This is a genomic window from Streptomyces sp. NPDC051109, assembly GCF_044455885.1.
In the GTDB taxonomy this organism is placed as follows: Bacteria; Actinomycetota; Actinomycetes; order Streptomycetales; family Streptomycetaceae; genus Streptomyces.
The window spans coordinates 56870-112041 of record NZ_JBITFF010000023.1; the positions used below are offsets into that span (position 1 = coordinate 56870).

The following is a 55172-nucleotide window of genomic DNA, read 5'->3' on the forward strand; positions in this document are numbered from 1 at the left end:
CGTGAACAGCCTGCACTCCTCCAGTGGAAGGAGACCGTAGAAGGGGCCGGCACCGCTGCCCCCGAGTTCCATGAGGAACGCTCGGTAGGCCGCAGGCAGGACGATGCGGTGCTCCGCCTCGAAGGCGTCGGCTTCCGAAGCGCTGATGCGCGGGCCGAGGCGGAACTGGTGGCGCTCCGCACACACCGAGTGGCTTAGTTGCGCCTGGTACGGGATCTTCGCCAGCTTGGAGCGTATGCGGGTGATGCGGGAGTCCATCGGAGGATCTCTTCTCTCGTCTCCGAGACTCTACCGATCGGTCCGGCAGAGACACATCCACGGGTCTGGAGAGCTCCTGCCTACGGGCGCGGCCGCCGACCTGGTCGCGGCTGGCGGCGATGCCGGCAGCACGGTGCGCAGTGCGCGACGCCTGGGGTTCGGAGTGCATGTCCCCACCGGGTCAGCGGCACGCCTCCCGAACTCGTGAACATCGACTTGGCCGCCTTCGGGGTGCCTCCCGCGCTCATCGACAAACGACTCGCGTTCTCGAACCGACAGCAGATGTGCACCACTTCGGGAGTCACTTGAGTGAGTCCCGAAATCGAACTGGGTCTCTCCCTCGGATCAGCCCCGAGCGGGGGAGAGACCAATTTGATGCCACCGCAGGATCATGAGTAGCTCTCGCTCTACCTGGCGTCGAGCGCGGCCGCGATGCCCTCAAGGATCCCAATGAACTCGTCGGCCGGGATCTCGACCCCGAAGACCGCACCGGCGTCTTCGGGGTGGCTGACCAGGTGCTCCTCACGCCAGAACTCCAGCGTGATCACCAACCGGTCCTCTTCGCGGAACAGGTAGGCCATCACGTTGTCGGTGGTGGGCCCCCAGAGCAGGACCCGAGACCGGCTGCACAGCTGGTAGTCGGCTTCGGACTCGTCGTCGTGCCCCGCGTGCTGCCTGAGACGCCGGTGTGTGGCCTCGGCGGACAAGCCGGCGAATGGCAAGGAAGAACCTTCGCCGGACCGAAGCCAGGCAGCGGTGTCCAGCACATCGCGGCGGAACTGGCGGACATACACCATGTTGTCGTCGCAGGTCAGCCACTTTCCAGCCGCCCAGAGGTCGACCCGGCACAGTGGGCCCGGCTCGCCGACCTGTGCGGCGAACCTGGAGTTGTCTCCCAGCACCACGTTCATGCCGGTGACCGTCGCAGGTTCAGCCCTTTGTGAACAACCGAATACTTCGCCGGTCCAGTGGCCAGCGGACCTCAGTAGAAATCAAACGGCCGCTGACCCGGGTGACACCCCGCGTGGTGACGAGATGGATACTCAGCCGACCCGAGACACTGACCGAGATCGAACAGCTCCGGCTCAAGACCGTCCTGGCCAACTGCCCGGAACTCGATGCCCTGACCGGTCACGTCCGGTCCTTCGCCCAGATGCTCACCGAACGCCAGGGCCACCGGCTCCCGCAGTGGCTCGACGCGGTCCGCCGAGACGACCTGCCCGGCCTCCACACCCTTGCCGCAGGTATCGACCGAGACCGCGACGCCGTCATCGCCGGCCTCACCCTGCCCTGGAGGTCCGGCGTCGTCGAGGGACACGTCAACCGAATCAAGATGTTCAAGCGCCAGATGTTCGGACGCGCCGGCATCCAACTCCTTCGGAAAAGGGCTCTCCTAGCGTGACTGGTGACTGACGCCAACAGGCTTTCGCAGAGAGACAGTTATGATCTCGGTTCATGACGACTCCCGACTGCTACACATGCAGCAAGGAAGCAGATTTCGACAACCTTCCACCACGCGAGTGCGTGGTGTATGACCAGCACTGGCGGGTGGCCCACGCCTTAAACACCGCAGTGCCGGGCTGGCTGGTGCTGCTGCCTCGGCGTCACGTTGCCGCAGTTCATGGCCTCACCACCGCTGAGGCATCTGCCCTAGGGGTGTGGCAGGTCGAGCTTTCTCGGGCTCTCCGGAGCCTGACTGGTTGCGCCAAGACCTACGTTGTCCAATTTGCCGAAGCCGAAGGCTTCGCGCACGTGCACTTCCACATCGTTCCGCGCATGGCAGATCTGCGACCAGAGCATCGTGGGCCGGGCATTTTCGAGCTGCTTCGGCGACCAGAGCAGGAGCGAGTAACGGCTGACCAGGCAGACCAAATAGGCCACTCTCTGCGAGCTCAACTTCATGGGCACTCGAACGCTCGGTAACCAGATCACGGAATCTGAGCCAGAACCCGAGAGTGGCACTCGTGAACAAAGCCACAGCAGCGGTCTCGTCGTCGGCGGCGAGGAAGAACACCATGTCGTGGGCCATCTGAGCATGATGGCAGCCCGCTGAGCTGACACAGGTGACGGCCATCGAGGCCAGGCGACATCTGTATCGACGAGTCACATGCAGCTGAAAACCCGCTCTGGCCCAGCGGATTCTGTCAGTGGCCTCTGTCAGGATGCCCCGGTCAACATCGTGATCAGGAGAGACCATGGGCACTTGGGGCATTGGCGCCTTCGACAACGACACCGCAGCGGACTTTGGCGGTGACCTTGATGAGGTAGCTGCAGGCGAACGTGAGGGTATCGTCCGCAGTGCTCTCGCACGTGTGATCGACACCGCGGCCTACCTCGAAGCACCCGAATCCGAGGTAGCCGTAGCCGCGAGCGCGCTCGTCGCGGCGCAGTGCCCCGGGGGCGAACCGGCCGATCCAATCTATGGGCCGGAAGAGTCCCTCCCGGCTCTCACTGGCCTGCGCGATCTCGCCCTTCAGGCTCTCGACCGCATCATGACCGAACCGTCCGAGCTGATGGACCTATGGGCCGAGTCGGATGGCGGGCCCTGGCGCGCGAACATCCGCCGCCTGCAGAACGTGCTCCTGCCACAGCCATCGGGAGAACAGCTCAGCTTGATCTGACCCACCCGACCCGCACCCGTACTACCCGGAAGGTCACTATGAGCTGGGACGTCCTTCTCATGCGTCTACCCGCCGACGTCACCTCTGTGCACGAGATCCCCGCCGACTACACCCCGGACCCACTCGGCCGGCGCGACGACGTACGCGCAGCTGTTACTCATGCTTGCCCCGAAGCTGACTTCTCGGACCCAGTCTGGGGCGAGCTTTCCGGCCCGACTTGGTCCGTCGAACTCAACATCGGGTCGGAAGATCCGGTGGACTCGATCGTGCTCCACATCCGAGGCTCTGGCGACGACGTGCTGCCGCACGTCTTCCATCTTGCCGAAGCTCTGCGGTGCAAAGTGCTCGACTGTGCGAATGGGGACCTGATAACCCCTGGGCATACGTCAGGCTGGGAGGCATTCCAGGAGTACCGGGCTCGAGCGCTCGGACGCGGATACACACCGAACACGCACGTTCCGGGTTGTGGCCGCTGCTCCTTGACGCGCTGGACCCGAACGATGGCGAGTTCCGCCCTTGGGGGTCCGGGGAGGTCTTCCCTGAGCAGATGCCCTCCCCGGCAAGCCATGATCCTGCGGTGAGGAAGAGGGCAAAGGCTGGTCCCAGGGTGACCAGGCGGCAGAAATCCGCGATCAGTGAGGGAGCCGGTCTGCCTGCTCCTGGAATCAGCAGGTCAGGCATACTCAGGAGCCGTGCCTACCCCTCCTGATCCCGCCGTTCTGTACCCCGACGTCGCGACCTGCGGCAGCCTCGCCGCCGCGCTCCGGGCCGAGGCGGAAGGCCGCCTCGACGCCGTCCCCGTCACGTCCTCGGACATCGCTCCGCTGCTCCACGCGTCCGTCGCGAGCACCCTGCCGCACCGCGAGCCGCTGCGGATCAGCGCATGGGAGTACGAACGGCAGTGGTCGATCCGGGGCGAGGAGCCGTTCCAGGGCCTGCCCCTCGTCGACGGCGAGACGAAGGACCTGGCGGAGGTCGCCAGGGCCGCGCGGGCGTGGCACGACGGGGCGGCCCTGGAGGACGTCCGCCGGGCGGCCCCCTTCGTACACCTGACGGGCCGGTTCGAGGTGCCCGACAACGATCCTGTGCGTCTGACGGAATCCGAGTGGCAGGGCATGCGCCAGGAGGCGGCCGACCTGGAGTACGTCTGGCAGGAGTCGTACCAGGCCCTGATCGAGGCGGCGTACGCCGAGCCGGCGCTGCGCGCCCTCTACCCGTTCACGAGCCACTGGGCGCTGCGCTTCTCCGCCACCACCCGCCCGAGCTTGACCTTGTGCGGACCCTGCCTGACCGCGGGCAGCGACGGCACGTACGGAGTGGGAAGGGGCTTCATCACTCCAGACCTCGGCCTGTTCGCCACACCGCACGAGGCCGTGGCACTGGCCATACGCCACCTGCCGCCCGGCCTCGGCCCGGTCGCACTCGGCGGATAACCCCACCCGGCAAGCGGCCGGACCGGCAGCGCAGCAGCAGACCAATGAGATGCCGCTCACCGTCTACCAAGCGCTGTACGGGCGAAGTTCTGACCGGGGGAGTTGGCGAAACTCCGCCAACTACCCCGCTCAGTCACAGGTGTGACTGGGCACGGTAGGTGGCCCGAATGGACAACTTTGATGCCCAGAATCAGGCCGCCTGGTGAGGCTGCGGCGGGCTGCCCCTACCGGGGTATCGGGATCGGGCCCAGACGGGTAATGGGGCCTGTCAGAGGGGGCTATTAGTCTCGCTTCATGATCGGCGGGTGGTGTGTCCGCTTTGGGGAGGGGGCTGGTTGCGGAGAAAGATGGAGGACCGTCCGCGGTGGGTGTTGGATCCGCTGGCGGGGGTGGGTCCGCTGCGGTTCGGGATGGCTCCGACGAGGTGAAGGCCGCCTTGGGCGGACCGCTTACCGGCAACGGGCAGATCGCAGCAGACGGAATGTTCTGGCAGGACTATCAAAGGACGGGACTGACCTGCATCTTCGACCGGGGGAAGATCCTCGTCGCCGTGGCGGTCGATGCCCTGGAAGGCCTTCTGGTCAGGGTGGGCGAGGTGGAGCTGATCGGCCGGGTCCCCTCCGAGCTACGCGCTGATATCCATGACCTTGCCCAGTCCCAGGACGCCGGGGTGCGGGTGAACTGGAGCGGTGACCCGGATATACCTGCATGGGGGGTGTCCCTGGGAACGGGGCACGAACTGGGGCTGTCGGCCGAGGGCTGGCGGAGCAGAAGGACACGATGGTGACCTCTGCCCTGCTTGTCGGCCCCGGCTTGGCCCACGACCCCTACGCGACCGCGCCCGTCACTCACTGGAATGCTTCCATCCGTTGCCGGTCTGAGGTGTAGGGCCGGTGGTAGGCCCATTCCTCGAGCAGGGTGCGGTGGAAGCGTTCGACCTTGCCGTTGGTCTGGGGCCGCCAGGGCCGGGTCCAGCGCGGGCTGATGCCCAGATCTGCGCAGGTCTGGCGCCAGGTGTTCTTGCTGTAGGCCCAGGCGTTGTCGGTCAGGACGCGTTCGACGGTGATGCCTCGTTCCGCGAACCAGGCGGTCGCCCGTCGCAGGAAGGCAGCGCAGGTCGGGGCGGTCTCGTCGGGGAGATCTTCGGTGTAGGCGAGGCGGGTGTGGTCGTCCAATGCGGTGTGAAGGTAGGCCCAGCCCGCGCCGGTCTTGTTGCGGCGGCCCTCGGCTCGGCCGAGGGCCTGGTGGCCGCCGCCGTCGGGGATCCGGCCGAGTTTCTTGACGTCGATGTGGACGAGTTCGCCGGGCCGTTGCCGTTCGTATCGGCGTACCGGCTCGCCGGTGGCACGGTCGAGTGCCGCCAGTGGCGGCAGGCCGTGACGGATCAGGATGCGGTGGGCGGTGGAGGGTGCGATCCCGCAGCGGGCGGCTAGTCGCAGGGGTCCGATGCGGTGTTCGCGCCGCAGTCGCAGGACGTGTTCCTCGACCGTGGCCGGTGTCCGGGCGGGCTGGTGATGGGGGCGGCTGTTCCGGTCACTCATTCCGGCGATGCCCGGCGTGCGGTAGCGGCCGGCCCAGCGGGCCGCGGTGGTGTGGCTGACCTGGAAGCGTTCCGCGGCCCGCCGCACGGGCCAGCCATCGTCCACGACACAGCGGGCCAGACGAAGTCGTCCGGTCTCGGTCAGCGGGGCATTACGGTGGACCACGAGGGCCTCCTGTCTTCGGTGGAGATGTCGCAATCCACACCGAACCCGGAGGCCCTCACCCATTTCAAGAACCCAGCACGCGTGTCACCAACGTCCCGGGACAACACACCTAGAGGCTGCCCGATTCGCGACCAGCGTACGGGCCCCAATCTCTCGCCCCATGGCAGGTCCAGCCCAAGCCCCTCCAGCCGATCTCATCGGGCCCGTGTGCGATCGTCACGCCTCCCAGGTACGCTGAGCCGTCAGCCGAGGGAGAACGCTCGCGAGGGAGTCGCCCCGCAACACGTGGCTGCGGGGCGACGATTCACTTTCGCAACGGGCCTAGTGGGGTTTAGTCGACCGTCTGCCCGTCGTACATACCGCCCCTGCAGGTCGGGAGCACGGGCGTCGACCGGTCGATGGTTCCGCCGTTGTCCGTGCACTCACCCGGGGTGACGCTGGCGGGGGCGACGCTGCCGGTGGCGGCGGTGGCGGTGGCGGCGCCTGTGAGGCCGAGTCCGGCGAGGGCTGCCGTGGCGAAGACCGCGGCGAGGATTCGTCGAATGCGCATTTGGTTCGCCTTTCACAGATTGCCTCGGTTGGGGCACTAGCCAGCTTGATCTTCACCCATGTGGGTGGCACGTCATGTTGGGCCATTCGGGTGACAGTGTTGTCGGGTGCGGGGTCGGTGACGCGACCCGTCAGAGCGGATGGAAGCCCGCGCCACATCCGTGCCAGAAAGAGCGGATCCCGGCGGTCAAGAGCAGTCAAGCGCGACGCCTCGCGATTAATCACCGGAGGCCGTTTGCGCTGGTCAGCGCAACCCCCTCCGTGACGGCCCGGTGATTCCCAAGCTTATAGCGCGGGTTCGATTCCCGTCATCCGCTCTTGAATGAAGGCCCAGGTCAGCGACCTGGGCCTTCGCCATTGTCTAGACCTCCCAGTCCTTGCCGTGCCCTCAGCGTGCCCCAACTCCCGCGAATGCCCTGGCGGCAGCCCTGTACCCGCACCACATAGGCGGTGCGAGTACAGGGCTGTCTCAATATGCACGACGGACAGCTGCGGCCGGCCGGAGACAGCCGTGCGCGGGTGGCGCCACGCCCGCCGTCCTGGGCGGTAACCACCAGGCCGAAGATCAGGTCGTTGAGGTCCGAAGGACGCAGGTCGAGGTCCCGCGCGATGCCTGCCGGCGGCATCCCTTCTGTACGGAGGGCGGCGAAGACTTTGCCCAGAACCTGGGAGGTCTCCCGCGTGAGCGTGCTTTGAGGCTCCGATTTCCGGTAGCCCATGCGACTCAGCTCGACGCAGTGGGTGCGGTACTGCCACTCGGTGGTGAGGTTGAGCTCGTGGAGGCGGTGGGCCAGCGCCATGGCAGCGACCTTCCAGCGTCTCTTCGCCTGCAGGATCCAGGTGGTGGTCGGGTTTCGAGGGGCGTGTGCGAGGACGTCTGCGGCCGGCATCAGCAGGGCCGCGGCAAAACGGTGCGCTTCCCCTTCGGCCTGAGGACCGTGAGGGACCTGCTCTTCGCCGTGCAGCACCAAGTGCCCCAGCTCATGTGCGGCGTCGAAGCGTCCCCTCTAGACGGTCTTGCCGGTGTTCAGCAGCACGAAGGGGATGCCGCGGTCCCAGAAGGAGAAGGCATCCACCTCCGGGCAGTCACGGGACAACGAGAACTCCCGTACGCCATGCGCCTCTAGCAGGTGAACCATGTTGGGGATCGGCGCAACACCCAACCCCCAACGTATGCGGACTAGTTCGGCAGCGCGCTCTGCTGGACAGTTCTCGACACCGGCCTCGCCCGGAAACACCGGCTCGTCGTCGCTACCGAGACGGCTGAACGACGTCAGTGACGGAAGTTCCGGGGCGGCAGCCTGAACCGAGCCCCGATCCAGTCCTGCAGGATCCGGGCGAGGCGACCACCACTGAGGATGTCCGCTACCTCGGCTGGTTCCGCCGTCAACAGCTGTGGAAGGTTTTCGCCGACCACGACGTGCTGGCCGTGCCGTCCACCACCCTGGAGTCCATGGGGCTCGTCGCGCTCGAAGCCCAGGCCTGCGGGCTCCCCGTTCTCTACCAACCCGTACCCGGGCTCAACGAGGCTCTCGCCGGTAGCGGCATGGCCACCGACTTCACGAACCCGGCCACGGCCGCCCACGACCTCCATCGCCTGCGCACTACGCCCGGCCTGCTCGAACTGCTCCGGGCATCCGGCCGCGCCAACGCTGCCCGGTTCCCCCTCAGCTCCACCGCCACGGCCATCGCCGACCTGGGCCGAGGCCTTGCCTGATGGCACCCGTGGCGGAGCCCTCACCACCCCGGCCGCGTCACTAGCCTGGCTAGCGGACCACCCGAGACCCACGACGATCGGGAGACCATGACCCACACCGCCGACCGGATCGAAGACCTCCTGCAGACGGGCGTACGCGACGAGGTCTACCCCGGTGCGGTGTGGGCGATCGGAGACGCCGACGGCATCCAGACGAGCGGAGCCGTCGGCCTCCTCGAACCCGACCAGCCCGACGATCCCATGCGGCTGGACACCGTCTTCGACGTTGCCAGCCTCACCAAGATCCTCGCGGTCTGGTCCACGATCGGCACCCTCGTGGAGGAGGGGAAACTCCAGCTGCACGCCCCGCTAGGCAGCTTCTGGGACGAGGTCTCGGGCCACCCCTTGGCCCAGGCCACGGCCCACCAGCTCCTCACGCACACGGCCGGCCTCCCGCTGGGCGCGAACCTGAAGAACCTCTACGGCAGCGATCCCCAAGACATCCGCGACGGCGTCCTCCACGAGGCTCTCCATCGCCCGCCGGGCGAGGCCGTCGAGTACACAGACCGGGCCGCCCTCGTCCTGGGCTACCTCGCCGAAAACCTCTCGGGCCAGCCCCTGGACCGGCTCGCCACCGACCGCGTCTGGCACCCCCTGGGCATGACCCGCACCCGCTTCGGCCCCCTCCCCGCCGCCGAGGAGGTCCGCTGCGCCCCCACCGAGTACGACGAGACCACCGGCACCCACCTCAAAGGCACCGCCCACGACTTCTCCGCCCGCCTCCTCGGCGGCGTCTGCGGCATCGCCGGCACCTTCTCCGCCCTCGATGACCTGGCCCTCTTCCTCCGCCACATGCTCGCCCCCAACCGGGCCGCCTTCGGCCCGACCTGGACCAAGGACTCCCTCCGCATCCACACCGGCGCCCTCACCCCCGCCCGTGGCCTCTTCTGGCACCCCGCCCCCGGAACCGACCCCGCGCAGGACATCTGGGTCCACTACGGCTTCACCGGCACCGGCATGTGGATCAGCCCCACGCAGCACCGCTGGGCCGTTCTACTCACCAACAAGCTTCGCTGCAACCGAGATCGGGACCCCCTCACGGAGATCCGCAACGCGTTTCGGACGGCTGCGATGCTTCCCGGCAGGCCCAACTCCCTCCACCCGAGTTGATGCGGTCCACGCCGCGCTGATGCCGGCAGCTCGGACTACTGATCGCAATCGTCATGACACGCTGGTGGCGTCCCGGAACTGGTCCATGGTCATGGTCTTGTCCGCGACTGGCATGTCGAAGGAAAACGACGTGCCGAAGGAGTCGTAGGTGGTGGCGCTCGTGCGGCCGGCCCGCGTCGACTCGACCTGAATCAGCCGGAGCTTGCCGTCCTCCAGGTAGTAGACGTCCTGGGTACTTCCGGCCGGGGTCTCGAAGGCCGATGCCTGCTTGCCGTTCACGGGGCCGTCCTTGTCCGGCGCGGCCCGGACCGTCTCCGGGATCCGGTAGTACATGCCGCAGCCAGACACCGTCGTGCTGGTCACGTACGTGTCAGCAAGGCGGTCGGGGACGGTGAGCGACTGCCCGCGCTGGCGCAACGCGGCGGCGAACAGAGGTGCGCTGGTGTAGGAGGTGCCGTCCTTGCAGTAGATGTCGCCGGACACCGTCCCCGTGACCCGCATGTGCAGTCCGTGTTCGGGGTCCGACCAGGTTTCCTGCGTGGCACCGGGGAAGGCGGTGGTAGTCCCAGAGGCATGGAACGACTCGGTCAGCATCTTTCCGTTCGTGGCTTCAATCCGCACATCCGCCGTTGGCCGAGCGCCGCCGAGCCCGGCTCCGAGTCCGCCGCCAGGCGCTCCAGTGGCGGCTGTCCCCGGCTCCGCCGGGTGGCTTGTCTGCTGTCCGGCGCAGCCCGCCAGCACCAGCGCCGCGAGGGCGGCCAGCGTTGTCGCACGAAGCGGCAGGGCCTTTGAAGTACGCATCAGGTATCACTTTCCTACTGTTCGAACGAGCTGGGGCGGCAGCCCCCGTCATGGCGTGAGGTCTCGCCGCGTCCCTTGCGGCGAGACCTCGTTCTGTCGCCTTTCGTTCGACCTGCTGTCAGTCGGTGATGGCGATCTTCCCGTTGGCCGGGATGGACGCTGCAGCCGTGTCCGGCTTCGGCGCAGTCAGGCCCTTCAGGAGCTGGGTGAGGTCGACGCCGGTGGTGGAGCCGAGGAGTTCCATGCCCTGGGCGACGTTGTCGGCCACCGTGCGGGTGAGCTTGCTCGCGCCGTCGGTGGAGATGACGGTCATCTTGTCGATGGCGGACAGCGGTTCGGCGGCCTTGGCGACGACCTGCGGGAGGACCTCGACCAGCATCTGGATCTTCGCGGCATCGCCGTAGCTCTCGAAGGCTGCGGCCTTCTTCTGCATGGCCTCGGCCTCGGCGGCCCCCTTGGCCGCGATGGCGGAGGCTTCGGCGGCGCCCTCCAGGCGGACGGCGTCGGCGATCGCGGCGCGGCGGGCGAGTTCGGCCTCACCGCGCTTGGCGCCCTCGATGGCCTCGGCCTCGGCGAGGGCGGAGCGGCGCTGCTTCTCGCCCTCACCCGTCAGGCGGGCCCGCTCGGCCTCTGCCTGGGCGGCGGCGATGGCCGCCAGGCGCTCGGCCTCGGCCTGCTTGACCCTTGCCACGCGCTTGGCCTCGGCCTCCTGCTCGGCCTCGTAGCGCCGGGCGTCGGCGGGCTTGCGTACCTGGGTGTCGAGCTGGCGGTCGGTCAGTGCGGCCTGCCGTTCGGCGACCTTCTCCTGCTCGGTGAGGATCTGCTGCTGGCGGTCGGCGTCGGCCAGCGGGCCGGCGGCGTTCGCCTGGGCGGTGGCCGCGTCGGTCTCCGCCTTGATCTCGGCCTGGCGCAGGTACAGGGTGCGCTGCGCGACCGCGATCTCCTCCTCGGCCTTCAGGCGGGCCTGCTCGGCCGCCTGGCGGGAGTTGGCCTCGGCGATGTCCGCTTCCTGCCTGGCGCGGGCGGCCTCGGGGCGGCCCAGGTCCTCCAGGTAGGAGCCTTCGGTGGTGATGTCCTGGATCTGGAAGGCGTCCAGGACCAGGCCCTGGCCGGACAGGCTGGCCTCGGCCTCTTCGGCGACCTGGCCGGCGAAGGCGGCGCGGTCGCGGATGATGTCCTCGACCGACATCCGGCCCACGATCGCGCGCAGGGCTCCGGAGAGCACTTCCTGGGTGAAGCCGACGATGCCGTCCTGCTGCTGGAGGAAGCGCTGGGCCGCGGCGCGGATGGCGTCCTCGTTGCCGCCGACCTTGACGATCGCGACGCCTTCGAGGTTGGCCTTGATGCCCCGCAGGGTGACGGCGCCCCGGACGGCGATCGGGATGTGCCGGCTGGAGAGGTCGAGGGAGTAGCGCTGCTGGACGAAGGGGACGACGAAGACGCCGCCGCCAACGACGACCTTCTGACCGCTGTTGTCGGTGGATATCTGCCCGGTGTCGGGGTCGGTGGACTTCTTGCCGCGGCGGCCCGTGATGATGAACGCCTCGCTGGGGCCGGCCACCTTGTAGCGGGTGACGACGACCAGGGCGAGCAGGACGAGGAGTACGACGACTCCCACGACCGCGATGACGACTGAACTCATGATGGATCCCCCCTGCCCGCTCTCGGTCGAGGGGACAGATCGGTGGTGGATGAGGAAGTGGAACGGCCGGTCAGCGCTCGACGGCGCGGACGCTGACCGAGGAGGACGACGGCGTCGCCGTCACCCAGACCTCCGCGCCCCGGGCCAGTGGTCCCTCGGCGGTCGCGGCGTACTTGGCCGGCTGGCCACCGAGGCGCAGCAGGACCTCGCCGTAGCCGCGCGCGGGGATGGCGGTGACCACGGTCCCGGCCGAGCCGAGGAGTTCGGCGGCGCGCGGGGCGGACCCGCTGCCGGCCCGGGCGAGGACGCGGCTGAAGCGGTACGTCAGCCAGCCCGCCCCCGCACCGGCCACGGCCCCCGCGGCGGCTGCCGCTGCCGGCCCGAGGCCGGTGGCCCCGAGCACGATCGCCCCCGTGAAACCGAGCATCGAAACGAAGCCCGCGACCACCGGCAGCGACAGCCATCCGTCGAACAGTCCGTCCAGGGCGCCGTCGAAGAGCCCCTCCAGCACCCCGTCGAACACCAGCGAACAGGCCAGCAGGGCGATTCCCCCGATGCCGAGACCCAGAAACAAGCCCATGAGCACCTCCCTCCTTGGCATGCGTTTGCGCCGGACATCGGCATCGTGCCAGCGCGACCGGCTGCCGCACATTGCCTACCTTCGGCAATCTTTACGTGGCTTTAACGCAGCAGGGACGGCAGGTTGCGGCCGTGCGCGCCAGGACGGTCAGTGGCGGACCGCCTCGGAGCTCAGCATGACCAAGCCGGTGATGAGGCAGGAGAGACCGATGGCCACCGGCGCGAACCCGGCACCCGGCAGGGGCCAGAAGGCGGCGCCGACCAGAGCAGTGGGTGCGCCCAGGGCCACCATGGCGATGCCGATACGGAACTCCGTGACGCTGCGCAGCATCCGGGCGACGGTTCTCGTAGCGAGCATGGTGCTCAGCGCTCCGTTCCAACGGTCGGGCGACGCGAGACCCATGCGCTGCGCACGACAAAGGCGACAGCCGCGCCGCTGAACGCCAGGCCGGCGGCAGTGCAGACCATCACCACCTGCGCTGATGCGTCGAGCATGCGCGGGATGGCGTTGAGGGGGGCAAGGGCGTACAGGCACAGGAGGGCCCAGGCATGTGGGCGCACCGCGGCCCGGGAGGGCAGCCTGGGCGGAGTCCAGCCGGCCAGTATGGCCACCGGGACGGGGAGGATCAGCAGGGTCGCTGCCGCGAGGGCCAGGGCGTGGTAGGCCGGATTTCCGTTCATCGGTACCTCTCTGATGTGCACGCCCGCGTGAGAGGGCCCTTCCGCGATGCTTGCGTGCCGGAGCCCGGCAGTGTTCGGCAGGTGGGACTGCCGTCAGAAGCCCGTTAAAGACACGTAAGAAATGTATAAAGTAGCCGGTGGTGTGCCGGGAAGCCTGGTCGGCGAATAGGGGAAACTCTCCTCGCGGAACGGGGCTGGATGCCATGGTGCTCGTCGCTGTCTTCGGTGTGGCGCTGCTGATCGCGGTGCTGCTGTCCGGGCTTGCCGCCCGCACGGTCCTCTCCACCTCGCTGCTCTTCCTGCTGGGTGGAGCGCTGGTCAGTGACGGGTTCCTCGGGCTGATCCACATCACGGCCGACAGCGAGATCGTCTCGGTCACTGCCGATCTGGCCCTGTTCGCGGTGCTGTTCACGGACGGCATGCACGTCTCGTTCCCGAACCTGCGGCGGAACTGGAAGAACCCGGCCCGTGCGCTGGGGCTGGGCATGCCGCTGGCCATGGCCGGTATGGCGCTGATCACCCACTACCTGGTCGGGCTGGACTGGACGACCTCCTTCCTCGTCGGCGCCGTGCTCGCCCCGACCGATCCGGTCTTCGCGTCGGCGATCGTGGGCCGCAAGGAAGTACCGGCCAAGCTGCGGCAGCTGCTGAACGTGGAGAGCGGCATCAATGACGGTCTCGCGCTGCCCGTCGTCCTGCTCCTCATCGCCGCGGCCGGTCCCACCTCCGGCCAGGCGGATGCCTCCGTCGGCGAGATCGCCTTGGAGCTCGGGCTCGGTCTGGTCTTCGGCGTCGCCCTGCCGCTGGCGGTCGCGGGCCTGGTGCGGCTGCGGCTGCTGGGTGCCGAGCCGAAGCTCCAGCCGTTGTTGCCACCGGCGGCGGGGATCATCCTCTACGGCCTGTGCCACCTCACCCACGCCAACGCCTACCTGGCCGCCTTCTCCGCCGGCGCCGTCCTGGCCTCCGTCTCGCCCGAGGCGAAGACGGTCTTCGAGCCGCTCGGAGAGATGCTTGCGGAACTGGCCAAGTTCGCAGCGCTCCTCGTCTTCGGCGCCCTGCTGACCCCCGCCCTGTTCGGGGACCTGTCGGTGGGCGGGTACGTGGCCGTGGTCCTGGCGATCGTGCTGATCCGCCCTGCCTCCCTGCTGGTGTCACTGCTGGGGGCGCGGATCGAGGGGCGGGAGAAGCTGGTCGCCGCCTGGTTCGGGCCCAAGGGCTTCGCGTCCGTCGTCTACGGCCTGCTCGTGCTCCAGGCCGGGATCCCGCAGGGTGAGGAGGCGTACACGCTGATCGCGGTCTGCATCGCCTTCTCGATCATCGCCCACTCCAGCACCGACGTACCGATCGCCCGCCTCTTCGACGTGGAAGACCTTGCGGGCATTCCGAACGACGACCACGACCACGACCACGCCTCGAAGCCGACCGACACCGTTCCCGCCCCGAGCGGTGCCCCCGACCAGGAGAAGCGCCATGATCGCCCGTGATCTCGCCGAGCCCTACCCACACGTGACCACCGACGACCGGGCGGTGGACGCGGTCCGCCTGGTCGCCGAGCACGACCTCGCCGCGCTCCTGGTCCTGACCTCCGACGGGACACCGTACGCGGTGGTGCCCGGGTCGCAGCTGGTCCGGCAGTTGGTACCCGAGTACGTCATGGAGGACCCGCTGCTCGCAGCCGTCATCGACGACCGGCATGCCGAGACCCTCACCCAGGACCTGGCCGGCAAGAGCGTGGCCGAGTGGATCCCGCAGCGAATCTTCAAACCGGCGTTCGTCGGCCCTCAGGCAGGGGCTCTTCAGATCGCAGCCCTCATGGCGCGTACCCATGTCCCGCTGGTAGCCGTCATCGACCGCGACGACGACGTGCGCCGGTTGGTGGGGGTGGTCTCGGCCGCCTCTCTGATGCGCCACCTTCTCAACGTAGGAGGCCAGGAGTGAGCGGCTGGCAAAGCTGGGCCGCGGTCGCCGTCTTCGCGGGCGTCTACGTCCTGATCATCACCGAGTGGATCCACCGCGTCGCCGCAGCCCTGGGCGGTGCCGCTCTGATGCTGGCGATCGGCGCCACCGACGACACATCGGCCTTCCACTCGGCCGAGACCGGCATCGACTGGAACGTCATCTTCCTGCTGCTGGGCATGATGATGATCGTCGGAGTCCTCAAGCGGACCGGCCTCTTCGAGTTCCTGGCCATCTGGTCGGTGAAGAGGTCCAAGGCGAGACCGTTCCGGGTGATGGCCATGCTGGTCGTCATCACCGCCGTGGCTTCCGCTCTCCTGGACAACGTCACCACCGTGCTTCTCGTCGCGCCGGTGACGCTCCTGGTCTGCGACCGGCTGAAGCTGTCCCCGATCCCGTTCCTGCTCGCCGAGGTGTTCGCCTCCAACATCGGCGGCACCGCCACCCTCGTCGGCGACCCGCCCAACATCATCATCGCCAGCCGGGCCGGCCTGACCTTCAACGACTTCCTCGTCCACCTCGCCCCGCTGGCCGTGGTCCTGACCCTCGTCCTCGTGCTGCTGTGCCGCCTGATGTTCGCCAAGCACTTCGTCTACGACGAGAAGCGCGCCGCCGAAATCATGGCGCTGCGCGAACGCGAGGCGATCAAAGAGCCCCGCCTGCTCATCCAGGGCCTGAGCGTCCTGGGCCTGGTCGTCGCAGGGTTCGTCCTGCACCCCGTGCTGCACTACGAACCCAGCGTCGTCGCCCCCCCTGGGCGCCGGACTGCTGATCGCGATCTCCAAGGTCGAAACCGGCGAGGTGCTCGGCGAGGTCGAATGGCCGACCCTCGCCTTCTTCGCCGGCCTGTTCGTCATGGTCGGCGCGCTCATCGAGACCGGCGTCATCGGCGAGCTCGCCGGCCACCTCGCCGACATCATCGGCGGAGCCCAACTGGGCGGCACCATGCTCCTGCTGGGCGGTTCGGCCGTGCTGTCGGGGATCGTCGACAACATTCCCTACGTCGCCACGATGGCCCCCATCACCAGCGAGCTGGTCACCGACATGGGCGGCGACCCCGATCACGTCATGTGGTGGGCCCTCGCCCTGGGCGCCGACCTCGGCGGCAACGCCACCGCCATCGGCGCCTCCGCCAACGTCGTCGTCCTCGGCATCGCCGAACGCAACCGCCACCCCATCAGCTTCTGGCAGTTCACCAAGTACGGACTCGTCGTCACCGCCGTCACCATCGTCATCTCGGCCCTCTACCTGTGGCTGCGCTACTTCGCCCTCGCCTGACAGGCGACCACACCGGAAAGGGGGCAGGCCATGGTCCGCCGCCACTGGCCCAGTGAAGCCATTTCGATCGCATTATGGTGGGCCGTGCTGGGCCTGATCCTGTGGTGCGGCGGACAAGTCCGCCACCAGCCCGCTTCCCTCCTCACCTGCGCCGCGAGCGCGGCTCTGCTGGTCGCCTTGGGCGAGATCGGCGCGTGGCTGCGCCGCCGGTGGCACTCCCGGCCCCGCATCCCGCGGGGGCGCTGAGCGGAGCTCAGGCCGCCGCCTCACCCGGCCAGCCCAGCAGCCGGGCGCCGATCACCGCGGTCTGGAGCGTGTAGCGGTTCACCGGGTCCGCCGGGTCGGCACCGGTGAGGGTGTGGATGCGCTCCAGCCGGTACGTCAGGGCCCGCACGCTCAACGACAGGCGACGGGCAGTCTCCGTCGCCACACACCCGCTGTCGAAGTACGCGGTGAGAGTGTCCAGCAGCGGCCGGGGACCGCCGCGCGCCCCGCGGAGCGGGCCCAGGACGCTCTCCACGAGGTCGGCCATGGCCTGCCGATCACGGGTCAGGACGGGGTAGACCAGCAGATCGGAGGCGTGCAACACCGGTCCCTCCAGACCCATCCGCTCGGCGAGGTCGAGGGCGTTCAGCGCCTCCTCGTACGAGTGGACGACCCCGCCCGGCCCCGGGTGGGAGCGGCCGACGGCCACCCGTCCTCCGTCGGTGGCCGCGTGCGCCTGCTTGGCGAAGTACGCGAGGACGTCGGGCTGGTCCCCCGGTGCCACGCAGATCAGCCGGCCGTCCTTGGTGGCCAGCAGGATCTGCCGGTTCCCGAACCGGCCCAGGACCGCCTCCTCGATACGGCGGGCCACCGGGTAGCCGTCGCCGTACGGTTCGGGGCCGGCGGCCACCGCCACCGCGTGCGCCTGGGAGAGGCGCAGTCCGAACCGCTCGGCCCGCTCGGCCAGCCGACCGAGCCCACCGCGCCCGTACAGCAGGTCGTCGATGAACTCGCGGCGTGCGGCCTCCTCCTGGCGGACCGCCTGCCGCTGGGACCGCTCGTACCCCTCGACGAAAGCATCCACCGCCTGCTCGACGACGGCCAGCAGCGGCCTGGACGCCGGCGCCGGCTCCACCCTCTGGGCAGCGGCCAAGTGGTCCCGTATCAGCGCCCGCAGCGGCAGTCCCGCTTCCGCCGCCCGCTCGCCGTTGGCCCGACGGGCCTCCAGCTCGGCACGGGTGAGACGGCGTCCCGTGGCACACGCGTCGCGCAGGATCTCGGCGTACCCCGCCAGATGACTCCCCGGTGTCTCCCGATCCGCCACGTCTTCCCCCCGATACCGATACGCATGATCATTCACGCGTCCTTGACGCGACGACCAGGGTTTCACGGGCACAAGGGTGTCTAAGGCCACGGACATCAGTCACGCCGGCGAGGGTCGCACTGCCTGGAGCGCCGCCGCTCCGAAGGACACGTTGAAGCGGTCGCACCAGATGATGACGCCGGTGTAGTCGGGCAGGTTCACGTCGGACGGGATCTCGTAGTTCCGGTCGCCCTTGTTGACCTGGCGGATGACGGGTCCCTTACGGCCTCAGCGCCGCCGGGCGGCAGTCCACACCGCGGCGGCAGTGGCCAGGGCCAGCGCGCCAAGGTCCAGCAACGGCAGGCCCGGGCTGTCTGGCAGCACGTACATCACCGCACCCGCCGCCGTCAGGATGACGCCGAAGGCGAAGAGAGGGGACGCGGGGCCGGACCGGGCAGGTCGACGCATGCGAGGGGCTCCTGGCAGGGAGGGCAGGGACCCCAGACTCTCACGACAGCGCAGCGCGGTACAGGACCCACGTCTGCACGGACCGCGCTCCTTGCCGCCGACGGTCACCGCTCCTGGAATCAGACCCCGGGTGTACAGGCGTGCCCGCGGCCGAGCAGTTCCGCCAGGCCCCGCCGGGTGGCGGCCAGGACGACGCGGTCCTCGGCGCGCAGGACATAGCCGGGGTGCAGCCGCCACACCAGTCCGGGCTGCTGCCCGCTGCCGTCCGCGAGGGAGCTCGCGAGGTCCGGGCGCCGCTCCTGCGGAGCCGCGGCGTCCAGCGCGATCACCCGCCACGCCCCCGGCCGGAAGGACTCGGCGATGGTGCGGCCCTCCAGCTGCGGGTGGCCGGCCACCTCCACGGCGGCGAAGAGCAGAACGCGGCGCTCCACCGGTATCGCGCCGAGGACCTGCCGGCCCATCATCGCGCCGGCGAACGCGGGCGCCGCAAGGTGCGTGACGCTGCGGCTGCGGGTGAGGCCCGCTGGATGGGCGGCGCGCAGCGTGCGGTACACGGCGGTCGCGAAGTCGTCCTCATACAGCCGCATCACGACCCGGAGATCCGGCTTCACCGCACGGGCGTACAGGGCGGCCTCCAAGTTGGTGGTGTCCGAACTGGTCAGGGCGAGCAGGGTGCGCGCCCGGTGGATGCGGGCCCCCTCGAGTACGCCTTCCTCAGTGACGTCCCCGAGAACCACTGGGACGCGCAGGCGGCGGGCCAGGGCGAGGCCGCGGGCCTCGGGGTCGGATTCCACGCAGACGACCGGAATCTCCAGTTCCCGCAGCCGCGCCAGCACCCGGGCCCCGATCTTTCCCACCCCGAGCAGCACCACGTGCCCCGACAGGCCGCGGGGCGGTCGGCGCAGGACCGTCGCGGTACGGAAGGCACCGAGCCCCTCCAGCGCGGCGGCGACCAGCACGGGCAGCAGGAGCAGGCCGACGAACCCGGCCAGGATCTGCAGCGTCTGCCGCTCGGCCGGCTCCCCCACCGCCGGGTCGTTGATCGCGAAGATGTCCAGCAGGGTGATGTACGCGGCGTGCAGCGGATGATCCCCGGTGGTCACCCAGGACGCCACGGCGAGCGCCGCCACCGCCCCGACGACGCCGGCCAGCGACCACCGCAGCCGCCGCGAGAACAGGGACGCCACCGGCAGCGACGCCGCGGCCAGCCGGGCACCCGAGGGCGTGGGCGCGGCATGGGAGACCGCCTCCAGGGCCACGATCCCCCGCCCGGTCGCGGCAGCCACCGCCCGGTCGTCGGGCAGCAGCTGCGGCCCCCGGTCGCCGCTGAGCTCGGCCCCCTCGCTGCCCGCCGGATCGCTGGACGTCGCCGACAGCAGCGCCAGCGTGCACAGCCCCGGATCGGCCACCTCGCCCCGCTCCGGCGGCGTACGCTCCACCGCCCGCAGCAGCAGGCCGTCCGCCTGGACCACCTTGCTGGTCCCGGCCACGGCACTGGCCGCCAGGGCCGGAGCGGCCGTGTCCGCGTCCGAGAGCACGGTCGTCGACGAGTCCAGCTCGCGCAGGTCGATCCCCGGCTCGGCGACGATCGCCGCCTGGTCGAGGAGCTCCTCCAGATGCTGGCCGAGCTTGCGGTTGTACAGCCGGATCACCAGCCGCAGCCGCGGATTGAGCCGCCGGGCCACCAGAGCGGCCCGTACGTTCGTGTCGTCGTCCTCGTACACGAGCGCCAGCGCGGCGGCCCCGGCCACCCCCGCGGCGGCCAGCACGTCCTCGTCAGGCTCCACCGCCTCCAGGACCCGCAGCCCGCGCACGCCCTGCCGCTGCCCTTCGGCCACCCGGGACCTGACGGCCGGCACCCGCCCGAGCAGGCCGAGCCCGCGTCCCGCGCCCCGGCCCACGCCCGGCTGTGGCTCCCGGGCGGCCGGCACCACGAGCGTCACCCGCTCCCGGTACACCGCCTGGAGCTCGGCGGCGAGCCGCCGGGCCAGACCGTCGTCACCGCAGACGACCATCCGGCCATCGGCATCGGGGAGTTGAGACTGCACGGAATTCTGCACGGCCCCAGAATGCCTTGCTGTGGTCATGCCGATGCCCGATCTCAGCGGGGACCGCCGAGGGCCGCGTGCACCGTGACAGCCAGAAGGCCGATGGCCTCACCTTCCCGCGAGCCGCGTGGACTCGAATCTCCCTCTCGGCTCGCCGGCCAGGCATTGCTTGCGCCCGCAACGCCCACCCGCAGGCGCACGGCCGGACCTCGGAAACGCCGGTTCCGTCGGAGTCGATGAGCCCCTGACCCGCCGCACGCGGCGCGCGTGCCCCAGCCGTGCCCTCCAGGGCGGTAAACCACGGTCACCACGGGCGTCGGGAGCCCTCCGCCAGAAGCTGTCCTACGGAGGGAGCCTCGGGCGCTGCTCGATGTCGGCTGGCCGCCGTCAGTCGCCTTTCACCGTGAGGCCGACGGGGTGGGGTGGGGTGTCATCCGTGTGCCTCGCTTCGCAGCCGACATGATGCAGACCGTCCCTGTGCGTGTCAGCGTGATCCGAGAGGGATCCGTACCCCACGCATCAAGAGGAGTCGCCGTCATGGACGGTAGGCAGGACAAGCGTCAGCAGCCGGGCAAGGGCCGTGAGGCGCAGGAACACCATCGCCCGGGAGACCCCGCGCAGGCCCAGCCGGGCAAGTCGTCCCGCGAGAAGGGCCAGAAATCCGGCCAGAAGGAGACCTCGCGCCGCCGTGAGGACGACCTGCTGCGCGAAGAGGACCTGCACGACGAGGGGCTCTGACTAGCGCACCACTCGCCTACACGCCCAGGGCCCGGCCGATCCACGGTCACTCCGGCCAGGCTCTGTTGCATCCCGCCCGACGCCGAAGGAGACCGGGCCGCCCGCCACGGGGCCGCCGCGCTGTCGGCTCGACCGCTGAGGATTCGGGGTCAGCCTGCCGCATCGGCGGCCCTGTCCTCAGGCTCGGGTGTGGTGGCGATGAGGATCTGAGCGGCCTGCGTGATGTTGTCGGCGCGGACGGCGCGAGCCATCGCTTCGCGGGCCGCGTCGGCGGTGGTGTCCGGGGGAACCACCAGCAGGGCGAAGTGGTCGTTGTGGCCGCGAGTGACGAGAACGGTGTCGTCGCCGACCGGGTCGGAATCGAGGTGCACGACCTGGCCGTCGATGACCAGGCGGGGCGGGAGGCCGTTCCAGGCGGACGCGTCCACGCCCACGCGGGTGATGGGGCCGAGATGCCCGGTCAGCACGCTGATCAGCGCGGGCAGCTCGGTTCCGATGTCGCGGGTGCGCGGCCACCACGCGCCGTCCAGGATCCCCTCCCGGGACCGCGTGGTCTCCAGCCGCAGCAGAGCCGTACCGGGTTGGACCGCTTGGTGGATCGCATCCGGCAGGAGCAGTGGGGTTGTGTGGGGGATGTCGGAGTCAGCCATGTGGGTCCGCCCGTCCACGGGGGTGTGGCCGCACTGCGTCGCAGGTCGGCACCGGCGCCGGTGCCGGTCGGGCGATGTGCGCGGGCCTGTCGTCCCTTCACGGTACTCCCGTCGCCCGCTCCATCACCCGCCGGAAAATACCTAGTCAGACCGGCCACAGCCCGCCGAACAGGCGTACAGTGAAAGCACCGGGAGTACTTCGCACACCCGCTTTCACGCGGGTGTCATTTCTGGCGATCGCCTAAAAACCGGGCTGCCGACGGGCAGTCCGGGGGCAGGTCCACACCATGACCACCACCCTCGACCGGACCGCGCCCCGCGACCTCGCCGCAGAGTTCCCGGCTCGCTTGTCCCTCACCCCGAAGACCACGCTCGCCGGCCGGCTGGACGGGGCCTGGTGGCCCTACTCCCGCGATCTCGAAACCGAGCTTCCCCCGCTCGTCGCCGCCCTGGACGAGCCCTGGGGACGTGTCACCCGCGTCACCGTGAACCCCACCCGCTGGCCCGTCGTACCGCACACGGTTGCCGTGGACGGGCGCGTGCTGCACGTGGGCTGGTTCACCGAACAGGACCCCGACAAGCTGATCCTGCTCTCTTACACCGTCGGCCGCTGGGACCTCCTGGTGATCCCGCCCGAGACCGAGCCCGCAGCCGCGGCCCGGCTGATGGCCGCCGCCGCGGTCCCGGGCAGTGTCCTCACCGCAGGCGTCCTCATGACCAACGAAACCGTCATCGGGCGCGGCATCCGCGACGCCCGCCGCCAGGAAGCCGCCTGGGAGGACGAAGGCGGGGCCTGCATGTCCCCCTTCGGGGACTCTATGGGCCGATCCGCCCTGCCGCTGCCCGGAAACGGCTGGAGGTGAGCTCCGTGGAGACCGTCGTCCTCATCGCGGTGATCATCCTCATGATCGGCATCGGAACGCGCTGGATCCACCTGCTGAACGCCCAGCACGACGCGCGGATCGAGGCCTACCACTTCAGCGACCCCCTGCCGAGGCCTCCCGGCCTGCCGGACGACACCGGTCGTCGAGCCCACAGCACGGATGCCGACCGGTGAGGAACAGACCTTCCTCCGACCGGGGGCAGCGGTCGGGGCGCCACGGCGCCCCGACCCGCCGGCCTCTCGCCCACCCCGAAGGGAACCACGCCCACGTGAAGTACATCGAGACCCAGACCCTGCCATCGCTCGGGCACGCCGAGGTCCGGATCATCGCGCACACTCCCGAAGCCGCCCGAGCGGTCGCGGAGGCGCTTCGCCGCTGTTTCGCAGGCGCGGAACAGCGCAGCTACCCCGCCCTCGACGGCAACACCCGCCTCCACCTCACCGTGGATACGGCAACACCCGCCGGCCCCGCCCGCTCGTGGCTGGCCGCCAGTAGGCCCCCCGTCGGCAGCGGCGCCCACTCCGACGAGATCTGAGAAGCCCCGACCGGCCCGGCCCCGGAGCCCACCCCACACACGAAAGGACGCGGTCGTGGCCACACTGCACGAACGCAAGACCTACCGCGAGCAGGTGCTCCGGGTCCTGTACGAAGCCGTCGAAGGCAACCGCCTCCTCGGTATCACCGGGGCACAGCTGCGGCGCGACCTCCACGTACCGGAACAGGACCTGGCCGCCGCCTGCACCTACCTGGCGGGCGAAGGGCTGATCACCGTCGACTGGGAACCCGGCAACACCCCCGCGATGGTCACCCTCACCCACGAGGGAATCCGGCGCATGGAGGCCGAGGAGGAAGAGACGACCTAGATGCGGGCGAACTTCTCGGTCTGGTGGGCGAACTCCTGGGCCATGGCCGCGCTGACCGTGGGCCTGGTGTTGCCGATGGTGCCCAGGTAGTCCTCGGTGGTGGGGCGGGCCCGGGTTCCGGTGTCGAAGGTGCGCTCGAACTGGACTTGGGAGACGGTACGCGCCACATGGGCAATGTCGGCAGGGGTGAACCCCTCGCTGGCGGTCGCCAGCACCGCGCTGTCGGCCTCCGCGCCCGCTCGGGCCAGGTAGCTCTCCCACAGCGCGGTCCTCGCGCGGTCATCGGGCGGGCCGATCGGCAGCACGTAGTCGAAACGGCCGTGCCGCAGGAACGCGGAGTCGAGCGTGGTCACGTCGTTCGTGGCGCAGACGAGCAGCCGCCCGTCCTGGCCCCGGAACCGGACGATCGCCTTGAGCAGTTCGTTGACGACGCCGACCGCGGTCGCGTCCGCGCCGCTTCGGGTCCCCGCGATCTCCTCGACCTCGTCGATGAAGACCAGGACGTGGTCGAGCCGGGCAATCTCGTCGAAGCGCCGGTTCAGCCCGCTGGCCAGACCGTACTCGGCGGCCAGCCGGGCGGGGAACAGTTCGAGGAACGGCCATCCCAGACGGCTGGCGATCGCGTGCGCGAACGTGCTCTTGCCGGTCCCCGGCGGACCGAACAGCATCACCGCCCGCGGCGGCTCCACTCCGTGCTGGGCGGCCATTTCGGGATGGGCCAGCGGCAGCACGAGGCGCCGCTCGATGAGCTCCTTCTCCCTCTGCATGCCCGCGACCTTCTGCCACAGTGCTCCGGGCGGCAGCTCCGCTCCCATCGACGCGAGCATGCTGACCGCCTGAGGGCTCACTCGCCCGCGCTTCTCGAAGAAGACCATGCCCGGACGGGCGCCGAAGCCGCAGTTGTGCAGGGCGGTGGCACCGGCCTCGCCGTCGGGCAGGACCGCGTGCACCGTTCGGATACCACCGGCGAACAGCCGGTGCTCCAGAGCCGTGATCAGGTCACTGCCCAGCCCCTGGTGACGCCAGGCAGGCGCCATGCCGATGCGCAGGATCCACGCCCGGTCACCCTCCACCCTGCTCACCGCGGCGCCGACCACCACCTCGTCCGCGGTGGCCACCACCGCCGGGTGGAGAGCCTGGAGGGCCGCCACGGCGTCCGAGAGCGGAAAGAGAGGTGACTCTTCGGCCGTGCCGCTCTCCGCGTCGACTCGGATCACCGCTTCGAGGTCATCCTGGGTGTAGTCCCTGACACGCCAACCCGTCATGGTCAGCTCCACATGTTCGGCCGTACTCCCATCATCGGTCGACGTGCGCGGGACGCGCACATCGACTGGGCGAACGGTGTGGTCCAGGACCTCCACGGCAACGCCGGTGCCGCGGGCCGACCGGGGAGCGTGCCGGCACGGCCCCTTCAGGCCGGCGGCACTGGACTGCACAGCGACACCTCAGGGCGGCAGAGCCCGCCTCGGTCGCCGTCGTCCGCTCCGTGACGAAGCCCCAGGTCAGCGATCTGGGGCTTCTCTGTCACCAGACGACTCCCTTCACCACCACGGGCCGGAAAGCGCCTGGTAGCAGCCGGTTAGGCCCCGTCGGCGGGTGACGGGACCCGACCGTGCAAGCCCTGCGTGAACCGGCCCACCAGGAAATCCGGGTCGTGGAGGCCGCCGGGCACAGAAGCCGTATGGCGTGGCCGATCGCGGGGGAGCATCCTGGAAGCCATGCCGCCCGTGCAGCCGGACTCGGGCCCGCCGCCCGGTTGGAGGCACCCAGATGACCGTCGGAGGGCGCGGGGACCCGGACCGCTCGGAGAGCTTCGGGGAGGAGCTGCTCGGCGTGCTCCTGGACCGGTCGCACGAGCTGGCGCCGCACATGGTCGGCCCCCTCGTCGCCGAGACGCTGGCCCGGATGGGGGGCCGCGAACCACAGATCCTGCTCCAGGACTACGGACAGCAGCAGCTGATCCCCCTGCCCGCAGGCGGGGTGGCCGCAGGTGATCCGCAGCCCATCGACCGGTCCGAAGCCGGCCGGTGCTTCCTGGAGTCACGCCCCGTCGAAGTCCTGACGCCCGACGGCATACGGGTCCACCTGCCCCTGCTGGGCGGCGGCGACCAGGTGGGGGTCCTCGCGGTCACCCTGGACGGGATCGACGACGACGACCGCCGCCTCCTGCGCAGGATCGCAGGCCTGGCGGCCGACCTGCTCCAGACCAAGAACGGCTACACCGACCTCTTCTTCCGCACCCGCCGCAGCCAACCGATGAGCGTCGCCGCGGAGATCCAGTGGTCCCTGCTGCCCCCGCTGTCGATGGTGATGCCGCGCGTCGCGGTCGCCGGAGTCCTGGAGCCCGCCTACGCCGTGGCCGGGGACAGCTTCGACTACGCCCTGAACGGCGACGTCCTGCACCTCGCCATGGTCGACGCCATGGGGCACGGCCTGGACGCGGCCACGATGGCCACGGTGGCCATCGGCGCGTACCGCCACGCCCGCCGGATCAGCATCGAACTGTCCGAGATATACCTCTTCATGGACCGGGCCGTCGCCGAGCAGTTCGACCCGGACCACTTCGTGACCGCCCAGATGATGCGTCTGGACACGGACACGGGGCGCCTCCAGTGGGTCAACGCGGGGCATCCCGCGCCGATGCTGATCCGCGCGCACCGCGTTGTACGCCGTCTGGACAGCCCCACGACCCTCCCCGTCGGCTTCGGAGGGGCCCAGCCGCAGGTCAGCGCGGTGGCGCTGGAGCCGGGCGACCGCGTCCTCTGCTTCACCGACGGCCTGATCGAAGAACACGAAAGCGGGCAGGCACAGTTCGGCGAGGAGCAGCTGATCGACTGGGTGAACCAACTGGAGCAGGCTGACCTCGGGATCCGCACGGTGGCCCGGGACCTGTCGCACACCCTCAAGCGGGCACGCGGCGAAACCACCTCGGACGACGCGACGCTCGTCCTGCTGGAGTGGCGCGGATGACGGAACGCCGTGCCACGACGTGCCAGTAGGGACGGTGACCAGCGGTCAACGAGAGGTTGGAAGAGGCAACCGGAACGGAGCCCACCCTTCCTGCCTTTCCACGCTTGCAGCAACACCCGGATCAGTGACCTGGCCGGCGAGGGCCTGATCACCGTCGACTGGGAACCGGGCAACATCCCCGCCATGGCCACACTGACGCACCAGGGCATCCGGCTCATGGAGGCCGAGGAGGAGAAACGCGGCTGAATCGGGGTTGAGCCGGACGCTGGCTTTGGCGAGCTGATCTGGCCTGATTTCCAGCTAAGCCGTTCGGGCGAAGCCTCAAGTCGACGGGATTCCGAGCCCGGCCCGGAGGGAAATGCCCAACCTTGTGACAGGTCAAGTAGCAGGACACGTAATTCCGTACGAGGTGCAGGGCAGCGGGCCCGAACGGGTCCTCGCACTTCACCACTGGCTTAGTGACAGGTCGAGTTTCGGCCATCTGCGGCAGCACCTGGACGGGGGCGCGTTCACTTACGCGTTCGTGGACTGCCGGGGATACGGCGAGGCGATGGACACCCCCGGCGCGTACGCGATGGAGGAGATCGCGGCGGACGCCCTCGCCGTGGCCGACGACCTCGGCTGGGACACCTTCTCGGTCATCGGTCACTCCATGGGCGGCAAGGCGGCCCAGCAGATGTTGCTGGACGCGCCCTCACGGATCCGCTCGATCATCGGCATCTCGCCGGTACCCGCGTCCGGGTTCCCGCTCGAAGGGGAGATGTGGGAGCTGTTCGCCGGGGCCGTGGAGGATTCCGGCAACCGCAGGACGATCTTCGACGCCCTCACCGGCAGTCGGCACGACGACGCCTGGCTGGACGCCAGAGTGAACGGCTCGGAACGCTCCTCGCAGGCCGCCCTGCGCTCGTACCTCGAGTCCTGGACGCGCGGCCCCGACATCCACGAGCTGGTCAATGGAAACACGACGCCGGTGCTTGTGGTGGCCGGCGCGAACGACCCGGGGATGGGCCCCGACACCATGCGATCCACGTGGCTGCAGTGGTATCCGAACGCCGAGCTCGAGGTCTTCGACGACGCCGGCCACTTCGCCCCGGACGAAAGCCCCGCGGCCCTGGCGACGGTGGTCGAGAGGTTCCTCGGCCGCAAACTGCGTCAGGCCGGCCAAGCACTCTGAGCGGCGCGTGCATTACGTGCCAGTCAGGGCGGTAAACAGCGGTCAGCAGAGGACGGTCCGGAACCCTCGGAATCGACTTCGAAAACCCGTCTTCGCAGGTCAGCAGCCCACCGAACGTCAAGCGCCGGGTGATTCCCAAGCTCAGGGCGCGGGTTCGATTCCCGTCACCCGCTCCACGGCGAAGGCCCAGCTCATGGGCGAGTCCCAGGGGTCGTTGCCACACGTGATCGCCGACGTGTGGTGGCGAGCAGTTTGGACAGGCGTTCGGCTGGGGTTTCCAGCCGAGCTACGGCACGGCCCCGACCCAACGGGACGCCGCTACCGGCGCCCACCTCACCGACGCCTCACTTCCCTCAGCACAGAACTGACCCCTCTCGGGTGATAACCCGCCCGGTCCGCCTCTCCGCACCTGAGAGTTCGGCCGACTCGGTCTCGTGCATGCCTTCCGTGCGGGGAAAATCTGCGGCCGTTAGGTGAGAATTTGCGTCGCATGAAAGTGAGGGTTTTTATCGCGGGGGACTGAGCAGAATAATCTTACGTGCGGGGGTCGCTCCGGCGTGCTACTGTCGATCTCAGTTGCAGTCTTGGTTCGCAAAAATTCAGACGCTTCCCTCGCCGGCGTTCTCGCCCGCTGGAAGCGCTTTGCATTTCCGCCGATTTTCCGGTCGGGGCAATCATCGCGGCGACTCCGGAACCGCACAGTGTGATTCCGGGCACTGCCCCAAAGGAGATCAATATGGCATCTGGCACCGTGAAGTGGTTCAACGCGGAAAAGGGTTTTGGCTTCATCGAGCAGGAGGGCGGCGGCGCTGACGTCTTCGCTCACTACTCGAACATCGCCTCCTCCGGCTTCCGTGAGCTTCAGGAAGGCCAGAAGGTTAACTTCGACGTCACGCAGGGCCAGAAGGGCCCGCAGGCCGAGAACATCGTTCCCGCCTGACGCTGACGCGTACCCGTAGCTGGGGCCCGCACCTTGGGGTGCGGGCCCCAGCTCGTTTGCCTTTCCCCTCACACGCTACGTCGCATCCCGACGTTTTCGCGCGCGGCGGGTGGCGGCGCCTCGCGCCCGCCCGCCTCACTGCCCGGCCCGGCGGATCATTCTCACACGGCTTCCGTCCCGCCCCTCGTCGCCGGTAAGCCGTCCGCCGTTTACCCGCACCGCTACCTGTCCGCCGTCGGCAATTACTACCGTCATCGGCGAGCTGTGGCTCCGGGATCTCGAACTCACCGCCTGGCGCGTCCAGCACGCGGACCGTTAATCAGCTGATCCAGCCCGGCGAAAAGCCTTTCTCGACGCATGGACGAGTATCTGATCGGCAACCGCCGAAACCAGTCTTATATCCATCTGGCTCGTGCGCGGCTTCGGTTTCTCTGCCTCGGTCACGGGCTCGATGCCGAGGATCTGCTCGCACATCCACTGCTGCACCCCGGTGAGATGGTCCCACCCGTGCCGGACCGTGGTGACCCACCTGCCGAGGTCCTCGCCCTGGCGCACGACCTCGCCCGCCGTGGTCGGCAGTGTTTCGCCGGCGTCCAGGTGGAGCCGGACCAGATGGAAGCAGCGCTGCCAGGCACCGGCCACACCGGGCACCACGAGAGGTCGATCTCCTCCAGCTGCTCGCGGCGCTCCAGCGTCATCGCCCCGGCCGACTACTCCATCGGCAGGCCCTACGGGCGCGGTCATCTCAGAGGGGTGCGCGGTCAGCGGCGGCCGCCGACGCGGCGGTCGTCGGCCAGCGCGGTCAGCGGGCCGTACTCGCAGGCAAGCTGGTTCCAGGTCAGAACCTCACCACAGCGAGCCGGGAAGTCCTTCGGGTTGAACTCGGGCATGGTCCAGGTGCCAGTGCCCCGGTCCCGCAGCCACAGGTCCCCGTCACCGTCGACCACAGTCGGCGGGACCGGTACGGGCTCGGCCTGATCGACGGGCTCCCAGGTGGCCCGGCCCGGGTGGGAAACGCGGCGCAACTCGGTGGTGGCCAGCCGCGCGGCCAAGTCACGGGTGGACTCCTCGGCGTCCTTGACCGATGCGAGCCGGAATGCGTCGTTAAGTACGGGCAGGGCTGGATTCTTGCTGCGCTTTGAACTCATACGCTGATTACCTCCGTAGGGGGCGTCACATCCGTTATGGCACCCCGTAGAGGAACACGGTATCCGAGGCGGGAGCCTGGCCGGCTGCGACCGCTGTCAACGATCATTGCGATGCCGAGGCGGGCGGTCGTGGCGTGTGGTTCTGATCCACTTGCTGTGGAGCGATCACGGGCACGAACCGGGGGCGGCGCCGCGTGTCTGGACTGGGCGGTTCACCCTGCGTGTTTCAGCATCGCGGAGGAACCGTAGGCCGTCCGGCGGGGTGAGGCCTCTCCGTTCCCGTGCCCGGCCGGGCTGCGGATCTGCCGTCAATTTCCATGAGCCACCGGGCCCCGCAGGGCTGTTCGTGGAAGGGTGAACAGCATCTGGCGGCATGGGGTGGCAGCTGCCTGTGTGCGGGAGGGGTGGACGTGGCAGACAGTGCGGAGGGGCATTGTCAGAGAACGTCAACGGGTGGACGTTCAGGTGAGCCTGGGGAGGCTCCGTCGGACGGTCCGGGCCTTCGAGTTGCACCGCCGGCAACCTCGCGGAGAAGGCCCTCGATCGCTACCGGATCACCCGGACTGTGGTCGCCGAGTGGGACTGGAACCCGACTGACGGCGACGGCGACGGCGACGACGTCGCACCCAGCCGCCCGTCGACTGCGCACCGGTGACCGCCTCCCACCCCACATCAGCGCCCCGGCCGACGGCCGGGGCGCTGTGCCTCGTCGAAGCCAGCACCACCCGGCGGACGAGCGTCGACATCAGCGTGTACGTGGAGCAGATGACCGCCCACTGCCCCTACCTGGATCCGTCCCTCCAGCGGGGCCTGGCCCGCTGGACCGTCTACCGGGCCGCTGGCGATGCTGAGGCGGTGGCAGAGGAGATCTTCCACTGGATCCGGGCACTGCGCCCCGGAGCGCCGGACTAGAGTCGGCTCCAGCCCGCGCCGACATGGGCGCGCGGGCCAGGAACGGTGCCCAGCCTGCTGCGGCAGTACGACCGAACCGCCCCGGCCCCGATTCACGCTCGTGTATCGGGGCCGCGTCGCCCCCCGGGGGCAAGCCTCGATCGCCTCTGCCGTCGCCTCTGCCGTCGCCTCTGCCGTCGCCTCTGCCGTCGCCTCTGCCGTCGCCTCTGTGGTGGCTCCTGTGGTGAGGAATCTCCGGACGACCACATTCTCCCTGGTCAGACCCGGTGGGTAAGCCTTCTCAGCGGTCCGACCCTCTCTTCCAGTCTCCGTGACGGATCTGGAAGCTCGGTGGGGCGGCGGGCGCGACAGACAGTGCCGTGGGACCTGGTGGCCGCTGCCGTCGGCTACACCCTGCCCCGGGTACGGCGACGGGCTGCACGGAAGTCTTCGTGCAGCCCGTCGCCGACTGCTCCAGAGGTCAGCGGCTGAGGGCCGGCCCCCAGGCGAACTGAAGGTCGTCCAGCAGGAAGATCGGCATGGTTGTGTGCGGCAGGACGAACCAGGGCAAGGTGGTGCGGCTTGCCGTCAAGCAGTTGGCCGGGCAGGCCTTCGACGTGCGAGGCACCTTCGACGTCGTGGTGTGGGGCAACACCTGATCCGCGACGTGCACGGCGCCGGTGCCGACACCGGGCGTCGGCCTCGGGCCCGGACGTCCGGACCGCCGCTGCCGCTCCGCCGTGTGTCACTTCGCTGACCGCCTGGCACAACGGGCTCTGGTCCACTCTTTGCGTGTGCCAGAGGCCCTGCCGGAGGAGTACGGTGTGCGGGCCGCAGCGGGGATCGCCGCAGCCGAGCCCGACCACCGCAACTCACCGTCCGTGGCCGGGCCGGGACCGGGCTGTTCTGTGACCGCCCGGGGGGCCGGCCGTAATCCGCTTGACCTGGACAGGGGGTGAACGCTGAACGGGCCTTGACCCCCCTCTTGCCCGGTCACAGCCCTGGACGCCCGCGCAACCCCCTCGGCCTCGCCGACACCTTGAGACACCACGCTCTGCCCGCCCGCGCAGCACGGAATACCGCCATGATGGACGTCTTGGTAGACCTGCCGCCCATGGTCATTGCCGACCTGATCGGAATCCACTGCAAGACAGCCGAACGCTGGGCCACCCTCGCCGGCGGGAACTGGTCCGATTACTTGGCAGCGCGACGGGCCGCCCCGCAGGGCTAGGTAGTTGAGCAGGGCAGTGTTCCGAGTCTGTGCTATTGGGGGATGGTGAGCAGGATGCGGCCGTGGCCACCGCCAGCGTCGACGTGGTCGTGGGCCTTGGCGATGTCGTCCAGCGGGTGACGGTCGCCGACGGCGACGGTGAGGGCGCCGACGGCGGCTGCGGAGGTGAGGTCGCGGGCGGCCTGGCGCTTGGCCTCGGCGGGGAAGTCGTCGCTGCCGAGCAGCCGCAGGGTGACGTTGTTGAACAGCAGTGGCCAGAAGGGGATCTCGGTGCGGTCCGTGCGGGTGGCGTAGGCGGCGATGACGGCGTTGTTGGCGGCGACGGCGTTGTCGAGATCGGCGTTGTCGGACAGCGCGACCTCGATGATCCGGTCGACGCCCCGCGGCGCGTACGAGCGGATGGCCGCGGCGGGCTCGCCGGTATCCAGGGCGACGGCGTGGGAGACGACGGCCGCGTCGACGCGGCTGAGGTCCGCGGTTCGGCGGACGGTCGCGATCACAGTCGCGCCGGCCCAGTGGGCGAGCTGCGCGGCCAGGGAGCCGACGCCGCCGAGAACTCCGTGGACCAGGACCAGTTGGCCGTCGACCGGGCCGTCGGCGAAGACGGTGCGGTGGGCGGTGATGCCGGGGATGCCGAGGCTCGCCCCCAGCTCATCACCCAGATGATCTGGCAAAGGTACGGCTTGGTGGTCAGGTACGACGGTGTACTGGGCGGCGGTGCCGAAGGGGCGGTAGGACTGGGCGCCGTATACCCAGACCCGCTGTCCGACGCGGCGGGGGTCGACTTGGGCGCCCACGGCGTCGATGACTCCGGCGGCGTCGCTGTGCGGGATCACCCGCGGGAAGGGCATGGACGAGCCGAGCCAGCCGCGCCGTTTCTTGGTGTCGCCGGGGTTGACGCCCGAGACGGTGACGCGGACGCGGACCTCGCCGGGGCCTGGGAAGGGATCAGGGAGTTCACCGACGTGCAGGACATCGGCGGCGGGGCCCTGGTCGTCGTACCAGGATGCAAGCATGGGGGTACCTCCGTGGACAGTCAGCTCGCGGGAGCGGCGGGCGCATGGGGATCGCTGTCGGTGCATCCGGTGTCGAATACGGGCGCCTTCTCCCCGAGGGCCTCGCGCAGCCAGGTCCGTTCGGCGCGACTGGTGGCGCGGGCGGTGAGCAGCATGCCCCGCCGGTAGGGGTCGGCGACCTCCTCGGCACCCAGGGGCCGCTCGTTGTCGTAGAAGAACCTCGCCGGTTCTTCCAGGAACTCCAGCCGTCTGCGCAGCACCGCGTGCTGTTCGGCCACGTCGGGCAGGTGGGAGAGGAATGCCAGGACGACGTAGAACCGGGTGAAGTCGGTGATCTCGTGGTCGGCGGGCTTGCGCACGCGCTGAAGCATGTCGGCTCGCCCGGCCGCAGTCAGGCTGAGCGGGAACCGTTCTTGCCCTGGGCGAGGACGTCAACGGGCTCGAGGTGGGCGACGCGGTCTTCGGCTTCGCACTGACCGGTGGCGGTACCTACGCCGAGACCACGGTGCTGTCCGCGCCGAACACCGCGCGCATCCCGGCGGGTCTGTCCGCGACGGTGGCGGCAACGCTGCCCGTGGCCGGGACGACCGCGGTGGACGTGCTCGACCAGCTCGGACTCCCGGCAGGTGCCACGATCCTGGTCAACGGGGTCGGGGGCGGCGTCGGCCTCGCCGTCGCCCAGCTGGCCATCGGGCGCGAGCTGCGCGTGATCGGCACCGGGAGTACTGCCAAACGCGAGCACGCAGAGGGCATAGGGGTGCGGTTCATCGACTACACCGCCGAGGACGTCGCCAATGCGGCACGCGAGCAGGTGCCGGTCGGCTTCGACGGGATCGTCGACCTGGTCGGAGGCACCTCGCTGCGGACGGTCGCTCCGCTCGCCCAGGATCCCCGCAACGTCATTGCTGTCGGTGATGCTTCTGTGTCCGATCTCGGGGGGCGTTTTGTCGAGCGTCGCATCGACCGCGAGAACCTGGAGCGCTCAGCTCGGCTGGCCCTTGACGGAGTCCTCGCACCCAGAATCACCGCGGTCCATACGCTCTCCGACGCCCCGGCCGCCCTCGCCGGTATTGAAAACGGTCACACCTCGGGCAAGGTCGTCATCAAGGTGACCTGAGAAGTGCCCGGCCGGCTAACGCCGGCGCAACCAGGCCGTTTTCTACCGCCGCCATCAGCTGCGGCTCGACCACGACGACACCACGCGCCCGGCCGGACTCATCGACCGTCCGCTCGCCGAGGGCCGGCGCGTCTTCGACCGGGCCGGGTCGCACGAGCAGACCTCCGACTGCGCCGTCCCTCTGCAGGCCCGAGACGACGTCCTGACATTCACCAGGCTGTATCGGGCGGCCGGATGATGCGAGCAGGAGGCGTCCGGCGTTCACGTGCCCCCTCTTGCAGTGATCTGCGAGGCCAGTGGCTTCGCCTGCCCGTGAGCGGGCTGAACGTGCGCATGGACGTCGGTGTGTGGCGCTGATGTTCCGGAGGGGTGTCGCTGGTGTCCAAGTGCGTGCCGGGCCCGGTTCCTTAGATTTCGATCAGTCCCTTCACCCTTACTCACACCGGAGCACCATGTCCGAAACCCTGGAGATCACTGACGTCCTCTCCGACGCCGACCTGTTCGACCGGACCGAGACTGCCGTGCGTGCGGCCGGGCTGGCGCTGGACGAGCGTTTTGGGGATGTGATCCCCTACGCGAGCCGCGACGAGCTGATGCGCGCTCTGGCCGTCAACGACGACACGGTCCTCGACATCCTCAGGCCCCGCCTCACCCGGTTGCGCCCGCAGGCGGGCTGGGTGGAGGACGAGCTGGACGGCGGGGCACTGCCGCCCGGCGAATGGTGGGTCGTTGATCCGGCCGAGGGCAACGTCAACCACCTGCACGCCTTGCCCGACTGGGCGGTCACCGCCACCCTCGTCCGGGAGAACAAGCCCGTACTGACCGTGGTCCACCAGCCGTTGACCGCCGAGACCTACACCGCGCTGGCCGGCGGGGGCGCCCATCTCGACGGACGACCTGTGCATGTGTCCGGGACGGCGGACCTCGGCCTGGGCATCGTGGCCACCAGCCAGGCCCGGCCGGACGAGGACGACGACGTCGTGCGACGGATCGGTTCCTCGATCACCGCCATGCTCTTCGACGCCCTCGTCGTGCGCACCTCGGTGCCCGCGACCCTCCACCTGGCGAACGTCGCAGCCGGCCGGCTCGATGCCTTCTGGCAGTTCGCCGGCGCCCGCGCGGACCTGCTGCCCGGAGCGCTGCTCGTCACCGAGGCCGGCGGACGGATCTCCGATGCCCAGGGACGCCCCTGGACCCCGCACAGCGAAAGCTTCCTGGCGGCCGCACCGGGCGTTCACGCCGAAGCTGTCGCCACCCTCTCACGCTGACCCGCACCACCACGTGCACGTACGGAAGACCAGATCCTCATGACCGCGATCGCAGTACTCGGAAACGGCCGCGTCGGCGGCAACCTGGCCACGGCCCTGACCCGGGCAGGGCACGAGGTGACGGTGGCAGACAGCGCCCCGGGGGCCGCAGCAGCGGCCGCCCGCGGCGCCCGGGTGGTCGTCAACGCCACCCCGGGCGCCGACTCCCTGGACCGGCTCACCGCCATGCGCGAGGAGCTGCACGGGAAGATCCTCATCGACGTTTCCAACGCCACCACCGACGGGCCGGACGGCCTCCCCGCCGACCTGCTCTACCCCGGAACCAGCCTGGCCGAGCAACTCCAGGAGGCCCTCCCCGGCACCCACGTCGTCAAGACCCTCAACACCATGCTCTTCCCGGTGATGACCTCCCCGGCCACCCTCAGCCAGCCGCCGACGGCGTTCCTCTCCGGAGAGGACCCCCAGGCCAAGCAGGCCGTCCGCGAACTGCTCACCGACCTCGGATGGCACCAGGAGTGGATAGCGGACCTGGGCGGGATCCGGACCGCCCGCGCCACGGAGGCCGCGATCCTGTTCGTCCCGCACATCATCCGCGCCTCCGGATTCACTCTTTTCGCGATTTCGATCGCCCGCTGACACGTGCGCCCGCACCGGCCGCGGACGACCGGCGCCGGTGCCGGCAGTGACGGGTCCCGATGACGGACTCGGCGCATCACCGCCACCCGTGCGAGCCCCGACAGGTGATGTTCCAGCAGCGACCGGCTGGTCATCAGGGAACGCATCTCCTGTAGCCGGACTGGACGAGTCCCCCCTCCGCGGCCGCGGACTCGGGCAGGTCATTCCGTCCGGCCGATTCGGAAGTATCAGCTCCACCCCTCGCCCGTTGCCATGCAGGCCACTTGTAGGAAGATCTTCCCGGTGCCGCATGAGCCGCGACGGCGTCCTTCGGAACACCACCACGGGGCGTTGTCGCAATGCAGACGAGGAGCGGAGCGGGATGCACGGGAACGGAGCGCCGGCCGGCGGCGCCCGGGGGGTCTTCACCGTGGACTCGACGGACCCGGGCGCTGCACCGCAGGGACTCGAGGCGTTCCGGCGCGGGTGGGAGACGCAGATCGGCGACGACGTGTTCCAGCTGCCGGCCTTCAGCCCTGGCACGATCGGCGACTTCCGGGTCAAGGGCAACGTGACCAAGGTCGACGGTGCGGCGATCGCCGATCTCCACGCGGCGTCGGCCACCCGCACCGCGGACGTCCCGGGCGGCGACCAGGACCTGGTCGCCATGTACGTGGTGCGGCGCGGCGCCTGGACGCTGGGCAACCCGCCCGGCCACGGCGACCAGACCGTATCGGCCGGGCAGTTCCTCGTCCGCCACCTCGGGAGTCTGGCGGCCTTCGAGACGACCGCCGACCTCACGGCGAAGTTCCTGGTCCTGCCCTCCGACGAGCTCAAACCCCTGCTCGGGAAGCGGGCCGTCACCGGATTCGCCGCCTCGGCCGAGATGCGTCTGCTCACGGCGATGACGGACATGATCCGCTGCGCGTGCGGATCGACTTGCCCGAGCACGCTCAACCGGACGCCGGTGTGGTGCAGTGCCGTCTGCGAGATCAACCGGGGACCCGTGACGGGGTATTACCGGCCGTTTCCTGTGTGGCACGGGTGGGTGGCAGGCACCGCGCAGCGATGAGGAGCGTCGGAGCGGTGGCGGAGAACTAGTGGTTCCGTCGGGGGTATCGGTCGCTCCGGTCGGCGTCCCAGGGCCCCGTGGACCGGAGCTTGGGCGGCCGTATCACATCCACTGAGCTGCATCCATACCCGTCAGTGACCGCTCAGTTACTGCGCTGTCCGGCATTCGGGGCGTCGATCCCGGCCGTGCCGCAGGTCCTCCTACGGAGGGGAACGCCCGAGGCGCCCTGCCCGCGCACCTCTCCGGCAGGCTCGGATACCTGTCCGGATAGCGGTCATCCGGCGGCGTGGCCGATTCTGCAGCCGGTCGTCGGCGGGGAGTTGGCAGGGGGGCGGAGCGGAGGACATCATCCTTCCTCGTACGAACCGACTATCTGTTCGGGAGTAAGAAATGTGTTCGGCAACAGCCGCCGCATAGGCCTCCCAGGCGCCTTGAGGCGCCGCTAGATGCCACGAAGTGCCTTTCCCGGTGGGCGTGAGTTCCGCGCGCGCTCCCGCCTGGCACGCCGTTCCTGCGCAGCTGCCCTCTCGCACACTCACGCCTCCGTTCATTCGATTTCACCGTAGTGGAGTTCTTGACTCTCATGTACAAACGCTCGAAGTCCCTCACCTTCACCGCTGTGGCCGTAGTGATGTGCACCGCCGGTCTCGTCCCGTCGGTCGGCCACGCCGCCGAAGTTCCCACCGGGGTTCCTGCCGTGGAGACGGTGCGCTCCTACGCCGAGAACCACGGACTCACCGCGGCCGATGTCATGCGCATCAACACCCTGAACGAGAAGGCGCTGAGCCTCGGGCAGCCCGGAAAACCCACGGGCTCCGTGCCGCCGAGCGCTTCCGAGTCCTCCAGGGCCGCGGCGGACGGCGGGATGGAGACCCCGCCGGCGGAGCCGCTGGACCGGATGCCCGACCCGTACCGGGTTTCCGGAGGCAGGGCCTCGACCTCGGTCGGCAACTACATACGCAAGTGGCAGCAGGTGTACAGCCAGCGCGACGGTCAGCGGCAGCAGATGACCGAAGCGCAGCGACAGGCACTCGCCTACGGCTGCGTCGGCGTCACGTGGGTGAATTCCGGAAACTACCCGACGAACAAGCTGGGTTTTGCGTTCTTCGACGAGAGCAAGTACAAGGACGCTGTCAAGAACACCAGCCCCCGCCCCGGTGAAACCCAGGCCGAATTCGAGGGGCGCATAGCCAAGCAGAGCTTCGACGAGGAGAAAGGCTTCAAGCGGGCTCGAGATGTCGCGTCCGTCATGAACAAGGCCCTGGAAGGCTCCGGCGACGAGAATGCCTACCTCACCAAGCTCAGGGCGGAGCTCGGCAAGACGAACGACGCCCTGGCCAACGAGGACGGCCGCTCGAACTTATACGCGGCTCTGCGCAACACGCCGTCGTTCAGGGACAAGAACGGAGGAAACTCCGATCCCTCCAAGATGAAGGCTGTCATCTACTCGAAGCACTTCTGGAGTGCCCAGGACCCGCGCAGTTCCGCCGACAAGAGGAAGTTCGGCGACCCCGAGGGCTTCCGCCCCAGCCAGTCCACCGGCCTCGTCGACATGTCGAAGGACCGGAACACCTCGCGCAGCGCCACCAAGCCCGGTGAGAGCTTCGTCAACTTCGACTACGGCTGGTTCGGCGACCAGAAGGAGCCCGCTGCTGACAAGACGATCTGGACCCACGCCAACCACTTCCACAACCCCAACGGCGACATGGGTCCGATGAACGTGTACGAGAGCAGGTTCCAGAACTGGTCTTCCGGCTACGCCGACTTCGACCGCGGCGCCTACATGGTCACCTTCATCCCGAAGAGCTGGAACACCGCGCCCGACAAGGTGACGCAGGGCTGGCGGTAACCGTCCGCCGCTCCCGCTCCCGGACGCTCTCGGCGCCCGGGAGCGCCTTCTGCCGGTGTGCTGAGGGCAAGGCGACCGCTCTCCTGACCGTAAAACATGGGGGTGAGGCGGGCAGCACAGGGTGACCCCCAACCGTCGGTCCGGGGGTTGCCACGGAGCGGGAACCTTCTCTCTTTGTCGATCAGCCTCTGGCGGCCGTCGGGGTCAGTGTGACGTGGTAGCCCAGTGCCTTGAACTTCCGTAGCTCACGTTTTGCCATGCTGGATCGAGACGCTTGGCGTGGAAGTCGGAGCCGAGGTCCTGGAAACGGGTGTCTGGCTCGGTCAACACGTGGTGCCAGACGATGACCAGGATCGATCGGGCGCCGGCGACCAGGGCCTTCATGTGGCCCCGGCGTTTGACGATCCGCCGGTAGCGTTCACCCAGGAACGTGTCCGTGAGGGAGGCGCCCATCGCGGCTTCGCCGAGCGCGCTCCGCAGCCAGGGGTTGCCCTTGCCGGTCCCCGCCGAGGCGCTCTTCGCTCCGGACCGCAGGGGCCGCGGGGAGGGTTTGGCCGGCCGCGCACCCGGCCCCTGATCAGGCGCGTGGACCCCGAGCCTGCGGGATCGTCCGTCGAAGAATTCTGGTCAGCCATCCGCCTGACCGTCGCCCCCGAACCTGCGAGGATCGTCCGGGTCAGCAGGCGGCCGACGACGCACACGGTGTGCGCCTCGGCCGGTGCCGAATGGCTCTGCCCCCGAGGGCGGAACGCGCCTTGCCGAGAAGCACCCCTCGTGCGGCTTCTGGCGGCTATGCATGCTCTTTGTCGTCTGCAGGGGGTGGTAGCGGTGCGGTCGTGGCGGAAGCCCAGGGCGTGACGTAGCCCATGGGGTTGCGGCGGTCATGTTTGTGGTTGGGCGAAGGCCGCGAGTTCGGGGTGCTTCAACATGAGGTGTTCGCGTAGTCGACGTACTTCTTTGTCTTCGGCGGCGGTGCGTTGTTCGGATTCGGTCTGGTCTTGAGCAGTTCGGGACCGCTTGGTGTGCTCGGCATGGGCTTCATCGAGCATGCGTTCCCACCGGCTTGCCTGGCGTAGCCGTTCGGCTTCCTGTGCTGTCTCGGCTTCGGCGACGAGTCCTGCGGTCGCGCGCTGGATCTCGGTCCGTTCTGCTCGGTTCCGGCAGTGCTGACACATCCCGTCGTGGGGTCGTGGTCCTTTGCCGGCCGCCGAGCAGTCTTTGCATCGCATTCCCACCACTGGGGTCGTGGGTGTTTCTGCCGCAGTGCGGGCATCGGGTGCTGGCGGCGGTCCGCTCGGCGTTGTGCGCACTTCAGGCATGCGTCGTCCAGGTGGAGGGTGGTGCCGTCTTCGCACATCGGGTCGGGGCAGCCCGTGGACGGGCGTACCAGCCCTACCGCGGCGCCGAGAGAGTTCTCCTTCGGCCAGGGCGCGGGCGTAGCCGTGCGTCCACCAGCGGCGTTGGATCCGCTCAAGTAGCTGCTGGGGAGTCCGTCCTCCGTTCAGGGCGTCCAGGATCGCCTCACGGAGCACGGCCGGGCAGTGAGGCGGCAGCAGAGCTGCCAGCTCGGGCGGCCATCCCGCCTCAAGGGCTTTGACCGAGTCTGTCTGTCCCGGCGGCAGTTGCAGCTTGGTCGCGTTCCCCGACCTGGCTGCCGGGATGTTGCGCACCAGCGCCCCGGGAGGCGGCGCGGTCGCCAGCCCTACGCGGCCCACTACCTGTAGTGGCCCTGCGGGCGTCATCGGCGCTACGCGCCGCAGGCGCTGTCGGGGTTTTGGAGAGGGGAGGGTTGGGGGACTGTCAGTCCCCCCTGCCGGGATTGACGTGGTTCAGCCAGGAGGCGTGCACGGGTGTGTGGACCAGCACCGTGTTTGGGAACGCCGTGGTCAGCCGGGCTGCTGCGGCCTTGCCGCGGTGGGAGGGATCCAGAACACGCGTTTCGCGCTGGCCTAGGGTTCCTGGCTCATGACCTGGGTGACCAGGTTCATGAACGGGCCGATGCCGGTGGTCGGCTCGCAGCGGCCGAGTACCTTCGCCTGGTGGACGTCGTAGGCGGCCAGGTAGGCCAGTGCTCCGCCGCGTCCGTAGGTGTGGTTGACCCGCATCGCCCTGGCCTGCCCGGGGGCGAGTGTGGGGTGGCAGCGGCAGCGGGCCTGGATGGAGGTCTTCTCGTCCGCGCTGATCACATACTCGTCCGCGCCGAGCGGCTCGCCGTCCCAGGCGCGGGCCTACAGGTCCAGGGCACGGGCCGCCTTGAGTCGGAAGCCGGGGGCGCTGATGAAGATCCAGGAACGGTGTTGCCAGGGCTTGATCGCGTCCTGGTCGAGCCAGCGTCGCACGGTGGAGGCGGAGATCGTGCCGGCGATGGCGCGGGCGACGACCTCGCGGGCCAGCTCTGTGGCGGACCAGCGCGACAGCGGCGTGCCGCTCTCCGCGGGCAGTTGACAGGCCAGCGCCTTGACCTGGGCACTCCGCAACGGGGTGAAGGAAGTGGGACGCCCGGAGCGCTTGCGGTCGGACAGGGCGGGCAACCGGTTCCCGGCGAAGCGGTCGCGCCAGGTGCGGACAGTGTCCAGGTGCAGTCCAGTCTCCCGAGCGATGCGCGCGTTGGAGCGGCCGCGCGCCGCGTGCAGGACAACCTGGGCGCGCTGGCGCAGTCGGTGCTCGGTCTTGCGGCCGTAGGCCATCTTCCTCAGCCGCTCACACTCCGAGGCGGTTAGGAAGATCGGGCATGCGGAAGCGAGAGGCAACGCGGAGAGCGGTTCACGAAAAGTGGATGACGACAGGGTGCGGGAAGCGCACCCTTCCTGCGGCGTGCGCCCTGCACGGTGGTTCCGGTCAGTTGGTGGCCGTCAGTGCCTCGCGTGCGGTGGTGAGGATCTCCTCGGAGAGCGGGGAGCCTTTGGTGGCCCGGGACAGGACGAGGGCTCCGAGCATGGTGCACAGCCGGGTGATGCCGTCCTGGTCCTTGGTGTCGAGCCAGTCGGCGAAGTCGCCCACTCCCTGGGTGTAGACGCGGCGGGCCTCGCTCTCTCCGCCGTCGCGGGCCATGTCGGTGGCGAGTGCGGCGGCGGGGCACCCGTCTGCCGCGCTGTCGCGGTGCTCGGCGGAGAGGTAGGCGTCGATCAGCGCCCGCTGGGCGGCGTCGCGCTGCCCTGCGTACTGATCGAGCCCGTCCTTGTGGTGCTGGGCGAGTTCGCCGAACGCGTGGGCGGTGGCCTCGTCGATGAGTGCCTCCTTGGAGGCGAACTGCTTGTAGAAGCCGCCGTGGGTCATACCGGCCGCCTTCATGAGGTCGGCGACGCTGACGTGGGTTCCCTGTTCCCGGAACAGGCGGGAGGCGGTTTCAACGACCCGTCGGCGGTTCTCCTCCGCCTGCGCCTGCGATACGCGGCCCATCGGCCACCTCCCGATTGGATGTCGACTGGCATCTATCTTAGACCAGTGCTTAGATTGTAGTCGTAATCTAATTGGTGCGGGTCGCTTGGCGGCGGCCGTGGCGCTGGGAGTGGGCATGGAACTGAAGGACGCGGTAGCAGTGGTCACCGGCGCCAATCGGGGGCTCGGGCGGCATCTGGCCGCCCAGCTCGTGGAACGCGGGGCCAAGGTGTACGCGGCGGCCCGTCGCCCCGAAACGGTGGACCTTCCGGGTGTCATCCCGCTGCGGCTCGACGTGACGGACGCGGAGTCGATCTGGGCCGCGGCTCGCACCGCCTCCGACGCGACGCTGCTGGTCAACAACGCGGGCATCTCCACCGGAACGCCCCTGATAACGGGCAGCCCGGACATGGTGCGCTTGGAGATGGAGGTGAACTTCTTCGGCCCGCTCGCCGTGACGCGGGCTTTCGCCCCGGTCATCGAGTCCAACGGCGGCGGCTCCGTGCTCAACGTGCTGTCGGTCCTGTCCTGGCTGCACCCGGCCGACCTCGGCGCCTACGCCGCGGCGAAGGCCGCGGCATGGGCGCTGACCGGCGCGACCCGAGAGGAACTGGCGCCCCGCCGCATCACCATCACGGCACTGCACGTCGGATACATGGACACGGACATGGCCGCGAGCGTTCCCGCCGACCAGAAGACCGACCCCGCCGAGGTCGCCGCCCGGGCCCTGTCCGGCATCGAGCGGGGACTACCCGAGATCCTCGCCGACGAGACCACCCGGCAGGTGAAGCGGAGCCTGGCCGCATCGCCGAACGCAGCGTGAGGCGCGCCCGCCGCATCGGCGTGGGGCGTCATGAACCACCAGTGAATACCAGAAAGTATCTCGTACCGGGGCAGCCCGAAGCGAGCGGAGATCCCGTCCCTGTGCGGACGGGACAGGGAGACAGCGATGAAGGCCTACTTGATCGAGAAGTACGGTGACCAGTCCGCGGTGCGCGCCGCCGAGATGTCCGATCCGGAGCCGGGCGCCGACGACGTGCTGGTCAAGATCCATGCGGCGAGCGTCAACCCGCTGGACTTCAAGATCCGCGACGGTGCCTTCAGGATGATCCTCCCGTACCGCCTCCCTCTCGTGCTGGGCAACGACCTCGCCGGAGTGGTGGTCCAGGCCGGCTCGGCCGTCACCGGGTTCGCGGTGGGTGACGAGGTCTATGCCCGGCCCGACAAGGACCGCATCGGCACCTTCGCCGAACTCATCGCCGTCCACCAGAACGACCTGGCACACAAGCCGGCCACCCTCACCATGGCGGAGGCCGCCTCCCTTCCCCTGGTAGCCCTCACCTCATGGCAGGCGCTGATCGAGAGGGCACAGGTCCAGCCGGGCCAGAAAGTCCTGATCCACGCCGGCTCCGGCGGCGTGGGCACCGTCGCCCTCCAACTGGCCAGGCACTTGGGCGCACACGTGGCCACCACCGCGAGCGCGGCCAACGCCGCCCTGGTCAAGGAACTCGGCGCAGACGTCGTCATCGACTACCGCGCCCAGGACTTCGAGGAGCTCCTGGACGGCTACGACGTCGTCCTGGACACCCTCGGCGGCAAGACGCTGGAGAAGTCGCTGCGGGTCCTCAAGCCAGGCGGGAAGGTCATCGGCATCGCCGGGCCGCCCGACGCGGACTTCGCCCGCGAGCTCGGCGCGAACCCGGTCCTGCGGCAGGCGATGAACGCGCTGAGCTTCAAGACCCGACGCCACGCCAAGCGCCAAGGCGTGACCTACTCCTTCCTGTTCATGAAGGCCAGCGGCGACCAGCTGCGCGAACTCACCCGGCTCATCAACGCCGGAGAGATCCGCCCCGTCGTCGACCGTGTCTTCCCCTTCGAGCAGACCCTCGAAGCCATGGAGTACGCCGAGAAGGGCCGCGCCAAGGCCGGCAAGGTCGTCATTGCGACGGCGTGAGGGCCGGCCCCCGCCCGCCACACCACCGACAGGCCCCGGGCAGCGAGAGGATCCCGCCTCCCACCACTCCTCCCTTCCGCACCCCAGGAACCGATCATGAGCGCACCGCGCAGTTCCGCCACCCCCAACCCCACGCCCGCCCCGTCGTCGTACAAGGACGTGCCGACCCGTTCGGTGTCCGTACGCGGCGTCGACTTCGTCTACCGGCAGCTCGGCCCGGAAGGACGGCGTACCGCTGATCCTGCTCCACTACTTGACCGCAGTCCTGGACAACTGGGACCCCCGCGTCATCGACGGACTCGCCGCCCGGCGCCGGGTGATCACCTTCGACAACCGCGGAGTCGGCACGTCGGGCGGTTCCACCCCCGACACCATCGAAGCGATGGCCCGCGACGCGGTGCTGTTCATCCGAACCCTGGGCTTCGAGCACGTCGACCTGCTCGGCCTGTCGATGGGCGGCTTCATCGCCCAGGTCATCGCAGCCGAAGAACCGCAGCTGGTGCGCAAGGTCATCCTCGCGGGCACCGGCCCCGCCGGAGCCCCGGCATCGACAAGGTCACCGCACTCACCCTCCGGGACATCCTGAAGGGCTTCCTGACCCGCAAGGACCCCAAGCAGTTCCTCTTCTTCACCGACACTGAACACGGCCGACGCGAAGCACGCGCCTTCCTGGAACGGCTGAAGGAGCGCACGGACCGCCGCGACAAAGCCATCTCGCTGACGTCGTTCCGCGCCCAGCTGAAGGCCATCCACCGGTGGGGCCTCCAGCCGCCGGCCGACCTGTCCCGCATCCGCCAGCCAGTCCTGGTGGCCAACGGCGAGAGCGACCGGATGGTGCCGAGCGAGAACACCCTCAACCTCGCCGCACGGCTGCCCCGGGGCGAACTCGTCCCCCTCTACCCGGACGCCGGGGGCGGCGGAATCTTCCAGTTCCACGACGAGTTCGTGGCCAGGGTCCTCGCATTCCTCGAAGCACGGCCCGCCTGACCGCTGAGGCCACATCCCCCGCCGTCCCGGGCGCGGCCGGGACAAGGCGGGCCCGGGACGAGCCAGCCCGCGCTCGATCAGACGCCCTCCTGCCCGTCGGCAGTCCCAGCGGCATCCCCGAGAACGCCCTCGACACCGCATGCCGGATCCACCTCGCCACCTGGCCACAAGCACGCCGACGCCCAACCTCGAAGTCAACCCCCGAACGGCTTACGACGTAGACCACTTAGGGTTCGCGGCTCGGATGGCGGCCCACGCTGCCAGGCATCCGACTGCAAGCGTCACCACGCTGCCCAGCAGGAGCGACCAGAAGCTGCCGGCCTCGTACCAACTCTCGGCTATCTGCGTCATAGCCCCTCATTGCAGCACCAAATCCGAGTGGCTGCACAGGTTTCCAGCCGTGCCACCCATCCCCGTCCGAACAGCCGCACCTGCGGTCCGCGGCGAGATGAGTCTTGCTGATTAGTCCGCCCCGGGATCTGCCGAGCAGGGCTTCCTTCAGACGGGGCTTGCGTCTGCGCCGGATGCGCCAGGCGCTGACGCGGGGAGGGGCCTGGGGCGGTTTGTGCGCCCTGTGTGCGCCGGGTCATGCGCCCTGGCTCTCAAACGGGCGCACTCTGTGATCCGGCTCATGTGAAGATGCCAGCAGGCCAACCCCCATAATCTCGTCGACCGCCCGGCCAACCCCCTGCTCGTCGACTGCCGCACCGCCCTCGCCATAGCGCTCGTCCCGACAAAGCCACCTCGCGGCTGCCAAGGCCGCCCTGACGCGCAGGCACCGAAGGCGGTCGCTCCAACCCCGGGGCGACTGCCTTCGCTTCTGAAGCAGGTGCACAACTCTCGGGTTCTCCGCCGGTGCCCACCCGTGCGCACTACCGTGCCGGGCATGACCACTCTGATCATCGGCGGCAGCGGCTTCCTGGGAGCCGAGCTCATCCGGCAGGCGAAAGTCGCCGGGCACACCACGGCCACGACATACGCGACCAGGGGGTTGATACTGGTGGGCTCGCCCATTCAAGCGTCGCCAGTTTCCCGCATAACCCACCCTGCCGGTGACCGTGTGTGGTCACCGGAGGCGTATCGGCTCCAGGTCCAACCAGCCTCCGCGGCAAGGCGAGTTGTGGTGACGTGGTGGTAGCCGAGGGCGCAGGCATGCCTGTTGAGTACCTGTCTGCTGAGCAAAAGGCCCGCTATAGGCGGTTCGCCACGGAGCCGTCGCCCGGGGAGCTGGAACAGTACTTACGCCTGGACACCAAGGCTCTGGGTCTGACACGGGCGAAGCGCCGTCCGGCGTCGAGGTCGGGATGGGCGGTGCAGGCCCTGTCCGGCGGTGGTCGGGGCCGCGAGGACGGCCACGGCCGCCGTCAGCGCGGTGACGGCGGGGATCAGATTTCGCATGCCCCGATCAACGCCCCCGCACCATCGCAATCAACCTGGGCACCGGCTCCGGCACCACGGTCCGGGAGCTGTGCGAGGCGTTCAACAACGTCGTCAGCACGCCCCTGGAGACCGTCGATGCCGAACCGCGGCCCGGTGACGTGGCCGGCGGCTACACCAAGAGCGACCGGGCTGCCGAGCTGCTGGGGTGGACGCCGCAGCTGTCCCTTGAGGATGGCATCTGCTCCGCCCTGGACTGGATTCCGGTGCGCGACGGGCTGTTGAAGGACCGATGCATCCTTCCCGCCTTCACTCCTCCCGGGCGCTGGGGTCCGGGAGGAAGCCGGCTTCGAGGGCGAGTAGGTGCCGGAGGGCGGGAGCGAGCCACGCGGTGTCCCATCGGTGGTCCGCCGGGCATCCCTGTAGGCGTCATGGGGGATGCCGAGAGCTTCGAGGAGCTGGCAGCCGGCGGTCCAGTCGGCTTCCAGGGTACCGACGCCGCCGAGCGCGATACGACGGGCCCCTCGAAGGACGGCGGCGTGGCGGCACTTCTGCCGTACGTCGTACTCCTCGAGCCGTGCGGGGCTGCCGGCGACCTCCACGAGTTGCGGGTGGGGTGGCCACGCGTCAACCATTTCGGGAGGCAAGCGGGCGATGCGTCGCAGGCGGATCGCGAGTTGCCGGGAGGGATGACCGGGGGGAACGTGAACGGAGGGGGCAGCGTCGAGCGGAACGTGGAGCGCGTGATGACGAAGATCAAGTTCGAGAGCGTGTTCGCGCCGGCCATGGAGGGCCAGGGTCAGCGATCGATCATCCTCCGTGTGGACGGGGAGGAGGTCTGGGAGGGGCACATCGGCCAGGGAGAAATCGTCAACATCAACGTGACGTTGCCGATCCAGACGCTGTCGGTCGAGTTGGGGACCAGGAGATTCGACGAACACGGAAATCCCGACGGCTTCCTCAACTACAAGCACCTCGTCGAGATTCCGCACCCTTCGGAGGAGGACGTCTGGAAGGTCACGCTCTTCGACGACAACATGACCCGGGCCCTCTTCCGGAGCCGTATCGACGGCCTCGGAGGAAAATTCGAACTCGAAGTCTCCTTCCACGGCTGACCGGGACGACGGCCTTGGTACTGGTGAGCTGGCGTATTCAACTATCGCGGATTCCCTTGGGAGCCCAGCCCGCTGGTGACCGGCTGTGGTCACCAGCAGCGTATCGGCTCCAGGTCCCGCCGCTTTCTCTGAGGAGGCGGCTGGTTGTCTTGTCGTGGTAGCCGAGGGCGTCCGCGACGACGGGGGCGGGCAGTTCGAGGAGTTGTTGTCGGATGGCGGCGCCGCGGGCGGCGGCGACCGGGATGCCGATCTCCCGCAGTCGTGAGGACATGTGGTCGGGACGGGCCGGCCGCCCGGCCCGGCGGCCGGGGAAGAGCCAGCGGGATGCCTGGTTGGTGGCGGTGTTCGTGTTGTCGCGGTCTGCGAGGTAGGCCAGTAGCAGGGCTGCCGCTGGTTCGGGGACGGGAGAGGCGGGGTCCGCGTGGCGCGGATCGGCCGGCTGCGGCACGACGGCGGTCGAGGGTCAACACGGACGGCTGCCGTTCCCGGGCCATGGGGCGCTCATCCGGCTGCACTGGTGGTGGCCCATCGCCCCGCTGACTGCGGACCGGCCTTCGAGGGGCCGTGGCCCCCACCGCAGGGCTGCACGGACTGAACCGACCCTAGAGCTGCCGCGCCGGCCAAACTCCGCTGAGGCTGATCGAACTTCGCTGAGAGGGTCCCTGGGACACCGTGATGCGACTTGAGAACCGCGGAGGCCCTTTGGGTACGGCGGCCGGCCGGGCGGTGGCCCGCGGTCGGCCGCACCGTACCGGTGCGCCCGGAGGTCTCCCGAGGTCGGAGGTTTTGACCGGACTGTCTGCCGACGTCTGCCGGGCAGGCACGCCCACCAAGTCGCGTCCGACGAACACGGTCTTGGTCCGGAGCTGCGGAGCGGGGTGCCCCAAGGATCCGGGTACATCGAGGCGGACTCCAGTGCGGGCAGCCGTACCCGCTGCGCGGTCCGTTCGGCCCGGTGCTTAGGGTCGCGGTGTGATCCAGCCTCTTTCAGGGCCTCCCACGTGGAGGCATCCGTTCGCCGCATTTCTCCTTGTCCTTGCGATATCCACCTGCTGGTACGGGCTCCAGCCGGTCCACCAGGAGTGCACGTTGCTTTACGGAGGGGGCAGCAGCTGGAAGGAGACGTATCGGCAGGCGGTCGAAGCGGGGGTGTGTGAGGAGCCGGCGCGGTGGAGGACCAGGGTCGGGTGACCCGATCCGAAGCCCGCCCCTGGAGACCACGGTGACCGACCTGGTGCGGGTCACCGGGAGCTGGCAGATCGAGGAGTGCTTCCAGGCCGCGAAGAACGAGTGCGGCCTCGATCAGTACGAAGTCCGCTGCTACCCGGGCTGGTATCGGCACGTCACCCTGGCCATGCTCGCCCACGCCCATCTCGCGGTCATGGCCGCCGATGCCACGGCAAAAGGGGCTGCAGAAACGCTTCCACCAGCCTGGTCCCCCTCACCGTGGCAGAAGTCCGCAGGCTCCCGGCACTTCACCTCGTTGCGAACCACCGCTACACCGGCCGGACGCATCGCGCACACCAACTGACCTGGTCCCACTGGTGCCGCAGCCGCCAGGCCGTCGCCCGCCACTGCCACTACCAACGGCGACTCCACTCGTTGGAGGGGCACCCGGCCAAGACTCCCCCCGGCACCCCGCCACCCAAATACACTCCCGACAGCGCCCCTGACCAGCCCAGATAGCAAACCGTTGCTGGAACACCAGGCGCCCAGCCAAGTCGCTCCTCCGGCAGCTCGATCATGGACACCCTTGCCATCAGGGTCTTGTTGGCTCGGAATACCGCAAGTGTGGACTACCACCTCTCCGTCAGTGCTGATCGAAGAGGGGCCGGAGGGCGCGCACACCGTGCGGTCCTGGACGCGGGAGCCCGGCGAGGTGGAATGGCCCTGAAAGCGCCCGGAGCGCTCTCCCTCGTCACGCTGGGAGGTACGTTGTTGACCTTTACCACGCAGTCCTCAGGACCCCAGGGGAACTGCTCCCGCGCCTGCGGCGGTCCCAGGGCGAACTCCCGTACCGCTCCCACTTGCGCACCCCACCTGCACGCGCACCTCCACTCACCTCGGGTCTCAGCTGCTCGCACGGACCGTCCTCCCCCCGCGCTAGACCGGCCAGCTCTGACGAGGCCGGAGGAACCGGCCTACAGGCCCCAATCAGTGCGTGCGCAAACAGATGAACCCGAGTGATCCACGGGCCGGGCGTTCTGTAGCCTGAGCGGGCTTTCAGCCCCGTTCCAGGGCTCACAGACATTTGGGGGCTCGGTGTCTCATCGCCGACTCGTAGCATCCGCGACCATCCTCGCGGCAGGCATTTCGCTCATACCGGGGCTGGCCCACGCCGCCGACCCCGCGTCGGGCAAGGCGGAGGGGGTGTCCAGGCCCGACCTGGACTCGGCCATCGAGGCCAAGACCACCACGTTCGACGGCCCGGCCGACCACTCGGTCAAGGTCCCGGCCACCGGCAAGGGCAAGGCGGCCGGCACGCTGGCGGCCTCGGACGCGAACCCGAACCTCTCGGTCGCCCTTCAGGCCGCCACGTTCCAGGCGAAGTCGCTGCGGCTGGACATGGACGTCACGAGCGCGGTCACCCCCGTCTTGATCGACATCAACTGGGGTGACGGCTCGACGGACAACGCGAACACGCACGGCTCCAACTCGGTGACCACGGAGCACGTGTACAGCGAGGTCGGCACGTACACGGTCAAGGTCACCGTGACGGACACCGTCAACCAGACATCGGCCGAGAACTCGGTCACCGTCACTACCGAGGGCTCGGACTTCACCCCGTACAACCCGACCCGCCTGCTGGACACCCGTGACAGCACCGGCGCGCCGAAGTCCAAGGTCGCCCCGTACACCTCCGCCCGGGTCAAGGTCGGCGGCTACGGCACCATCCCCGCCGGTGTGACCGCGGTGGCCCTCAACGTCACCGTCACCAACACGAAGAGCGGCGGCCACGTCACCGCCTTCGCCGAGGGCACCAACCGCCCGACCACCTCGAACCTCAACTACGAGCCCGGCCAGACGGTCCCTAACCTGGTCATCGTGCCGGTCGGCGCCAACGGCTACGTGGACCTCTACAACGGCGGTTGGGAGTCGGTCGACCTCATCGCCGACGTCACCGGCTACTTCACCCAGTCCGCCGCCAGCGGCTACACGGCGATCAGCCCGGACCGGTTCGTCGACACCCGCACCGGTCTCGGCACCCTCAAGGGCCAGGTCACCGGCTACGGGACCTTCAGCACCAAGATCGCGGGCAACCGTGGCATCCCCGCCGGGGCCAAGGCCGTGGCGCTCAACGTGACGGTCACCAACCCGCTGAGCGACGGGCACCTGACCGTCTTCCCCACCGGGAAGGCGGCGCCGACCGCGTCCAACCTGAACTTCAGTACGGGCCAGACCATAGCCAACTCGGTGACCGTCCCGGTCGGTACTGACGGGCAGATCAGCATCCGAAACGGCGGCTGGAATCCGGCCGACGTGATCGTCGACGTCGTCGGCTACTACAGCCCCGAGAGCGTCAGCGCGTACCTCTCCTTCGATCCGGAGCGCGTGAAGGACACCCGCGAGACCAAGAAGCCGCTGCCCGGCCGCTACTACAGCGCGCTCGGACTCGGCGACGGCCATCCGCACACCACGGGCTTCGTCTTGAACACCACGGTGACCAACCCCAAGGGTGCCGGCTTCCTCGCGGTCGCTCCAGACCCGAACACCATCGCGGACTACAACAACGGGACCAACGTCGAGGTGCCGATCCCGACCTCGTCAAACCTGAACTTCACCGCGAACAAGATTGTCCCGAACCTGGTTCAGGCAGGCCGCGGCAACACCGGTGTCATCGACTTCTTCAACCGGAGCGACGCCAACATCGACCTCATCGTCGACATCTACATGGATAACTGATCCACCGCTAGGCACGTGAGGCGGGCCCGACACGGCCGCACCCCGTGCACGACAGTGATCACGGTGCCCCGGGGCGCCGCCGTCCGGGCCGTGTCCCCCGGGGCACCACTCGCCGTACACCGGGCCAGGGAGGGCCCTCGTGCGGCGGCGCGGACCGCAAGATCAAGGTAAGCATGAGCCTTCCCGTGAGCCTGTACACGGCGACGGACAGCCATACGATTCGCTTGCACCAGCTGGAGCGCGGGACGGCGGCCGGATCCGGAACCGGCGCGTGAACGAGCGCGCCGGCGACGAGGTGGACGTGGCGGAAATCGTGCAGGGCTACGACACCGGATCCGAGTACGTGGTTGTCGAGCCGCACGAGCTCGACGAGATCGATCCGGGCCGGTCCCGGTCGATCGACGTGGCCGGCTTCGTCGACCTGGACACCGTCGACCCGGTCTTCTTCGACAAGACCTATTTCCTCGGGCCTCGGGGAGCCCGGCAGGGGAAGCTCTACGCCCTGCTGGAACGGGCGCTGGCCGAGTCGAACAAGGCCGGCATCGCAACGTTCGTGATGCGCGGGAGGGAGTAGATGGTCGCGCTGAAGGCTGAGGAGGCGGAGGGCCTGCTCAGGATTCACCCCCTTCACTGGGCCGACGAGCTCCGAGATCCGCACGCCGAGGCGCCCGACCTGCCGGGGGAGGTCGGGGCGACGGCGGCTGAGCCTGGCCATGGAGTGGACCCGAAGTCCTTCCATGACACCTCCGCGAGAAAGTCGAGGCCCTGATGGAGGCGAGGGCGGCCGGAGTGACGGGGGAGAAGACCGAACCGGCGGCGAAGCCCACCGGCGCCGTCGACCTCATGGAGGCCGTGCGCGCCAGCGTCGAGCGGGCGGTGATCTCACCCTGGCGGGGCCGGGTGGGCTGCCGCTGAGCAGGAGGCTGAACGGTACGGTTGCGGACTGGTCGGTGAGTGTCTGGGGTCTTCCTTGAAGGCCCTGTCGCTGTCCTGCGGGCAGGGACAGGGCCTTGCCGTCACATTCGCTCCCGGCGCCGCCGACCACGCCCACATGCGGCCCGCCCCGCCCAGTGGAATAGTGGGAGGGGATGGAGGCCGCCCTGGGGGTGTGGGTGATCACAGCCCTCCACGTGTCGTCAGCAACTCCGCTCCCTCGCGCTGAGGTCGAAGACGCCGACGCCTCAACCGCCACCGGCAAGGACCGGGGCCTTGAGCATTACCCGTCGGCTCTGAGGCCATCCGATCAGCGGCGAGCACGTTCACCGCCGACACTCTCGCGCGAGGCACGGGAGACGTGCGGGGGCGGGGACCTACTCAAGCGAAGTGACTGCCTTCAGTCGAGGAAAGGGACATCTCATGCGAAGGAAGACCCTCTCCACCGCGGTCGTGGCCGCTGTCGCGTTCAGCGGGTGGACCACTGTCACCCTGATGACGGCCGACGCAGCGGAACGGGCCGCACCCGGCGCCACCTGCTTCCTTTCGGAAGGCCCCAACAACACGTTCGGCGTGTCGGGCGACGGGTTCAGATCCGGAGAACGCATCACCGTAAAGAACTCACAGGGCGCCACGGTGCGCACGACCACAGCCATCACAGGAGGCTTCTTCGAGGTCACGGGGCTGCCGAACGACACCTACAGCGCCGCAGGACGTCGGGCCAAGGCGATCTGCCCGAAGTGGGTGTCGGACGAGGAGGCTGCGATCAAGTGCACCGTGACCAAGGGCCCTGGAACGACCTACGGCGTGTCCGGCAGGGGATTCCCGGTGGCGGAGACGGTCACGTTGAAGAACTCCTCCGGTGCCGTCGTGAATACCACCCAAACCATCCAGGACGGGTTCTTCGAGTTCACTGGCGTCCCCAATGACACGTACACCGTCACTTCGAAGTTCGCGAAGGTGACCTGTGCCAAGGCTGCCGAGTAGCGGCACCTCCCCGCCCACCGGCGGCCGCCCCGCGGCGCCCGGCACGCCTTCTCGGTGTGCCGGGCGAAATCCCGAGTACGTCCAGTACACGGGGTCCTCTCCGCCCCTGAAGCAACATTCTCTCCAACGCGAGGCCAAGTGCTCGGAGTGCCGGACAAGCCTTTCTGCGGCACAGCCGCAGGTGCCGGGCCGCAGTCGCTACCCAGAGAACCACCGAAGTCAGCTCGGTCCGGCCGCTGCCGAACGAGGCCGCCACCGGCTCCAGAGACTGGGCGAGGCTGGGCCAGTGCGGGCTGGCTCCGTAGTACTGCCTCAGCATGGCCATGGTTGGGGGGTGAGGTCGCGGTCACGGTCCCACTGGCCGTGATGGTGATGTTGGAGAGAGTGACCGGTCCCGCAGCTCGTCCGACAAGCGCTGCCGATGAGTGAACATGCAGGCGAGTCCACCCGGGATTTCGAGCCGTTCGGATGCGCGCGAAAGACTAGTCCGCGACCCGGTCAACGACGACGGGAGCAGCAGTGAGCTTGATCATCGGGACCTGGAACGTAGAGAACTTCTGCCGACCGCTGCCACCCGGCAGCACCCCTAACCCCAACAGGTGCGCCGCCAAGGACCAAGCGACCTACGACGCCAAGGTCGAGGCCTTGGCCGGCGTCATCACCGAAATCGGGCCGGACCTGCTCGGCGTGCAGGAGGTCGGCAGCCAGGAGGCGCTGGACGACCTGGTGGCCAAGCTGCCGGGCACCTGGCACACCGCCCTGTCGAACCACCCGGACCCCCGCGGCATCCGGGTCGGCGTCATCAGCCGCTTCCCTCTACTCGACATCCAGCAGCGCAAGGACTTCCCGAACCACCTCCGCCCCATCCAGGTCGAGGACCAGGGCGACGACGCCCTCACCAGCGAGATGGGGCGCGGCGGTCTGGCCGTCCGGGTCGAGCCGTCTCCCGGCCAGAGCCTCCACGTGGCTGTCTGCCACCTCAAGTCAAAGCTGCTGACCTTCCCAAACAAGCAGCACGACACCCACGACGAGCACTTGCGCGCCCGCTATGAGGCATACGCGCTGTTCCGCCGCACCGCCGAGGCCGTCACCATGCGCGGCATGGCCGACGACCTGCTCCAGGGCAACGGCAAGAATCGCAACGTCATCGTGCTCGGTGACTTCAACGACGAGTGGCAGGCCGCCACCACCCAGATTCTGTACGGCCCGCCCGGCTCGCAGATCGGTACCGGCGGCTTCACTCACCCCGACAACCCGGGCGATGCCAACCGCCTGTGGAACCTGGCCCCGCGCATCCTGGAGCAGGGCGGCTTCTCTCGTATCTTCGAGGGCCAGCACGAGCTGATCGACCACATCATGATCAGCCACGCGCTGCTGGCCAAGTTTGAAGAGGTCTCGACCGGCAATGAGAAGCTGCCGAATGTGGTGGAGGCTCAGCCGGCCGCGGCCCACGACAAGCCGTCCGACCACTCCCCGGTGGTGGCGAAGTTCAACCTGTAGGTGCGGCAGGGCCAGCGCAGAAGGTGCCTGGTGCTGTCTCCCTTGGCTGTGCGTATTCCACCGCGTCAGCTCGACTTCTTGTCGGGCTGTGACCGCCATGTTCGATGGATGGACCAGTTCCGCCACCGATAGATGTGCCGCGACGCACGGGAGGCGGAACGTTCGGTGCACGAGGACTGCCTCACGTGGGGCCAGCTCAGCTCATCATGGCCTCTAGGATCAGCCTAGTGACCTGAGTCAGAGATTCCGTGTTACTGACCTTGAAGGTGGGTTGTCGTAGGGGCTGACGATTGGTGATCGTCGCGGTATGCCGGGTGTGTGAGGTATCCGCAGGGTTGGGGGTCTGACGGCGGAGAGACAAGCGTTCCGTGAGCGGGTCCGGATGGAAGCAGTCGCAATGTTCGCCGCCGGGCGGGGCAGTACGGACATCGCGAAGGA

General features: G+C 69.0%; 55 protein-coding genes and 10 pseudogenes (2 of these 65 running past the window's edge). 37 read left to right on the forward strand and 28 right to left on the reverse strand.

What is annotated here, in order from left to right; all coding sequences use genetic code 11:
* Both ACIBAD_RS31440 and ACIBAD_RS31445 read right to left on the reverse strand, forming a co-directional pair.
* Positions 1-258, reverse strand: the 5' end (the start) of a protein-coding gene (locus ACIBAD_RS31440) for an SMI1/KNR4 family protein (RefSeq protein WP_134068530.1). 375 nt of this gene lie to the left of the window's left edge; 258 of the gene's 633 nt are visible here — the first part of the coding sequence; the start codon lies at positions 256-258; its stop codon lies beyond the left edge, outside the window.
* Positions 259-665: 407 nt separating this feature from the next.
* Positions 666-1169 carry a hypothetical protein gene (locus ACIBAD_RS31445; RefSeq protein ID WP_398910061.1) on the reverse strand — a complete coding sequence of 168 codons (504 nt, stop codon included), beginning with the start codon at positions 1167-1169 and terminating at the stop codon, positions 666-668.
* A gap of 107 nt (positions 1170-1276) precedes the next feature.
* Here ACIBAD_RS31445 and ACIBAD_RS31450 point away from each other — a divergent pair.
* The 5 genes and pseudogenes from ACIBAD_RS31450 to ACIBAD_RS31470 all read left to right on the forward strand — a co-directional run.
* A pseudogene (locus ACIBAD_RS31450) lies at positions 1277-1660 on the forward strand (transposase); the annotation flags it as partial.
* A gap of 53 nt (positions 1661-1713) precedes the next feature.
* Complete coding sequence (locus ACIBAD_RS31455) at positions 1714-2181, forward strand: HIT family protein (RefSeq protein ID WP_398910063.1); 468 nt, start codon at positions 1714-1716, stop codon at positions 2179-2181.
* A 272-nt stretch (positions 2182-2453) separates the two neighbouring features.
* On the forward strand, positions 2454-2879 hold the full coding sequence (locus ACIBAD_RS31460; RefSeq protein WP_134068528.1) for a DUF4259 domain-containing protein: 426 nt from the start codon (positions 2454-2456) through the stop codon (positions 2877-2879).
* 692 nt (positions 2880-3571) lie between these two features.
* A complete protein-coding gene (locus tag ACIBAD_RS31465; RefSeq protein ID WP_398910066.1) occupies positions 3572-4312 on the forward strand; it encodes a DUF6193 family natural product biosynthesis protein in 741 nt (246 codons plus the stop codon).
* A gap of 424 nt (positions 4313-4736) precedes the next feature.
* Positions 4737-5099: a hypothetical protein gene (locus ACIBAD_RS31470; RefSeq protein ID WP_398910068.1), complete on the forward strand. Its 363-nt coding sequence runs from the start codon at positions 4737-4739 to the stop codon at positions 5097-5099.
* Positions 5100-5166: 67 nt separating this feature from the next.
* Here ACIBAD_RS31470 and ACIBAD_RS31475 read toward each other — a convergent pair.
* The 4 genes and pseudogenes from ACIBAD_RS31475 to ACIBAD_RS31490 form a co-directional block, all read right to left on the reverse strand.
* Positions 5167-6018 (reverse strand): annotated as a pseudogene (locus tag ACIBAD_RS31475) (IS481 family transposase); the annotation flags it as partial.
* 331 nt (positions 6019-6349) lie between these two features.
* A complete protein-coding gene (locus ACIBAD_RS31480) occupies positions 6350-6568 on the reverse strand; it encodes a hypothetical protein (protein WP_134068525.1) in 219 nt (72 codons plus the stop codon).
* Positions 6569-6902: 334 nt separating this feature from the next.
* Positions 6903-7556: pseudogene (locus ACIBAD_RS31485) on the reverse strand (ImmA/IrrE family metallo-endopeptidase); the annotation flags it as partial.
* An 18-nt stretch (positions 7557-7574) separates the two neighbouring features.
* Positions 7575-7706, reverse strand: coding sequence for a hypothetical protein (locus ACIBAD_RS31490; protein ID WP_398910070.1), 132 nt, complete (start codon positions 7704-7706; stop codon positions 7575-7577).
* Between the two features lie 221 nt (positions 7707-7927).
* On the opposite strand from ACIBAD_RS31490, the pseudogene ACIBAD_RS31495 reads away from it, so the two are divergent.
* Positions 7928-8284 (forward strand): annotated as a pseudogene (locus ACIBAD_RS31495) (glycosyltransferase); the annotation flags it as partial.
* An 87-nt stretch (positions 8285-8371) separates the two neighbouring features.
* Positions 8372-9433 (forward strand): serine hydrolase domain-containing protein, encoded by a 1062-nt coding sequence (locus tag ACIBAD_RS31500; RefSeq protein WP_398910072.1) that lies wholly within the window; start codon positions 8372-8374, stop codon positions 9431-9433.
* A gap of 51 nt (positions 9434-9484) precedes the next feature.
* On the opposite strand, the gene ACIBAD_RS31505 is transcribed toward ACIBAD_RS31500, so the two are convergent.
* The 5 genes from ACIBAD_RS31505 to ACIBAD_RS31525 all read right to left on the reverse strand — a co-directional run bounded on the left by ACIBAD_RS31505 (position 9485) and on the right by ACIBAD_RS31525 (position 13136).
* On the reverse strand, positions 9485-10027 hold the full coding sequence (locus ACIBAD_RS31505) for a hypothetical protein (RefSeq protein ID WP_398910074.1): 543 nt from the start codon (positions 10025-10027) through the stop codon (positions 9485-9487).
* A 325-nt stretch (positions 10028-10352) separates the two neighbouring features.
* On the reverse strand, positions 10353-11876 hold the full coding sequence (locus ACIBAD_RS31510) for a flotillin family protein (protein ID WP_134068522.1): 1524 nt from the start codon (positions 11874-11876) through the stop codon (positions 10353-10355).
* A gap of 70 nt (positions 11877-11946) precedes the next feature.
* Complete coding sequence (locus ACIBAD_RS31515; protein ID WP_134068521.1) at positions 11947-12456, reverse strand: hypothetical protein; 510 nt, start codon at positions 12454-12456, stop codon at positions 11947-11949.
* A gap of 147 nt (positions 12457-12603) precedes the next feature.
* On the reverse strand, positions 12604-12813 hold the full coding sequence (locus tag ACIBAD_RS31520; RefSeq protein WP_134068520.1) for a hypothetical protein: 210 nt from the start codon (positions 12811-12813) through the stop codon (positions 12604-12606).
* A 5-nt stretch (positions 12814-12818) separates the two neighbouring features.
* Positions 12819-13136, reverse strand: a complete 318-nt coding sequence (locus ACIBAD_RS31525) for a hypothetical protein (protein ID WP_134068519.1) — start codon at positions 13134-13136, stop codon at positions 12819-12821.
* Positions 13137-13339: 203 nt separating this feature from the next.
* Here ACIBAD_RS31525 and ACIBAD_RS31530 point away from each other — a divergent pair, with 203 nt between their 5' ends.
* From ACIBAD_RS31530 to ACIBAD_RS31545, 4 genes and pseudogenes are all read left to right on the forward strand, one after another.
* Complete coding sequence (locus ACIBAD_RS31530) at positions 13340-14620, forward strand: cation:proton antiporter (protein ID WP_398910077.1); 1281 nt, start codon at positions 13340-13342, stop codon at positions 14618-14620.
* Positions 14607-15074 (forward strand): CBS domain-containing protein, encoded by a 468-nt coding sequence (locus tag ACIBAD_RS31535; protein ID WP_398910079.1) that lies wholly within the window; start codon positions 14607-14609, stop codon positions 15072-15074. The genes ACIBAD_RS31530 and ACIBAD_RS31535 overlap by 14 nt, the downstream gene beginning before the upstream one ends.
* Positions 15071-16370: pseudogene (locus ACIBAD_RS31540) on the forward strand (SLC13 family permease). Before ACIBAD_RS31535 ends, ACIBAD_RS31540 begins: the two are co-directional and overlap by 4 nt.
* Positions 16371-16454: 84 nt before the next feature.
* Positions 16455-16616, forward strand: a complete 162-nt coding sequence (locus ACIBAD_RS31545; RefSeq protein ID WP_398910081.1) for a hypothetical protein — start codon at positions 16455-16457, stop codon at positions 16614-16616.
* Positions 16617-16623: 7 nt separating this feature from the next.
* Here the strand turns inward: ACIBAD_RS31545 and ACIBAD_RS31550 are convergent, their stop codons facing one another.
* The 4 genes and pseudogenes from ACIBAD_RS31550 to ACIBAD_RS31565 all read right to left on the reverse strand — a co-directional run bounded on the left by ACIBAD_RS31550 (position 16624) and on the right by ACIBAD_RS31565 (position 20141).
* A complete protein-coding gene (locus tag ACIBAD_RS31550; RefSeq protein ID WP_398910083.1) occupies positions 16624-17679 on the reverse strand; it encodes a PucR family transcriptional regulator in 1056 nt (351 codons plus the stop codon).
* Between the two features lie 99 nt (positions 17680-17778).
* Positions 17779-17916 (reverse strand): annotated as a pseudogene (locus tag ACIBAD_RS31555) (DM13 domain-containing protein); the annotation flags it as partial.
* A gap of 30 nt (positions 17917-17946) precedes the next feature.
* Positions 17947-18126 (reverse strand): hypothetical protein, encoded by a 180-nt coding sequence (locus ACIBAD_RS31560; RefSeq protein ID WP_134068512.1) that lies wholly within the window; start codon positions 18124-18126, stop codon positions 17947-17949.
* A gap of 119 nt (positions 18127-18245) precedes the next feature.
* On the reverse strand, positions 18246-20141 hold the full coding sequence (locus tag ACIBAD_RS31565; protein ID WP_134074158.1) for a potassium channel protein: 1896 nt from the start codon (positions 20139-20141) through the stop codon (positions 18246-18248).
* Positions 20142-20711: 570 nt separating this feature from the next.
* On the opposite strand from ACIBAD_RS31565, the gene ACIBAD_RS31570 reads away from it, so the two are divergent.
* Positions 20712-20912, forward strand: coding sequence for a hypothetical protein (locus tag ACIBAD_RS31570; RefSeq protein WP_134068511.1), 201 nt, complete (start codon positions 20712-20714; stop codon positions 20910-20912).
* A gap of 149 nt (positions 20913-21061) precedes the next feature.
* Here ACIBAD_RS31570 and ACIBAD_RS31575 read toward each other — a convergent pair whose 3' ends face one another.
* Positions 21062-21562: a DUF5994 family protein gene (locus tag ACIBAD_RS31575; protein ID WP_134068510.1), complete on the reverse strand. Its 501-nt coding sequence runs from the start codon at positions 21560-21562 to the stop codon at positions 21062-21064.
* Positions 21563-21849: 287 nt separating this feature from the next.
* Between ACIBAD_RS31575 and ACIBAD_RS31580 the strand changes: the two genes are divergently transcribed.
* From ACIBAD_RS31580 to ACIBAD_RS31595, 4 genes are all read left to right on the forward strand, one after another.
* Positions 21850-22425 carry a DUF5994 family protein gene (locus ACIBAD_RS31580; protein WP_398910086.1) on the forward strand — a complete coding sequence of 192 codons (576 nt, stop codon included), beginning with the start codon at positions 21850-21852 and terminating at the stop codon, positions 22423-22425.
* A gap of 5 nt (positions 22426-22430) precedes the next feature.
* Positions 22431-22619 (forward strand): hypothetical protein, encoded by a 189-nt coding sequence (locus tag ACIBAD_RS31585; RefSeq protein ID WP_134068508.1) that lies wholly within the window; start codon positions 22431-22433, stop codon positions 22617-22619.
* A 95-nt stretch (positions 22620-22714) separates the two neighbouring features.
* Positions 22715-22981, forward strand: coding sequence for a hypothetical protein (locus tag ACIBAD_RS31590; RefSeq protein WP_398910088.1), 267 nt, complete (start codon positions 22715-22717; stop codon positions 22979-22981).
* A 55-nt stretch (positions 22982-23036) separates the two neighbouring features.
* Entirely contained in the window at positions 23037-23309 is a 273-nt protein-coding gene (locus tag ACIBAD_RS31595; RefSeq protein ID WP_134074157.1) for a hypothetical protein, read from the forward strand.
* On the opposite strand, the gene ACIBAD_RS31600 is transcribed toward ACIBAD_RS31595, so the two are convergent.
* The gene (locus ACIBAD_RS31600; RefSeq protein WP_134068507.1) at positions 23306-24574 is read right to left on the reverse strand and encodes a bifunctional GNAT family N-acetyltransferase/ATP-binding protein; all 1269 of its coding nucleotides are present in this window, start codon (positions 24572-24574) and stop codon (positions 23306-23308) included. The genes ACIBAD_RS31595 and ACIBAD_RS31600 overlap by 4 nt on opposite strands.
* Before the next feature lie 505 nt (positions 24575-25079).
* Here ACIBAD_RS31600 and ACIBAD_RS31605 point away from each other — a divergent pair.
* The 3 genes from ACIBAD_RS31605 (at position 25080) to ACIBAD_RS31615 (ending at position 28393) form a co-directional block, all read left to right on the forward strand.
* Complete coding sequence (locus ACIBAD_RS31605) at positions 25080-26279, forward strand: PP2C family protein-serine/threonine phosphatase (protein WP_398910091.1); 1200 nt, start codon at positions 25080-25082, stop codon at positions 26277-26279.
* Positions 26280-26637: 358 nt separating this feature from the next.
* Positions 26638-27453, forward strand: coding sequence for an alpha/beta fold hydrolase (locus ACIBAD_RS31610; RefSeq protein WP_134068504.1), 816 nt, complete (start codon positions 26638-26640; stop codon positions 27451-27453).
* 736 nt (positions 27454-28189) lie between these two features.
* Positions 28190-28393 (forward strand): cold-shock protein, encoded by a 204-nt coding sequence (locus tag ACIBAD_RS31615; protein ID WP_134068503.1) that lies wholly within the window; start codon positions 28190-28192, stop codon positions 28391-28393.
* A gap of 315 nt (positions 28394-28708) precedes the next feature.
* Here the strand turns inward: ACIBAD_RS31615 and ACIBAD_RS31620 are convergent, their stop codons facing one another.
* Both ACIBAD_RS31620 and ACIBAD_RS31625 read right to left on the reverse strand, forming a co-directional pair.
* Positions 28709-29047, reverse strand: coding sequence for a hypothetical protein (locus ACIBAD_RS31620; RefSeq protein ID WP_398910094.1), 339 nt, complete (start codon positions 29045-29047; stop codon positions 28709-28711).
* Between the two features lie 107 nt (positions 29048-29154).
* The gene (locus ACIBAD_RS31625) at positions 29155-29541 is read right to left on the reverse strand and encodes a hypothetical protein (RefSeq protein WP_134068501.1); all 387 of its coding nucleotides are present in this window, start codon (positions 29539-29541) and stop codon (positions 29155-29157) included.
* A gap of 651 nt (positions 29542-30192) precedes the next feature.
* Between ACIBAD_RS31625 and ACIBAD_RS31630 the strand changes: the two genes are divergently transcribed.
* Positions 30193-30453, forward strand: a complete 261-nt coding sequence (locus tag ACIBAD_RS31630) for a hypothetical protein (protein WP_398910097.1) — start codon at positions 30193-30195, stop codon at positions 30451-30453.
* Between the two features lie 1242 nt (positions 30454-31695).
* Here the strand turns inward: ACIBAD_RS31630 and ACIBAD_RS31635 are convergent.
* Positions 31696-32679, reverse strand: coding sequence for an NADPH:quinone reductase (locus ACIBAD_RS31635; protein ID WP_398910099.1), 984 nt, complete (start codon positions 32677-32679; stop codon positions 31696-31698).
* Positions 32680-32699: 20 nt separating this feature from the next.
* A pseudogene (locus ACIBAD_RS31640) lies at positions 32700-33089 on the reverse strand (PadR family transcriptional regulator); the annotation flags it as partial.
* Between the two features lie 35 nt (positions 33090-33124).
* Between ACIBAD_RS31640 and ACIBAD_RS31645 the strand changes: the two are divergent.
* From ACIBAD_RS31645 to ACIBAD_RS31665, 5 genes are all read left to right on the forward strand, one after another.
* Positions 33125-33796 (forward strand): zinc-binding dehydrogenase, encoded by a 672-nt coding sequence (locus ACIBAD_RS31645; RefSeq protein WP_398910100.1) that lies wholly within the window; start codon positions 33125-33127, stop codon positions 33794-33796.
* A gap of 452 nt (positions 33797-34248) precedes the next feature.
* Entirely contained in the window at positions 34249-35064 is an 816-nt protein-coding gene (locus ACIBAD_RS31650) for an inositol monophosphatase family protein (protein WP_398910102.1), read from the forward strand.
* A 39-nt stretch (positions 35065-35103) separates the two neighbouring features.
* A complete protein-coding gene (locus ACIBAD_RS31655; RefSeq protein ID WP_134068498.1) occupies positions 35104-35700 on the forward strand; it encodes an NAD(P)-binding domain-containing protein in 597 nt (198 codons plus the stop codon).
* Positions 35701-36061: 361 nt separating this feature from the next.
* Complete coding sequence (locus ACIBAD_RS31660; protein ID WP_208328910.1) at positions 36062-36751, forward strand: hypothetical protein; 690 nt, start codon at positions 36062-36064, stop codon at positions 36749-36751.
* A 583-nt stretch (positions 36752-37334) separates the two neighbouring features.
* Positions 37335-38600, forward strand: coding sequence for a protein-glutamine gamma-glutamyltransferase (locus ACIBAD_RS31665; RefSeq protein WP_398910105.1), 1266 nt, complete (start codon positions 37335-37337; stop codon positions 38598-38600).
* Between the two features lie 204 nt (positions 38601-38804).
* Here the strand turns inward: ACIBAD_RS31665 and ACIBAD_RS31670 are convergent, their stop codons facing one another.
* From ACIBAD_RS31670 to ACIBAD_RS31690, 5 genes are all read right to left on the reverse strand, one after another.
* Entirely contained in the window at positions 38805-39053 is a 249-nt protein-coding gene (locus ACIBAD_RS31670) for a hypothetical protein (protein ID WP_398910107.1), read from the reverse strand.
* A gap of 428 nt (positions 39054-39481) precedes the next feature.
* On the reverse strand, positions 39482-39649 hold the full coding sequence (locus ACIBAD_RS31675; protein ID WP_398910109.1) for a hypothetical protein: 168 nt from the start codon (positions 39647-39649) through the stop codon (positions 39482-39484).
* A 900-nt stretch (positions 39650-40549) separates the two neighbouring features.
* Positions 40550-40786: a hypothetical protein gene (locus tag ACIBAD_RS31680; protein WP_398910111.1), complete on the reverse strand. Its 237-nt coding sequence runs from the start codon at positions 40784-40786 to the stop codon at positions 40550-40552.
* 42 nt (positions 40787-40828) lie between these two features.
* Positions 40829-41287 (reverse strand): helix-turn-helix domain-containing protein, encoded by a 459-nt coding sequence (locus tag ACIBAD_RS31685; protein WP_398910113.1) that lies wholly within the window; start codon positions 41285-41287, stop codon positions 40829-40831.
* A gap of 151 nt (positions 41288-41438) precedes the next feature.
* A complete protein-coding gene (locus tag ACIBAD_RS31690; protein WP_134068496.1) occupies positions 41439-41999 on the reverse strand; it encodes a TetR/AcrR family transcriptional regulator in 561 nt (186 codons plus the stop codon).
* 115 nt (positions 42000-42114) lie between these two features.
* Between ACIBAD_RS31690 and ACIBAD_RS31695 the strand changes: the two genes are divergently transcribed.
* The 4 genes from ACIBAD_RS31695 to ACIBAD_RS31710 all read left to right on the forward strand — a co-directional run bounded on the left by ACIBAD_RS31695 (position 42115) and on the right by ACIBAD_RS31710 (position 44919).
* On the forward strand, positions 42115-42801 hold the full coding sequence (locus tag ACIBAD_RS31695; protein ID WP_398910115.1) for an SDR family oxidoreductase: 687 nt from the start codon (positions 42115-42117) through the stop codon (positions 42799-42801).
* A 126-nt stretch (positions 42802-42927) separates the two neighbouring features.
* On the forward strand, positions 42928-43932 hold the full coding sequence (locus ACIBAD_RS31700) for an NADP-dependent oxidoreductase (RefSeq protein WP_134068494.1): 1005 nt from the start codon (positions 42928-42930) through the stop codon (positions 43930-43932).
* Positions 43933-44185: 253 nt separating this feature from the next.
* Entirely contained in the window at positions 44186-44518 is a 333-nt protein-coding gene (locus ACIBAD_RS31705; RefSeq protein WP_398910117.1) for an alpha/beta fold hydrolase, read from the forward strand.
* A gap of 221 nt (positions 44519-44739) precedes the next feature.
* On the forward strand, positions 44740-44919 hold the full coding sequence (locus tag ACIBAD_RS31710) for an alpha/beta fold hydrolase (RefSeq protein WP_398910119.1): 180 nt from the start codon (positions 44740-44742) through the stop codon (positions 44917-44919).
* Positions 44920-45346: 427 nt separating this feature from the next.
* Here the strand turns inward: ACIBAD_RS31710 and ACIBAD_RS31715 are convergent.
* Positions 45347-45445: pseudogene (locus ACIBAD_RS31715) on the reverse strand (IS5/IS1182 family transposase); the annotation flags it as partial.
* A gap of 1282 nt (positions 45446-46727) precedes the next feature.
* Between ACIBAD_RS31715 and ACIBAD_RS31720 the strand changes: the two are divergent.
* The gene (locus ACIBAD_RS31720) at positions 46728-47411 is read left to right on the forward strand and encodes a hypothetical protein (RefSeq protein WP_398910121.1); all 684 of its coding nucleotides are present in this window, start codon (positions 46728-46730) and stop codon (positions 47409-47411) included.
* A 37-nt stretch (positions 47412-47448) separates the two neighbouring features.
* Here ACIBAD_RS31720 and ACIBAD_RS31725 read toward each other — a convergent pair whose 3' ends face one another.
* Positions 47449-47859 (reverse strand): hypothetical protein, encoded by a 411-nt coding sequence (locus ACIBAD_RS31725; protein WP_398910123.1) that lies wholly within the window; start codon positions 47857-47859, stop codon positions 47449-47451.
* 759 nt (positions 47860-48618) lie between these two features.
* On the opposite strand from ACIBAD_RS31725, the pseudogene ACIBAD_RS31730 reads away from it, so the two are divergent.
* The 7 genes and pseudogenes from ACIBAD_RS31730 to ACIBAD_RS31760 all read left to right on the forward strand — a co-directional run.
* Positions 48619-48942 (forward strand): annotated as a pseudogene (locus ACIBAD_RS31730) (IS701 family transposase); the annotation flags it as partial.
* Positions 48943-49781: 839 nt separating this feature from the next.
* Positions 49782-51314: a PKD domain-containing protein gene (locus ACIBAD_RS31735; RefSeq protein WP_398910125.1), complete on the forward strand. Its 1533-nt coding sequence runs from the start codon at positions 49782-49784 to the stop codon at positions 51312-51314.
* Positions 51315-51585: 271 nt separating this feature from the next.
* On the forward strand, positions 51586-51888 hold the full coding sequence (locus tag ACIBAD_RS31740) for a Ku protein (protein ID WP_208328908.1): 303 nt from the start codon (positions 51586-51588) through the stop codon (positions 51886-51888).
* 215 nt (positions 51889-52103) lie between these two features.
* Positions 52104-52229 (forward strand): hypothetical protein, encoded by a 126-nt coding sequence (locus tag ACIBAD_RS31745; RefSeq protein ID WP_398910127.1) that lies wholly within the window; start codon positions 52104-52106, stop codon positions 52227-52229.
* A 441-nt stretch (positions 52230-52670) separates the two neighbouring features.
* A complete protein-coding gene (locus tag ACIBAD_RS31750; RefSeq protein ID WP_134068488.1) occupies positions 52671-53234 on the forward strand; it encodes a hypothetical protein in 564 nt (187 codons plus the stop codon).
* A 525-nt stretch (positions 53235-53759) separates the two neighbouring features.
* Positions 53760-54734: an endonuclease/exonuclease/phosphatase family protein gene (locus ACIBAD_RS31755; RefSeq protein ID WP_398910129.1), complete on the forward strand. Its 975-nt coding sequence runs from the start codon at positions 53760-53762 to the stop codon at positions 54732-54734.
* A gap of 397 nt (positions 54735-55131) precedes the next feature.
* A pseudogene (locus ACIBAD_RS31760) lies at positions 55132-55172 on the forward strand (transposase) (its annotated part continues 34 nt past the right edge of the window); the annotation flags it as partial.

Coding starts and splice junctions, on each gene's coding strand:
- ACIBAD_RS31445 (WP_398910061.1), bottom strand. CDS start 1,169: ATGAACGTGGTGCTGGGAGACAACTCCAGGTTCGCCGCACAGGTCGGC.
- ACIBAD_RS31455 (WP_398910063.1), top strand. CDS start 1,714: ATGACGACTCCCGACTGCTACACATGCAGCAAGGAAGCAGATTTCGAC.
- ACIBAD_RS31460 (WP_134068528.1), top strand. CDS start 2,454: ATGGGCACTTGGGGCATTGGCGCCTTCGACAACGACACCGCAGCGGAC.
- ACIBAD_RS31480 (WP_134068525.1), bottom strand. CDS start 6,568: ATGCGCATTCGACGAATCCTCGCCGCGGTCTTCGCCACGGCAGCCCTC.
- ACIBAD_RS31490 (WP_398910070.1), bottom strand. CDS start 7,706: ATGGTTCACCTGCTAGAGGCGCATGGCGTACGGGAGTTCTCGTTGTCC.
- ACIBAD_RS31500 (WP_398910072.1), top strand. CDS start 8,372: ATGACCCACACCGCCGACCGGATCGAAGACCTCCTGCAGACGGGCGTA.
- ACIBAD_RS31505 (WP_398910074.1), bottom strand. CDS start 10,027: ATGCTGACCGAGTCGTTCCATGCCTCTGGGACTACCACCGCCTTCCCC.
- ACIBAD_RS31510 (WP_134068522.1), bottom strand. CDS start 11,876: ATGAGTTCAGTCGTCATCGCGGTCGTGGGAGTCGTCGTACTCCTCGTC.
- ACIBAD_RS31515 (WP_134068521.1), bottom strand. CDS start 12,456: ATGGGCTTGTTTCTGGGTCTCGGCATCGGGGGAATCGCCCTGCTGGCC.
- ACIBAD_RS31520 (WP_134068520.1), bottom strand. CDS start 12,813: ATGCTCGCTACGAGAACCGTCGCCCGGATGCTGCGCAGCGTCACGGAG.
- ACIBAD_RS31525 (WP_134068519.1), bottom strand. CDS start 13,136: ATGAACGGAAATCCGGCCTACCACGCCCTGGCCCTCGCGGCAGCGACC.
- ACIBAD_RS31530 (WP_398910077.1), top strand. CDS start 13,340: ATGGTGCTCGTCGCTGTCTTCGGTGTGGCGCTGCTGATCGCGGTGCTG.
- ACIBAD_RS31535 (WP_398910079.1), top strand. CDS start 14,607: ATGATCGCCCGTGATCTCGCCGAGCCCTACCCACACGTGACCACCGAC.
- ACIBAD_RS31560 (WP_134068512.1), bottom strand. CDS start 18,126: ATGCGTCGACCTGCCCGGTCCGGCCCCGCGTCCCCTCTCTTCGCCTTC.
- ACIBAD_RS31565 (WP_134074158.1), bottom strand. CDS start 20,141: ATGGTCGTCTGCGGTGACGACGGTCTGGCCCGGCGGCTCGCCGCCGAG.
- ACIBAD_RS31570 (WP_134068511.1), top strand. CDS start 20,712: ATGGACGGTAGGCAGGACAAGCGTCAGCAGCCGGGCAAGGGCCGTGAG.
- ACIBAD_RS31575 (WP_134068510.1), bottom strand. CDS start 21,562: ATGGCTGACTCCGACATCCCCCACACAACCCCACTGCTCCTGCCGGAT.
- ACIBAD_RS31580 (WP_398910086.1), top strand. CDS start 21,850: ATGACCACCACCCTCGACCGGACCGCGCCCCGCGACCTCGCCGCAGAG.
- ACIBAD_RS31600 (WP_134068507.1), bottom strand. CDS start 24,574: ATGACGGGTTGGCGTGTCAGGGACTACACCCAGGATGACCTCGAAGCG.
- ACIBAD_RS31605 (WP_398910091.1), top strand. CDS start 25,080: ATGACCGTCGGAGGGCGCGGGGACCCGGACCGCTCGGAGAGCTTCGGG.
- ACIBAD_RS31610 (WP_134068504.1), top strand. CDS start 26,638: ATGCCCAACCTTGTGACAGGTCAAGTAGCAGGACACGTAATTCCGTAC.
- ACIBAD_RS31615 (WP_134068503.1), top strand. CDS start 28,190: ATGGCATCTGGCACCGTGAAGTGGTTCAACGCGGAAAAGGGTTTTGGC.
- ACIBAD_RS31625 (WP_134068501.1), bottom strand. CDS start 29,541: ATGAGTTCAAAGCGCAGCAAGAATCCAGCCCTGCCCGTACTTAACGAC.
- ACIBAD_RS31635 (WP_398910099.1), bottom strand. CDS start 32,679: ATGCTTGCATCCTGGTACGACGACCAGGGCCCCGCCGCCGATGTCCTG.
- ACIBAD_RS31650 (WP_398910102.1), top strand. CDS start 34,249: ATGTCCGAAACCCTGGAGATCACTGACGTCCTCTCCGACGCCGACCTG.
- ACIBAD_RS31655 (WP_134068498.1), top strand. CDS start 35,104: ATGACCGCGATCGCAGTACTCGGAAACGGCCGCGTCGGCGGCAACCTG.
- ACIBAD_RS31660 (WP_208328910.1), top strand. CDS start 36,062: ATGCACGGGAACGGAGCGCCGGCCGGCGGCGCCCGGGGGGTCTTCACC.
- ACIBAD_RS31665 (WP_398910105.1), top strand. CDS start 37,335: ATGTACAAACGCTCGAAGTCCCTCACCTTCACCGCTGTGGCCGTAGTG.
- ACIBAD_RS31670 (WP_398910107.1), bottom strand. CDS start 39,053: ATGGGCGCCTCCCTCACGGACACGTTCCTGGGTGAACGCTACCGGCGG.
- ACIBAD_RS31675 (WP_398910109.1), bottom strand. CDS start 39,649: ATGCTCGATGAAGCCCATGCCGAGCACACCAAGCGGTCCCGAACTGCT.
- ACIBAD_RS31685 (WP_398910113.1), bottom strand. CDS start 41,287: ATGGCCTACGGCCGCAAGACCGAGCACCGACTGCGCCAGCGCGCCCAG.
- ACIBAD_RS31690 (WP_134068496.1), bottom strand. CDS start 41,999: ATGGGCCGCGTATCGCAGGCGCAGGCGGAGGAGAACCGCCGACGGGTC.
- ACIBAD_RS31695 (WP_398910115.1), top strand. CDS start 42,115: ATGGAACTGAAGGACGCGGTAGCAGTGGTCACCGGCGCCAATCGGGGG.
- ACIBAD_RS31700 (WP_134068494.1), top strand. CDS start 42,928: ATGAAGGCCTACTTGATCGAGAAGTACGGTGACCAGTCCGCGGTGCGC.
- ACIBAD_RS31720 (WP_398910121.1), top strand. CDS start 46,728: ATGGGGGATGCCGAGAGCTTCGAGGAGCTGGCAGCCGGCGGTCCAGTC.
- ACIBAD_RS31750 (WP_134068488.1), top strand. CDS start 52,671: ATGCGAAGGAAGACCCTCTCCACCGCGGTCGTGGCCGCTGTCGCGTTC.